This window comes from Halobacterium litoreum (assembly GCF_021233415.1).
In the GTDB taxonomy this organism is placed as follows: domain Archaea; phylum Halobacteriota; class Halobacteria; order Halobacteriales; family Halobacteriaceae; genus Halobacterium; species Halobacterium litoreum.
In genome coordinates this window covers 1,583,705-1,637,410 of record NZ_CP089466.1, presented here as the reverse complement: position 1 = coordinate 1,637,410, position 53,706 = coordinate 1,583,705, and the positions used below count along the sequence as shown (strand labels likewise).

Genomic DNA, 53,706 nt, shown 5'->3' with positions numbered 1-53,706 from the left:
CTCGACGCGCTCGCGGTCCGGGTACTCGTCGGCCAGCGTCTCGCGGTCGCCGACCGCCGCGACGCGGTCGCCGTCGACGACGACCGCGCCGTCCTCGATTGCGCGGTCGGCGTCACAGACCACGGTGTCGGCGCACAGTAGCGTCATTCCCTCACCGTCTACGCCACCCGGCCCCCTAACGCGTTCCGGTCTCCCGCGGTCGGGAACTGGCCGGTAGCCCGCAACCACGCTTTCCGCCCGGTGTGTCGAACAGCCCAACGAGGGCAATGTCTACCGCAGAGCGCGTGCCGTGGGACTCGCCGGTCGTCCGCGTCGTCCTACTCAGCACCGCGCTCGCGCCACTCGGCGTGCCGCTGGTCGCGCCCGCGCTCCCCGCCTTCCGCGAGGCGCTGTCGCTCACCGACGCCGAAGCCAGCCTGCTCGTCTCCGCGTACTTCGTCGCCGGTATCGTTCTCTCGCCGTTCCTCGGCGCGTTCGCCGACCGATACGGCCGCCGCCGACTGCTCGTCGTCGCGCTCGTCGTGTTCTCGCTCACCGGCGCGAGTATCGCGCTCGCGCCGCCGTACGGGGTCGTCGTCGGCGTCCGCGTCGTGCAGGGCACCGCGGCCGCGGGGCTGTTCGTCGCCACCGTCACGCTCGTCGGCGACGCCTTCGACGGCGTCCAGCGAAACGCCGTGCTCGGCGTGAACGCCGCCGTACTCGGCGCTGGGGCCGCCGCCTACCCGATTCTGGGCGGCGCGCTCGCGGGCGTCTCGTGGCGCGCGCCGTTCGTCGCCTACCTGCTCGCGCTCCCGGCCGCCGTCGTCGCCTCGCGCGTCCTCCCGGCCGAGACGCGACGCACCGCCCGTCCCGGCTACCTCTCCGCGATGGCGCGCGTCGCCACCTCGGCGGGTGCACTCGGCTACTACGCCGCCACCCTGCTCACCGAACTCCTGTTGTTCGGCGCGATTCTCACCGCGCTCCCGTTCCTGCTCGTCCGCGAGTATGGCGCCTCGCCGCTCGGCATCGGCCTCGTCATCACCGCCGCCGAGGTCGTCGCCGCGGGCGCCGCCGCGTCGAACGGGTGGCTCGCGCGCCGCGCCGGCGACGCCGCCATCGTCCGCGCCGGTATCGCGACGTACGCCGTCGGGCTGCTCGCCGTGCCGTTCGCCACCTCTGTCGTCGGCGTTGCGGCGGGCGCAGCAGTCGTCGGCGCGGGCGTCGGCTTCGTCCTCCCGTCCGTGGATGCCGGGCTCAGCGCCCGCGTCCCCGGCGACCTGCGCGCCGGCGCGCTCAGCCTCAGAAACAGCGTGACGTTCCTCGGGCGCGCGGCCGGCCCGCTGCTGTTCGCGTACCTCGCCGCCGACACCGGCTACGAACCCCTGCTCACCGCCGCCGGGGTCGCCGCGCTCGCGGCCGTCGCGCTCGCTACCGTCGGTTCTCGGTTGCGGGCACGCCCTTGAGGCCGTACCGCCGCACGCCCTCCTGCTCGTAGAGGAGTCGCGGGACGGCGACCACCTCGTCCCCGATTTCGGGCGTGCTCTCCCCCGCCAGCACGACCTGCAGGGGGACGCTCGCACGCCCGCCGTCCGGTCCCTCGAAGGCGACGATGGCGCTCGCGTACTCGCCGGCTCGCGCCTGCTGTGGCACGAACTCCGGCGGCGCACCGCCCTGCGAGATGGTCGTCGACGCCTCCACGATGCCGCGACGCGACAGGGGCGCGTCGTCGTACCCCTCGCGCGCGCCGCAGTCGGTACAGGCGCCCTCCGCCGGGAAGCAGAGGCTCCCGCAGGCGACGCACTCGCCCGCGACGAGGCGGTGGCGCTGGGCGAGGGTTCGGCGGAAGGAGGGAACGCTGACGTACGCGCCGCCGCCCTCTGGCGTGCCGGAGTCGAACGCGCCCGCTCGCCGCCGCGCCGCCGCGAAATCGAGGGTCCGGTCGCCCGAGAGCGCCGCGTCCACGGGCACGTCTCGCTCGGCCCGCACGCGGAATGCGTGGGCCGCGCCGCCGCTCCCGTACGTCGCCACGAGCACGTCCTCGGCGCCGTCGTCAAGCGCGCCCGCGAGGCCGAGGAGCGCGCTCGCGGCACCGGTGTCGCCGAGCCGTCGGGCAACGATACCTTCGGTCACGGCGTCAGTTTCGACGCCGAGCGCGCCCGCGGCGCGGTACGGCAGGTCGCCGTCGGGCGCGTGGAGCGCCGCCGCATCAGCGTTCTCTGGGGCGTCCAGGCCGTCGACCGCGCTCGCGACCGTCTCGCGGTACGCCTGCCGGTCGTAACTGGTGACGCCGAGCCCCGTCGTCTCGCTGTCGCCGCGCTCCCGGAAGCGCGTGCCGGGGTAGGTGGTCGTCGCGGCGCTCCTGCCGGCGATTCGTCCGGGGCCGTCCGGCGCCACGACGATGGCTGCTGCGCCGGCGCCCGCCGCGTGCCCGATGGCTTCGTCGAACGCGCCGCGGGGCGCGTCCGACGCGACGACGAGCGCGTGGTCGTCGCCGTCCAGCGCGGCGGCGAGCGCCTCGCCGCCGGCGTCCGTACTCCCGCCGAATTGCGCGCTCCGCGTCGCTTCGCCGAGGTCAAGGAGGCTCCCGAGGCGGCCCGCGCCCGCCTCCTCGTCGTACGGGAGCGTGGTCGAGGCGAGGTAGAGCGCGTCGATTTCGTCGACCTCGACGCCCGCCGCGTCGAGCGCGCGCTCGCCCGCTTCCGCCGCCATCGTGAGCGCGTCCTCGTCGGCGTCCGGGACGGCGACCGAGTCGACGCCCCGGGCCCGGAAGCGCCCGAGCGCGTCAGCGACAGCGTCCCCGGAGAGCCGGAATCGCGGCGCGTACGCGCCGACTCCCGCGAGTCTCATGCTTCACCCTCCAGAATGGTGACGACGGCCGCGCCGCCGCTCCCGCCGACGTTGTGCGCGAGCCCACGCTCGACGCCCTCGACCTGCCGGTCGCCCGCGTTCCCGGTGAGTTGCTTCCAGAGTTCGGCGATTTGGCCGGCGCCCGTCGCGCCGATGGGGTGGCCCTTCGACTTGAGGCCGCCCGAGACGTTCACCGGCAGGTCGCCGTCGGCGTCGGTGACGCCCTCGCGGAGCAGTTCCGGGGCCTCGCCCGGTTCACAGAACCCGAGGTCTTCGTACGCGAGCAGTTCGGCGATGGCGAAGCAGTCGTGGACCTCCGCGAGGTCGATTTCGTCGGGCCCGCAGTCCGCCATCTCGTAGGCGGCGTCGGCGGCGCGCTCGCTCGCCGGAATCGACGTGTACGTGTCGCGCTCGAACAGGCCGACGCGGTCGCTCCCCGCGCCGACGCCCGCGACCCGCGCGGCGTCCATCGACTCCGCTACTTCCTCGCTGGCGACGAGGACGGCCGCCGCGCCGTCGCTCGTCGGACAACAGTGATAGAGCGTCAGCGGGTCGGCGACCGTCGCCGCGTCGCTCGCGTCCTCGAGGGAACACTCGAAGCCCAACTGGGCGTGGGGGTTCTGCGCGCCGTTCGCGTGGTTCTTCACCGCCGCCCGCGAGAGGTCGTCCACGTCCGCGTCGTACTCGTCGAAGTACGCGCTCGCCATCTGGGCGTACGTCCCCGCGAACGTCGTCCCGGTCAGGCGCTCCCACTCCGTCTCGCCGCTCACGCCGAGCCAGTACTTCGTCGCGTCGCCGCTCGCGTCGGTCATCACCTCGTAGCCGCCCGCCAGCACCACGTCAGCCATCCCCGATTTGACGGCCTGGACGGCGTTTCTGACGGCGTACCCGCTCGCGGCGCAGGCGTTCTCGACTCTGGTCGTCGGCACCGAGAGCCCGACGTGTTCCGTGACCGCGGGCGCCGAGAGGCCGAGTTGGCGGCCGCCCACGCCGAGTGTCCCCACTACGGCTTCGTCGATGTCCGCCGGGCCGAGACCGTCTGCCGCCGCCATCGCGCGGTCGAACGCGGTGGCGAACAGCGACCGGTAGGACTCCTCGGGAAACGACCCGAACGCGGTCTGTCCCGCCCCGACGACGTACGCGTCTCGCATGACTCGGCGTTCTCGGGCCTCCCTCATAGTCTCCCCCGAAGAACTATCGGGGACCGCGCCACCTGTGATATCAATGCCCACGGACATCGAGTACGTGTCACCAGCAGAACGCCGCGGCCTCCAAGACGAACGCCTCCGAGACACCGTCGAACACGCCTACGAGAACGTCCCGTTCTACCGGGAGGCGATGGACGACGCCGGCGTCCACCCCGACGACGTCGACGGCGTCGCCGACATCGACAAACTCCCGACCACCACGAAAGAGGACTTTCGCGACACCTACCCCGACGGCCTATTCGCGGTGCCCCGCGAGGACGTCGCGCGCGTCCACGCCTCTTCGGGCACCACCGGCAAACCCAAAATCGTCGGCTACACCGAGTCCGACCTCGACGTCTGGGCCGAGGTCGCCGACCGCTCGCTGCGCGCCGCCGGCGTCACCGACACCGACACCGTCCAGAACGCCTACGGCTACGGCCTGTTCACGGGCGGCCTCGGCATCCACATGGGCGCCGAACGCCTCGGCGCGGAACTGATTCCCATCGGCGGCGGGAACACCGACCGGCAACTCGACTTCCTCGAAGACCTCGGGAGCGACGTGCTCACCTGCACGCCGTCGTACGCGCTCTACCTCGCCGAGCGTGCCGCCGACCGCGGCGTGGCTCTCTCGGACCTCCCGCTTTCGACCGTCGTCTTCGGAGCGGAGCCGTGTACCGACCCGATGCGTGACGCCATCGAGGAGCGCCTCGACGTCGACGGCGTCGACATCTACGGGCTCTCCGAGATAATCGGGCCGGGCGTCGCCGTCGAGTGCGTCGAAGCCAAGGACGGCCTGCACGTCTGGGACGACCGCTTCTACCCGGAAGTCGTCGACCCCGACACCGGCGAGGTGCTCCCCGAGGGCGAGGAGGGCGAACTCGTCCTCACGACGCTCTCGAAGGAAGCCCTCCCCGTGTTGCGGTACCGCACCGGCGACATGACGACGCTCACGTCCGGCGAGTGCGACTGCGGACGCACCACCGTTCGCATGGACAACGTCACCGGCCGCACCGACGACCTGCTCATCGTGCGCGGCGTGAACTGCTACCCGAGCGAAATCGAGGCCGTGGCCCTCGACACCGAGGGCGTCGCGCCGCACTACCGCATCGACCTGCGCCGCGACGGCGAACTCGACCGCATCGAGATAACCGTCGAGCGCGCCGACGACTTCGACGGCGACCCCGAGGCGCTCCACGACACGCTGCTGTCGCGGCTGTCCAGTGTCCTCTCGTTCACGCCCGACGACCTCACCGTCGCGCCGCCCGGCGGCATCGACCGGCAGGCGACCGGGAAGGTCAAGCGCGTCTTCGACCACCGCTGACGTGTCGGTGGGTTCAAGCGCGCACCGCCGCCACGTAGTGGCATGAGCTCACTGGTCGCTCGGTTCCGGGCGTGGCTCGGGAGCACGGAGTTCGCGGTGACCGCGACGGCCGTCGTCGCCGCGCTCGTCGCCGGGTTCGCGCTCTTCGAGCGCGCGCCGGACGCCAACGACGGCTACTTCGCGGTGTTCCTCGCGGGCATCGCGGTGCCGAGCATCTACCGCGAACAGTGGGACGGGGCGTTCGACAGTCGCGCGCTCGCGGTGCTCTGGAGCGCCGTCGCGTGCGCGCTCGCCGTCGGCGCGTACCTCGTCCTCGTCGCCGTCTTCGACGGCGTCGCCGGCGGCTCGGTGCCGAGCGTCCTCGCGTTCGTCGTGACGTGGGTGCTCGGCCTGTTCGTCGCGCGCGTCGCGACCGGGCGGACGGCATAACTATTTGAGCCTCCGGGTGCCGGGTGCCGGTATGGCTTACAGCTACGAACCCCACTACTTCGAGGACTTCGAGGAAGGCGAGACGTTCGAGAGCGTCGGGCGCACGGTGACGGAAGCCGACTTCACGATGCACTCGATGTTCACCGGCGACTGGACGGAACTCCACTCGAACGCGGAGTACGCCGAAGACCAGGAGTTCGGCGAGCGCGTCGCCCACGGCCCGATGACGTTCTCGCTCGCGACGGGGTTCGTCTACCGGTGTGGCTTCCTCGAGCGACGCGTCATCGCGTTCCTCGGGATGAACTACATGGACATTCCGGCGCCCGTGAAGATGGGTGACACGATTTCGCTGGACATGGAGGTCACGCAGACGAAGGAACTGTCCTCGCGGGAGGACGCGGGCCTCGTCGTCATCGACACCGAGATGACGAACAGCGACGGCGAGACGGTGTTCTCGGGGGACATGAAGTTCCTCGTGAAGCGGGCATGAGCCTCGACGACCTGCTCGCGGAGACGCGCGCCATCGACACGCACGCCCACCAGCCCACCCGCGAGTTCTTAGAGGACGCGGGCGGGCAGATGATGGAGGACGCGGCGTCGAAGTTCGGCTCCGAGATGGAGACGTGGGACTACGACGAGATGGTCGAGGAGTACCACGCTGCGGGCGTCGCGAAGGCCGTCCTGCTCGGGTGGGACGCCGAGACGAACACCGGCAATCCGCCCGTGCCGAACGACTACGTCGCGGAGGTGCGGGACGAACACGAGGACTTCTTCGTCGGGTTCGCGTCCGTCGACCCCCTCAAGGACGACTGCGTCGAGGAAGCCGTCCGAGCGGTCGAGGACCTCGACCTCTCCGGGTTCAAGTTCCAGCAGATAGCGCAGGGCTTCGACCCGAGCGACCCGGAACACGAGGAACTCTGGAACACCATCGAGGACCTCGGCGTCCCCTGCGTGTTCCACGGCGGGAACTCCACGCTCGGCGCCGGCGCGCCCGGCGGCCGCGGGCTGAAAGTCAAGCACGGGAACCCGATGCTGCTGGACGACGTGGCGGCCGAACACCCCGAGTTGCAGATTCTCATCGCGCACCCGGCGTTCCCGTGGGAGAAAGAGCAACTGGCAATCTGCCAGCAGAAGGGCAACGTCTACATGGACCTCTCCGGGTGGGTGCCGAAGTACATCGACGAGCAGGTCCTGCACTACGCCGGCACCATCCTACAGGACAAGGTGATGTTCGGCACCGACTACCCGATGATTCGGCCCGACGACTGGCTGGACTCCCTGAGCGAGCACACCGACTACAGCGACGAGGTCTACCGGAAACTCCTCTGGGAGAACGCCGAGGCGTTCCTCGACCTCTAGGGTCGGGTCGCCGCGACGCCGCCGACCACGCCCCCGAGCGCGAACGCGACGGCGACGACGAGGCCCGCGCCGGCGGCGACGAGACGCGGCACTTCCTCGACGAGCACGAACGGCACGCCGACGGTCGCCAGCGCGTAGTGCAGGTGGTGGAGGACGCCGACGGTGTCGCCGTACAGCACCGTCCACCAGAGCGCCGCGCCGACTCCGACGCCGACGCTCGCGGACGCCGCGAACGCCGCGTACCGGGGCGCACGGTCGGTCGCCGTCGCCGCGACGAACCCGCCGACGGCGCCGACGGTGACGACGCGGAACGCGGTCGTGCCGATGGCGGGGTGGTGGGGCGGGAGTTCGCCGACCGCTGCGAGGAGCGCGGCCTCGGCGAGCACGCCGGCGACGACGGCGAGGACGAATCGACGCACGCGTCGGCGTAGGGACGCGAGCAATTGAAGCGTTGCGCTCGCCCCTCGCGGAAACTCGCGCAGTACCACCCGCAACCGGTATTTTAACAACTCGGTCGCCCCTTCTCGGGCCATGGACGACGGTTCTCTGTCGCGCTATTCGAGCGGTATATCCGGGCTCGACGCCCTCCTCGGCGGCGGATACATCTCCGAACGGATGTATCTCGTGCTCGGTAGGCCTGGCACCGGGAAGACGATTCTCGGCATGTCGTTTCTCGAAACCGGTCTGCGGAACGGCGAGAACGTGCTCTACATCCACGGCGAGGAGTCCCGCGAGGAGATTCTCGTGAACGCCGCGCGCGTCGGCATCGACCTCGCGGACGCCGACTTCCTCGACCTCGGGCCGGACTCCGAGTTCTTCAGCGAGGACCGCACGTACGAACTCGTCGACCCCCGCGACATCGCGGACGACCGGTTCGTCGAGGACATCCGGGAACGCATCGAGGCACTCGACCCGAACCGCGTGCTCCTCGACCCCATCTCCCAACTGGAGGCCCTCGAACCCTCGAAACACCAGTACCGAAAGCGCATCATCTCGTTCATGCGGTTCCTCCGCGAGCGCGGCACGACAGTCGTCGCGACGGAGACGATGGAACCCGGCCAGCACAGCGAAATCGAGTCGCTCAGCGACGGCGTCGTGGAACTCGAACGCGGCGACACGGGGCGTCGCGTCGCGGTGCCGAAACACCGCGGCGTCGAGACGCCCAACGGTACGCACGGCCTCGAAATCCGGGGCGAGGGCATCGAGGTGTTCCCGGCGCTGGTGCCGCCGTCGGACGCCCGCGAGTTCGACCCGCGGCCGCTGTCCTCGGGCGTCGAGAACTTCGACACGCTGCTCGGCGGCGGCCTCGAACGCGGCACCGTCACCATCCTCAGCGGGCCGACCGGCATCGGGAAGTCGACGACCGCCGCGGAGTTCCTGACGACGGCAGCCGACGACGGTACGAACGGCGTCGTCTATCTGTTCGAGGAGAACGAGACGACGTTCACGCACCGGGCGGCGAGCCTCGACATCCCCGTCGCGGAGTGCCGGGAGCGCGGCGACCTCGCGGTCTCCGTGGTCGAACCGCTGGAGAAGTCCCCCGAGGAGTTCGCCCAGATGGTTCGCGCGGACCTCGACGAGTACGACGCCGAATTCGTCGTCATCGACGGCATCAGCGGCTACAAACAGGCCCTCCACGGGAACACCGCCGACACCACGCAGAAACTCCACGCGCTCACGCGCTACCTGAAAAACGTGAACGTCTCCGTAATGTTGCTGGACGAAATCAGCAGCGTGACTGGGTTCGCGAAGCCGACCAGCGAGAACATCACGTACCTCGCGGACAACGTCGTGTTCATGAACTACATCGAGCGCAACGGCCAGATAGAGCGCGTCGTCGGCGTCCTCAAGAAGCGCGTCGGCGACTTCGAGAACACGCTCCGCGAGTTCGAGATTTCGGGGGACGGCATCGAAGTCGGCGAACCGCTCAGCGACCTCCGGGGCATCCTCGAGGGCGTACCGGAGGTGGTCGAGAATGCGGACTGAGGCGACGGCGGGACGCCCGGAGGGTCGGTGAGAGAATGGCCGACGTACGCGTCCTCGTAAACGACCGCGGGAATCGGAACGCGCTCGCCGCGCTCGTGGAGAGGGGCGGCCACGAGGTCGTCGACGACGGGACTGCTGCGGACCTGTTCGTCGTCGACGACCGCTCGCTCCCCGAGCACCGGGCGACGCTGCGCGAGGAGACCGAGCGACGGTCGCCGGAGTTCTGTCCGGTCGTGCTCGTTCGCCGGCCCGACACGCGCCTCGACTTGGCGTCGGTGACCGGGAGCGACGACGGAACGCCGCGGGTCGTAGACGAGACGGTCACCGCGCCCGTAGACGCGTCCGTGTTCTTCCGGCGGCTGTCGAATCTGCTCGTGCGCCAGCGCCAGACGCGGGAACTTGCGGCGCGAAACGAGCGCCTGGAGACGTTCGCGAGCACGGTCGCTCACGAGATTCGGAACCCCCTGAACGTCGTGACCGGACGGCTCGAACTCGCTCGGGAGACCGGCGATGAGGCGCACTTCGACGCGATGGGCCGGGAACTCGAACGCATCGACCGGCTCGTGGACGACGTGCTGGCGCTCGCTCGCACCGGCGACGTGTCCGTCGACGGGGCGCCCGTCGACCTGCGGGCGGTGGTGCGAACGTGCTGGCAGGCGGTGGATTCGTCGGACGCGACAATCTACGTGGACGTGGACGGCGCCGTGCTCGCGGACGAGGACCGCCTCACGCAACTCGTCGGGAATCTGCTGCGGAACGCCGTCGAACACGGCGGCGAGGGCGTGACAGTGACGGTCGGCGACCTCGACGACTGCGAGGGGTTCTACGTCGCCGACGACGGGTCGGGGATTCCACAGGGGACCGCGACGACGTCCTCGAACGGGGCGAGTCGGGCGAGGAGACGGGCACCGGGTTCGGGCTGTCCGTGGTGTCGGAGGTCGCCGACGCGCACGGCTGGACCGTCGCGGTGACCGACAGCGAGGGCGGCGGCGCGCGCTTCGAGTTCCGCGGCGTGGCGCGCCCGAACCGGCCGACCGCGGAGTCGTAGTCAGCGGTCGGCGGCGAACGCGGCAGCGACCTTGCCTTCGGCGCGACGCAGGTGTTCTTCGAGCGTGGAGCGAGCGAGCCCGAACTGCTGTGCGAGTTCGGTCGTGGTGGTGCCACGCGGGAACTCGTAGTAGCCGCCGTCGACGGCGGCGCGCAGGACGGCGGCCTGTCGCGCGGTGAGGTCGGCGCCCGCGACGCCGGGCGCGCCGGGGTCGGGCGCGCTCACCTCGCGCTTGTCGGCGACGGTCACGTCGTAGCGCTCGCGCAGGTCGTGGTAGACGCCGGTGAGCGCGCTCGGGGAGAGCGCGAGCACGCGCACCTGCTTTTCGCCGTCGGCGTACGCGAGCGGCGGCACGAGCAGACAGCCGTGGGCGGCGAGCACGTCCTCGATGCCCGCGCTCTCGGCGCGCAGGCACGCCGCCGTCACCGCGAGCGTGGTGTCGCCCTCGGCGACGCGCTCGCGGACGCCGACCCGTTCGTCGACCTCGGCGAGCACGCTGTCGGCGTCGGCGCCCCGCAACTGGAGGAGGTCGCAGTGGTCGTTACACCACAGCGCCATCCGCACGTCGGTGTCGGCGGTCGCAGCGGCGTACGCGCCGCCGCCCGCGAGCCGGAACGTCGCCTGTTGCACGCTCTGAGATACGGACGCCAATATAAAGAACCCGTCGTGTGGCGGCCTGCAGACCTTTGGGATTCGTCCCCGAATGGATACGTATGACAGACGCGCCAGGCGGCGACTTCGAGGTCGGCGACCCGTCAGACGAGTGGGAGGCGTACCGCGGTGCGCCGACGGGCACCGACCGCGAGTGCGAGGGGTGGCGACAGGAGGCCGCGCTCCGAATGCTGAACAACAACCTCGACCCCGAGGTCGCGGAGAAACCCGAGGACCTCGTGGTGTACGGCGGGACGGGACGAGCGGCCCGCAGTTGGGACGCCTACGACGCGATTCTCGACCAGCTGCGGACTCTCGCCGACGACGAGACGATGCTCGTGCAGTCCGGGAAGCCGGTGGGCGTGTTCCAGACGCACGAGCGCGCTCCCCGCGTCCTCATCGCGAACTCGAACCTCGTGGGGAAGTGGGACAACTGGGAGCACTTCCACGAACTCGAAGCCGAGGGGAAGATAATGTACGGCCAGATGACCGCCGGCTCGTGGGCGTACATCGGCACGCAGGGCATCATTCAGGGGACCTTCGAGACGCTCGCCGAACTCGCCCGCGAGCACTACCCCGACAACGACGGCCTGCGCGGCAAAATCGTGGCGACGGGCGGCCTCGGAGGGATGGGCGGCGCGCAGCCGCTCGCCGTGACGATGAACCACGGCGTCTGCATCGCCGCGGAGGTCGACGAGCGCCGCATCGACCGGCGCATCGAGACGGGGTACTGCATGGAGAAGACCGACGACCTGGACGAGGCCATCCGGAAGGCGAACGAGGCCGCTGAGGCAGGCGAACCGTACAGCGTCGGCGTCTACGGGAACGCCGCGGACGTGCTGGAGGGGATGCTCGAACGCGGCTTCACGCCCGACGTAGTCACCGACCAGACGAGCGCGCACGACGAACTGGAGGGGTACTATCCCTCGGGCTACACGGTCGCCGAGGCCGACGAACTGCGCGAGGACGACCCCGACGCGTACGTCGAGGCGAGCCTCGACACGATGGAACGCCACGTGCAGGCCATCCTCGACCTGCAGGACGCGGGCGCCGTCGCCTTCGAGTACGGGAACAACATCCGGGGGCAGGTCGAGGACCACCGCGGGATGGACGAAGCCTTCGACTTCCCGGGGTTCGTGCCGGCGTACATCCGGCCGCTGTTCTGTCGCGGGAAGGGGCCGTTCCGGTGGGTGGCGCTCTCCGGCGAGGAGGCCGACATCCACCGCACCGACGAGGCCGTCAAGGAACTGTTCCCGGAGAAAGACGACCTCCACCGGTGGATAGACCTCGCGCAGGAACAGGTGCAGTTCCAGGGCCTGCCGAGTCGGGTGTGCTGGCTGGGGTACCACGCCGGCGAGAGTGAAGACGGCCTCACCGAGCGCGCTCGCTTCGCGCTCCGCATCAACGAACTGGTCGCCGCGGGCGAAATCGAGGCGCCGGTGGTCGTCACGCGGGACCACCTCGACGCCGGCTCCGTCGCGAGCCCGAACCGCGAGACGGAGGCGATGCGGGACGGCTCGGACGCGATTGCGGACTGGCCGATTCTGAACGCGCTCGTGAACACCGCCGCGGGCGCGGACATCGTGAGCGTCCACGACGGCGGCGGCGTCGGCATCGGGAACGCGCTCCACGCGAACAACCACGTCGTGCTCGACGGCTCCGATTTGGCCGCAGAGAAGGCCGAGCGCGTGTTCACCACCGACCCCGGAATGGGCGTGATTCGTCACGCCGACGCGGGCTACGAGGAGGCCATCGACGAAGCCCGCGAGTCGGACGTGACCGTCCCGATGGGGGGTGAGGAGTGATGTTCCGGGAGGCCGAGGACTGGCAGCCCACGTCGTCGGACCCGAACGACGAGCAGTTCGGCGACGTAGTGGCGCCGACGACAATCGAGGACGCGGACGCCTACGACGCCGTGCTCGTCGGCGAACCGTACGACGGTGCGGTCATCGGGCGGCAGGGCGCCGAGGAGGGGCCGAAGGCGGTGAAGGAGGCGCTCGCGGGCGTCAAAACCCACCACTTCGAGCACGGCCCCGTCGACTCGGTGGCCGACCTCGGGGACGTGGTGGTCGTGGACGACGACGTGGCCGCGGCGCAGGCCTCGGTCCGCGAGGCCGCCGCCGAGGTCCACGCGACCGACGCGCTTCCCGTCTTCGTCGGCGGCGACAACTCGCTCTCGTACGCGAACGCCGCGCCCCTGCTCGACGCCGGCACGCTCGGCGTCGTGAGTTTCGACGCGCACCTCGACTGCCGCGAACCGGTGGACGGCCCGTCCAGCGGGACGCCGTACCGCCAACTGTTCGACGCCGGCCTCGACGCGCTCTCGGTGGTGGGCGCGCGCCACTTCGAGACGAGCACCGCGTACGCCGACTTCCTGCGCGAGCAGGGCGGCGCCGTCGTCACCGCCGAAGAGGCGGGCGCCGACCCCGAGGCCGCGCTCGGCGACGCGCTTGCGCCGATGACCGGCGTCGACTACCTCTACGTCAGCGTCGACATCGACGTGCTGGACGCCGCGTATCCGGGGTCGAGCGCGCCGACGCCGGGCGGCCTCCAGCCCCGAGAGCTGTTCCGTCTCGTCAGGAGCCTCGCGCGCGACGAGCGCGTCGCCGGCTTCGAGGTCGTGGAGACCGCGCCGCCGTTGGACACGGAGCACCGGACCGTCGACGCCGCCGCGCGAACGATTGCGCACTTCCTCGCGGGGGCGCGATGAGCGACCTCCAGACGGTCGTTCACGGCGCGAGCGAACTCGTGGTCGGGCCCGCTTCGGACGGCGGCCTGCGCGCGTACGACGACGGCGCAGTCGCGGTCGTCGACGGCGACGTGGCGATGGTCGGCCCGAGCGACGACGTGCGTCGCGAGTATCCCGCCGAGAACGCCGACAGCGGCATCGACGCGTCCGGGCAGACGGTGCTCCCGGGGTTCGTCGACCCGCACACGCACGCCCTGTTCGCGGGCGACCGGAGCGACGAGTTCGCCGCGAAACTCCGGGGGAAGCCCTACCAGGAGATTCTCGCCGAGGGCGGCGGCATCCTCCGCACCGTCGGCGCGGTCCGCGAGGCCAGCGACGAACAACTGGTGGCGAACCTCACAGCCCAGTTGGACGAGATGCTCGAACACGGTACGACGACGGCCGAAGTGAAGACGGGCTACGGCCTCGACACGGAGACGGAGCTCCGGATGCTGGACGCCATCGAGGCCGCCGCTGCCGACCACCCGGTAGACGTGGTCGGGACGTTCATGGGCGCGCACGCCACCCCCGACGGCCGCGACCCCGCGGACTACGTCGACGAAGTCATCGAGGACCAGATTCCGCGGGCGGCCGAGCAAGGTGTTGCAGAATTCTGCGACGTGTTCTGCGAGGAGGACGTGTTCACCGTCGAGCAGTCCCGCCGGATTCTGGAGGCGGGCCGGGAGCACGGCCTCGCGCCGAAGATTCACGCCGAGGAGTTCACGCGCCTCGGGAGCGCGCAGTTGGCCGCCGAACTCGACGCCGTGAGCGCCGACCACCTCCTGCACGCGAACAGCGACGACGCCCGCGCGCTCGCCGAATCGGGCGTGACGCCCGTGCTCCTGCCGGGTACCGCGTTCGCGCTCGGCGAGGACTACGCCGACCCCGAGCAGTTCCGGAACGCGGGCGCGCCGGTCGCACTCGCCACCGACTTGAATCCGAACTGTTACAGCCAGAGCATGGGGTTCGTGCTGGCGCTGGCGTGCAACGGGATGCGGATGGCGCCGGCGGACGCCCTGCTCGGCGCGACGGCCCACGCCGCCCGCGCAATCGACCGCGGGGACGGCACCGGCACGCTCCGCGAGGGCACCGCCGCCGACCTCGCCATCGTGGACGGCCCGAGTCACGTCCACGTCCCGTACAACTTCGGCGTGAACAGCGTCGACGCCGTGCTGAAGGACGGAGCGGTCGTCGCCGGGGAGGTGGCCGCCGATGCGTGAGGTGGTCGCCGACGGCGAGACGCTGACCCCCGAGGACGTGGAGCGCGTCGCCCGCGACGACGCGTCCGTCCGCATCGCCGACGAAGCGCGCGAGCGAGTCCGCGAGTCCCGCGAGCGCGTCCGGGACGTCCTCGAAGCGGGCGACCCGGTCTACGGCGTGAACACCGGGTTCGGGTCGCTCGTGGACACCCAAATCGATGCCGACGACCTCGAAGCGCTCCAGACGAACCTGATTCGCAGTCACGCCGCGGGCGCCGGCCGCGAACTCGAACGCGAGGAAGTGCGCGCGCTCCTGCTCACCCGTCTGAACGCGCTCGCGAAGGGCTACTCTGGCATCCGGGAGCGCGTCGTCTCGCTGCTCGCGGAGATGCTGAACGCGGGCGTCCATCCGGTCGTGCCTTCTCGCGGGAGCCTCGGCGCGAGCGGCGACCTCGCGCCGCTCGCCCATCTTGCGCTCGTCCTGATTGGGGAAGGAACCGCAGAGGTGGGCGGCGAGCGACTTGCGGGCGATGAGGCGCTCGCGCGGGCGGGCCTCGACCCCGTCACGCTCGAAGCGAAGGAGGGCCTCGCGCTCATCAACGGCACGCAACTCACGACCGGGCTGGCGGCGCTCGCGCTCTTGGACGGCGAGCGCGCGCTCCGCGCCGCCGACGCCGCGGGCGCGCTCACCACCGAGGTGACGATGTCCACGACGGCGAACTGCGACCCCGCGATTCAGGGCGTGCGCCCCCACGACGGACAGGCCGCGAGCGCGCGCAACGTCAAACGCCTCACCGCGGACTCTGAAGTCGTGGAGTCCCACCGGAACTGCGACCGCGTGCAGGACGCGTACTCGATTCGCTGCCTCCCGCAGGTCCACGGCGCGGTCCGGGACGCGCTCGCGCACCTCCGGGGCGCCGTGGAGACGGAACTCAACAGCGCGACCGACAACCCCCTCGTCTTCGACGCCGCGGACGCCGACCCGCGCGCCAGCGGCACCGACCGCGCCGCCGTGCTCTCGGGCGGGAACTTCCACGGCGAGGTGCTCGCGCTCCGCCTCGACTACGCCGCGAGCGCGCTCGCCGAACTCGCGGCCATCAGCGAGCGCCGCACCGACCGCCTCCTCAACCCCGAGATTCAGGAGGAGTACCTGCCGCCGTTCCTCTCCCCGAACAGCGGCCTCCACTCGGGGCTGATGATTCCCCAGTACACCGCCGCGTCGCTGGTCAACGACCTCCGGTCGCTCGGCCGGCCGTCGACGGACAACACGCCCGTCTCCGGCAATCAGGAGGACCACGTGAGCATGAGCGCCGGGAGCGCGTACGGCTTCCGCGAGGCCGCCGAGAAGGCCGCGACCGTGGTCGGCGTCGAACTGCTCTGTGGCTCCCAAGCGAGCGAATTCTTGGACGACGAACTCCGGCACGCGCCCGGAACGAGAGCGGTCTACGACCTCGTGCGGGACGTGTCGCCGGCCGTCACCGAGGACCGGTCGCTGTCCGGCGACATGGAAGCGGTCGGCGATTTGATTCGCGAGGGACTGGTGGACGACGCCGTGGAGCGAGAAATCGGCGAGGCGTTGGAGTAGTCAGAACTCGGGCTCCCGCCCTTCCAGAAACGCCGCGACGCCCTCGCCGTGTTCGTCGGTGTCGTAGGCTTGACTCTGGAGCAGATTCTCGTGGTCGAGGGCGTCGTCCCACTCGCGCCCGAGGTTGTCGTGGAGCGCCTGCCGGATGACGCCGATGGTCCGCGTTGGGCGCGCGCGGAGCGTGTCGAGCAGTCCCTCGACCGTCTCGTCGAGTTCGTCCTCGGGGACGCAGTCGTTCACGAGGCCGAGGTCGGCGGCCTCGCCGGCGTCCACGAAGTCGGCGGTGAACGCGAGGCGCTTGGCCTCCCGGAGGCCGACGAGGCGCGGCAGGAGGAAACTCCCGCCGGTGTCGGGGACGAGGCCGACGCGCACGAACGCACACGAGAAGCGCGCGTCGGGGACGGCGTACGCGAAATCGGAGAGCGCGACGACCGCGAGACCGGCACCGACGGCGTCGCCGTTCACGCGAGCGACGATGGGGACGCGGGACTCCATCGCTGCCTCGGCGAGGCGGCCGAACGTGCGCTCGACGCGCTCGTAGGCCTCGCGGACGTTCTCCTCGCGCTCGGCCATCGACTGCACGTCGCCGCCCGCGGAGAACGCGGCGCCCTCCCCGGTCAGGAGAATCGCGTCGTGGGTGTCGGGGCCGGCCGACTCGATGGTTTCGGCGAGGTCGGCGGCGAGGTCGGCGGTGAAGGCGTTCATCACTTCGGGGCGGTCGAAGGTGACGCGCAGGACGCCCTCGGTGGTCTCGGTGTGCATGGCCGGGCGTTCCCGGCGGAGCGTGATAACTGTGTGCGGACCGAAATCCCGAAGTGCTCGCGGTCGGCCGATTCGAGCGATGGTTGGACGACGAGACGCGCTGGCCCTCGTCGGGTCGGCGCTCGCAGGGACTGTGGCTGGCTGTTCCGCCCTCTCGGGCGGCACCGACGGCGGGAGCGACACGACTGCTCCAGAACCGGACTCGCCGTCGTTCGACGGCCCGGCGTGGCCGTCGCCGGGCGGCGGCCCCCGGAACCGCGGGCAGGCCGCCGGCGGGACCGGTCCGGAGGATGGCGGTCGCGTGGCGTGGACGACGACGCTCAGCAGCCTCTCGATGTACGGCCCGACGCTCGCCGGGAACACGCTGTTCCACGGGGACGTGGGCACGCTCGAGGCGTTCGCGGCGGCCGACGGGTCGACGCGGTGGAGCCGGGAACCGACGCAGGCGAACACGCCGACGTTCCACGACGGGAGCGTCTACGCGCCCAGCGCCGACGACGGCCTCGTCGCCGCCGACGCGGTGTCCGGCGACACGACGTGGCGGTTCGGACAGTCGGGGGCGTTCGCGCCGACGACGACAGTCGCGGACGACACGCTGTACGCGGTGACGCGGGACGGGCGCGTCCTCGCGTTGGACCCGGCGACCCGCGAGGAGCGCTGGCGCACCGACGCGGGGAGCGTGAACGCAATCGGCGTCGCGGACGGCGTGGTCTACGCTCGCGCCGGGCCGGGACTGGCCGCGTTCGTCGACGGCGAGTTCGAGTGGCGACTGGACATCCCCGGCGGCTCCGACCTGCCGGTCGTCGGCGACGACAACGTCTACGCGCGGGACGTGGCGGCCGGCGGCACCGTCTACGCGGTCGACCGGACGTCCGGCGAGCGACAGTGGACGTACGAGGGCGGCGGCGACTCGTTCGCGCCGAGCGTCGCGTACGCGGACGGTCGCGTGGCGTTCGCAGCGGGGTCGACGGTCGCGGTTCTCGACGCGGCGACGGGCGACCCGGTGTGGGAGAAATCGACCGACGGCGCGGGCGGTGTCGCGGTCGGCGGCGACACGGTGTACGCCGCGCTTCCCGACGCACTCGCGGCGTTCGACGCCGCCGACGGCACACAGCGATGGCGCGCGTCCGTCGGGGCGGACACCACCGTGGCCGGGGCGGGACAACCGCTCGTGGTCGGCGACCGAGTGTACGCGCCGCTCGGGACGACGCTCGCGGCTATCGACCCCGCCTAAATCGTCTCCCCGAGGAGTCGCGCGAGCCCTCTTCTGAGGCGTTCGAGGAACGCCGATTTGGACACGTCGAGCGCGCTCGCCACGTCGCTCGCGTCGGCGTCCCGCGGCACCGAGAAGTATCCCATGTCGTAGGCCGTCTGGAGGGCGTCGGCTTGGGCGGGCGTGAGCCCCCAGCGGTCGGGCATCGCGGCGTCCCCGCGCTCCCCGATTGGGTACGCGCGTTCGAGCGTGACGCCGACGGTGTCGCCGGCGGTGTCGAGGACGCCGCGAAGCACGTCCTGCCCGACGACGGCACCGGTAAAGCGGGCGTCGCCGCCGCGGTAGTGGAGGCTGTCGACGAGCAGGCCCTCGCTGACGAGTTCGTGGACGACACAGAGGTGCTTGGAGAGACAGCGGTACGTGTAGCGGTCGTCGTCGCGCGCGACGTGGAGGTAGCGTACGCGTTCGTCGGCGTCGAGCGCGGCGGCGAGGTCGTCGCCGTCCGCGGAGGAGAACTGGAGGAGTGCGTAGCCGTCGGCCCGGAGTTGGGGCGGGTGGGCGTCGACGCTCGCGCCCGTCTCGCGGGTGGCGTCGGCGAGCGGGCAGTCGTCGCCCTGCACGCCGAACTCGACGAACAGGCACTCGTCTATCACGCGAGTAACTTCGGCGCCGACGCATTTGAACCCCGTGCATGGACGGGTGAACGACTACCCCGTCGAGTCCCTCACTATTCTACATGGACATCGAGGCGGTCAAACAGCGCGCCGGCCCCCGGGAGTTCAGTCCCGCCGACGACCTCCCGCTGGAGTACCGGAAGGCAGCGACGCGCATGATTCAGTTCCACGCGAACAGCGAAGTGATGGGCGGCTACCTCGACAAGCAGTTCACGCGGATGGCACCCTCGCTCGACCGAAAGCTCGCCTGCACCGCGAAGTGCCAGGACGAAATCGGGCACGCCCAACTGCTCTACCGCGCCGCGGAGACGCTCGGCGTGAAAACCCGGGAGCAGATGCTCGACGAACTCGAAGCGGGCGAGGGGAAGTTCCTCAACTGCTTCCACTACCCGGTGGACAACTGGTACGAGGCGCCGATGATAGACTTCTTCGTGGACGGCGGCGCGATGCGCCGGCAGGCCACGCTGAAGAACACCTCCTGGGAGCCCTACGCCCACGCGATGGACAAGGTCTGCTTCGAGGAGGGGTTCCACGTCAAGCACGGCGAGGACATCCTCCGCGAACTGATGACGTCCTCGAAGGCAAACCAGGAGCGCACGCAGGCGGCCTTCGACGAGTGGTGGCCGCGCATCCTCCAGTTCTTCGGGCCGACGAACGACGAGTCCCACCACGACGACTTCGCCCAGCAGGTCGGCTTGAAGACCGTCTCGAACGACGAACTCCGCAATTCGTTCCTGAACATGTACGTGCCGAAGGCCGAGAAGTACGGCCTCGAAATCCCGGAGTACCCGCGCATCTTCGAGCGCGACGACGGGACGATGGCGGTCCGCGAGGACGACCTGGACTGGGACGAGTTCTGGACCATCTCGAAGAACGACTACGAGGGCAGCGAGGAACAGATCGGCACTCGGCGCGAGCGACACGAGGCCGTGGAGTGGGTGCGCGCGTCGATGGACGACTGGGAGGGCACCGCGGGGGACACGCCCGCGGCCGCCGACTGACATGATTTGGGAAGTGTTCCGACAGGAGGAGGCGGGGGACCGACACACGCACTGCGGGAACGTCCACGCGCCGGACCGCGAGATGGCGCTCATGTTCGCGCAGGTCCAGCACGGCCGCCGGATGCAGACGAACTCGCTGTGGGTCGCGCCGAAGGACGAAATCGGCGAGGTGGACGCCGACGAGGCGGAGTTCGGCGGCACCACGGACAAGGCCTACCGGTGGGCGATTACGTACAACAACATCGACGCGAGTTTCGCCGAGGAGGTCGCCGAGAGCGAGGCCGAACAGGAGGAGGCCGCACAGAAGCGGGGTGACGTCTGATGGAGCCCGCGGAAGCCCAACTCCTGCGGCTGGCGGACGACGAGTTCGTGCTCGCCGAGCGGTACACGGAGTGGCAGATTTACGCGCCGACGCCGGAGGCCGACCTCGCGCTCGCGAACATCGCCCAGGACGAGTTCGGGCACGCCCGACTCTGGTACGACCTCCTGCAGGAGGAGTTCGGTTACGCCGAGGCGGACTTGGTGTGGGAGCGCGACCCCGCCGATTTCGTCCACAGCACGCTCGTGGAACTGGAGACGCCGGACGGCGACTGGGCTGACACCGTGGTCCGCGGCTACCTCTACGACGTGGCCGAGCGCCTGCGGATGGACGCGCTCGCCGAGTCGTCGTACGACCCCATCGCCGACCGCGTGGCGAAGGTGCAGGGCGAAGAGGGGTACCACCGCGAGCACGCGCAGTCGTGGCTCGACCGGCTCTCCGGGTCGGGGGAGTCCCACGAACGAACGCAGGCCGCAATCGACCGGCTGTTCCCGTACGCGCTCACGTTGTTCGATGAAACTGAACACGAAGACAGTATCGTCGAATCTGGCGTTCGGACGCGGTCGCTGAGCGACCTGCGTTCGGATTGGCTGGACGAGGTCGTGCCGTATCTGGAGTCCCTCGACTTCGTGGTGCCGGACCCCGAGGACGCCGACCGGCCGGACGCCACTGGCCGGGACGGCACGCACACCCAGGACTGGTTCGACCTCCACGAGGAGTTCACGGCGACGTACCGCGAACTCGACTTCGACCGGCCGGCCGAGTTGCGGGGTGAGAACGCGTGAGTTCGGGGATGACCGGGTCCGGCTCCGAGGCCTGCGCGTACACCGACTACGAGGACGGCGAGGTGCCCGAGGAGTACCCGAAGACCGGCACGGACGCGACCGGCACGGAGGCCGAAATCTGGGACGCGCTCCGCGAGATCGAAGACCCCGAGATGCCCGTCTCAATCGTCGACCTCGGCCTGATTTACGACGTGGCCGTGGACGGCGAGGACGCCCACGTGGAGATGACGCTGACGTACACCGGCTGTCCCGCGAAGGACGTGCTCACCAACGACGTGCGCTGTGCGGCGATGACGGCGTCCGGGGTTCTGGACGCCGACGTGACGATTCGGTACTCGCCGCCGTGGTCCGTCGAGATGGTGACCGAATCGGGCAAGGAGCAACTCCGCGAGTTCGGGTTGAGCGTATGACCGGCGTCGACCCGAGCACCACCACGTCGGGCGAGTCGGGCGTCGAGTGTCCGTACTGCGGTTCGACTGAGACCGAACGCGACCACCCGAAGGGGCCGGGGCTCTGTCGGTCGATGCACTACTGCAACGACTGCGACCAGCCCTTCGAGCGGTTCGGCTGAGTCGGCCGACCGAACCGCCTTCTTGTCGTCGGGCGTTCAGGATGAATGAACTTGCGTTAGCGGTAGTATATAAATGCCTGACTGCAAAAGGGATACCTTCAGTACGACCCACGTAGTCCTACTCATTGTTCACCGGTGACCTCCGCGTCGCCCGGTGGACGTGCCTCTGACACCGGTTCGGCGGCCACTGCCTCTGGCCCGCCGATTTTGACGACCAAGTGATATTTCAGTCGCCGGCACATCGACCGTGCCATGAGCGTCATCGCCGAGTTCACACTCAGCCACCCGGGTCTCCCGATGATGGACGCCCTCGAGGGCACCGGCGTCGAGTTCGACGTCGAGCACGCGGCCGCCTCGGACCCGGACCGACCCGTGTTGTTCCTGTGGGCGACCGGCGGTGACTTCGACCGGTTCGAAGCCAACTGCGAGGACGACGACACCGTCGCGGACCTCAGCGTCGTCGAGGACACCGGCGACAGGCGGCTCTACCGCGTCCAAGTGAGCGCCGCCACGGACCTCGCGCTGTACCCGCTTGACGACCGCCTCGAGGCCTCCCGGCTCGGCGTCACCTCCGGCGAGGAAGGACTGCACGTCCGGATGCGGTTCCCCGACCGCGAGAGCCTCTCGGCGTTCCGCCCGCAACTCGAAGCGAAGGGCGTGGACGCGACGCTCCGGCGCGTCTACGGCGAGAACGACCCGGACTTCGGCGGCGAACACGGCCTCTCGCCGAAGCAACGCGAAGCCCTCGAGACCGCCGTCGAAGCCGGGTTCTTCGAGGTGCCGCGGGACGCCACGCTCTCGGACGTCGCCGACGAACTCGGCGTCTCCACGCAGGCCGCCAGCGAGCGCCTCCGCCGCGGCGTCTCGACGTTCGTGCGGACGAACTTCGACTAGGCCTCGAACTCCACCTGCTCCTCGACGTACAGCGTCTCGCCCGCGTCCATGTCCGCGAACTCCGCGGCGTCCGCCTGCACCGCCTCGCCGATTTCCGAGTCGAACGCCTCGGCGAGCGCGCCCATGTCCTCGAAGTACAGTTCCACGACGCCGTCGTGGCTCGACCGCTCGGGGTCGTTCGGGACGGCGGTCACGTACTTCCGGAGGTTCGGCAGGTCTTTCGCCATCGCCGCGTGCTCGCCGCGCCAGCGCTGTACGAACTCCTCGTGGGTGTAGTCGTCTCGCTTCACGAGCAGTTGGACCATCTTGACCATGCCCGGGAGTGCGCGCCCGGGGGCCTTCCCGTTTTGGGACCGCGCTCCGCGCCAACCGCGAGGCCTTTGTAGCGCGCCCGCCGACTCGCCGGGTATGCGCGTCGAGAACTCCTTCATCCCCGCGCCCGGCGTCGGCGAGACGACCGAGCGCCGCCTCTGGGCGAACGGCGTCACGCACTGGGACGACTTCGACGGGAGCGGTCCCGGCGTCGGGGACGCCACCGCCGAGAACATCTACTCCTTCATCGCGGACGCGCGGACCGCGCTGGACGACGGCGACACGGCGTTCTTCGGGCAGGCGCTCCCGAACAACGAACTCTGGCGGCTCTACGAGAACGTCGCCGACGACGTGGCCTTTTTCGACATCGAGACGACGGGCCTCGACAAGCGTTCGAGCGTCGTGACGACGGTGAGCGTCCACCGCGGCGGCGAGACGACGACGCTCGTGCGCGGCGACGACCTGACGAGCGAGAACCTCGCGGACCTGCTCGATGCCTCGATGGTGGTGTCGTTCAACGGGAAGCGCTTCGACCAGCCGTTCGTGGAGCACAACTTCGACTGCTCGGTCGACGCCCCGCACCTCGATTTGATGTACCTCTGCAAGCGCCTCGACCTCTCGGGCGGCCTCAAGCAGATAGAGACGGACCTCGGCATCGACCGCGACGGGATGGACGTGGACGGCCGGGAGGCCGTCCGGCTCTGGCACCGCTACGAGGACGGCGACGAGGCCGCCCTCGACCGCCTCGTGGAGTACAACCGCTACGACACGCAGAACCTCCAGACGCTACTGGACACGGTGACGGGTCGCCTCCACGAGGAACTGTTCGAGCCGCACGTCTGAGCGCCCGCGAAGCGATTCTCCGTACTCTCGGTCGTCCAGTCGCGGCACCACCGCCACTTATTATTTAGTGGTACAACTGAGTAATTGATGCCGACGCAGTTACAGCACGCCCGCGACGGAACCGTCACCGCTGAGATGGAGCGCGTCGCCGAACGCGAACACCGCGACCCCGAGTTCGTCCGCCGGCAGGTCGCCGACGGGCAGGCCGTGATTCCCGCGAACCGCGCCCACGACGCCCTCGACCCGATGATTATCGGTCGGGAGTTCGCCACCAAGGTCAACGCCAACATCGGCAACAGCGACACCACCAGCGGCGTCGAGGACGAACTCGAGAAACTCCACACCGCCGTCCACTACGGCGCGGACACCGTGATGGACCTCTCGACGGGCGACGACCTGGACGCGATTCGCGAGGCGAACGTCGAGCGCTCCCCGGTCCCAATCGGCACCGTCCCCATCTACGAGGCCGTCACGCGCGTCGACGACGTGGCCGACATCACGCCCGAACTCCTACTCGACGTCATCGAGAAACAGGCCGCACAGGGCGTCGACTACATGACGATTCACGCCGGCGTGCTCGCCGAACACCTCCCGCTCACCGACGGCCGCACCACCGGCATCGTCTCCCGCGGCGGGTCGATTCTCGCGCAGTGGATGGAAGCACACGGCGAACAGAACCCACTCTACGCGCGCTTCGCGGACATCTGTGACATCTTCCGCGAGCACGACGTGACGTTCAGCCTCGGCGACGGCCTCCGTCCGGGGTCGCTCGCGGACGCCGGCGACGCCGCCCAGTTCGCGGAACTCGACACGCTCGGCGAACTCACGCGCACCGCGTGGGACGAGGGCGTGCAGGTGATGGTCGAGGGCCCCGGCCACGTCCCTCTCGACGAAGTCGCGGAGAACGTCGAGCGCCAGCAGGAGGTCTGTGACGGCGCCCCGTTCTACCTGCTCGGCCCGCTCGTCACGGACGTGGCGCCGGGCTACGACCACATCACGAGCGCCATCGGCGCCGCCGAGGCCGCGCGCCACGGCGCCGCGATGCTCTGTTACGTCACCCCCAAAGAGCACCTCGGCCTCCCCGACGCCGAGGACGTGCGCGACGGCATGGCCGCCTACCGCATCGCCGCGCACTCGGGTGACGTGGCCGCAGGGCGTCCCGGCGCACGGGACTGGGACGACGCGCTCTCGGAGGCGCGCTACGACTTCGACTGGGAGCGCCAGTTCTCGCTCGCGCTCGACCCCGAGCGCGCCCGCGAGTTCCACGACCAGACGCTCCCCGGGGACAACTACAAGGACGCGCGCTTCTGCTCGATGTGCGGCGTGGAGTTCTGTTCGATGCGCATCGACCAAGACACGCGCGACGCCGACGGCGAGATGGAGACAATCGAGGGCGACACGGACCTCTCGACGTCGCCCGCAGCGGAAGTGAACCGCCCGCCGACGGGCACCCACGACGCCGAACCCGTCGCGGACGCCGCCGGGACAGATACCGCGGAGACGGACGACGACTGACGCGCCCGCGGCGGGCCGAAATTTTTTGCCCGACACCCCACTACGGCCGCGCATGGCAGCGCGTCCACCGACGGACAGCGGCGACCGACGCGACCCCGACGTGTTCGGCATCGCGGCCGTCGACGAACACCTCGCGGACGCCGACCTCTCGTTCCCGGCGACGCCCGAGGACGTGGTCGACGCGACGGGCGACCCCGAAGTCCTCTGTGCCCCGAACGGCCACGGCGTGGCGCTGTCGAGCGTCCTCGAACGGACGGGTCGCCGGCGTTTCGACTCCCGGCAGGACCTGCTGGACGAACTCCACGAGGCCTTCGAGCAGGAGCGCCGCGACGGCGTCGGCATCGTCGCCTGGCTTCGTTCGCTAGTCGGCGCGTGACTACGTGCTCGGGGACGCCGCGTCCCGCGCGTCCACCACGTCGTCGAACAGCGGCGCGACCGTCGTCGCGAACGCGTCGTCGCGCTCGGCCGGCACGTGGACGTGACACTCGCCGCCCGCGTTCGCGACGCGCCGCGTGACCGCGTGCAGGAACCGGAGCAAGCGCTCGCGGTCCTCGCTGTCGGTTGGTTCTGGGAGGCCGTCGACGCAGACGACGAACCGTTCGACGGCCTCGGCCGCAGCCGCTTCGACCGTATCGAGGACGTCCGTGACCGCCGTCCCGGCCGCCGCGAGGTCGAGGTCGTCGTAGACGCCGGCGTCGTAGAGGTCGGTGGCGTCGACCGCGCCCGTCGTCGGCCCGCGGCCGGTCACGCGGATGCGCTGGGTGCCGGCGTCTTCGCTGCCGGCGAGCGTCCGGCACGCCGCCTCGTGGCCGTCGGCGCCGACGACGAGCGTCGACCCGCCGTCGGCATCTGCGACTCGGCCGGTCGTCGCTGTGGTTCCCTCGTCGCTCATACTGTCGGCGCTCGCGGCGGTTCAGAATAACCCTTGTGGCGGCCGTCAGTCGGTCGCGCGCTCGACGGCCGCGAGGAAGCCGTCCGCGTGGGACGCTTCGACGACGGTGTCGGCGGCGGCCTTCGCGGCGTCGTCGGCGTTCGCCACGGCGAACGACTGCCCGGCGGCCTCGAACAGTTCCACGTCGTTCGCGGAGTCGCCGACCGCCACGAACTCCTCGGGCTCGAAGTCGAGTTCGGCGGCGACCGTGGAGAGCGCCGCGCCCTTGCTCATCCCGTCGCTCTTGACGTGGTACGCGAACCCGGTGTCGACGACGCCGAGCCCGGCGTCCTCCGCGAGTTCGGTGAGCACGTCCAGCGGGCGCTCGCGGCTCACGGCGAGTTCGGTCTCCCGCCAGCGGTTCACGAGGTCAGAGTCGCCCCATCCGAGGTCGTGGCCGCGCGCTTCGAACTCGCGGGCGACCTCGTCGGCGGCCGCGCGGTCGCCGAAGTAGAACAGTTCGTCGTCGACGTACGCGACGCCGCCGTTCTCCGCGATGACGCGCTCCTCGACGCCCACGAACTGGCAGAGCGCGATGGGGTACGGGAGCGCCTTCCCGGTCGCGATGACGACGGGCGCGTCCCACTCGCGGAGCACGTCCATGACGCGGCTGTCGATGGAGCGGTCGGCGCGACTCAGCGTGCCGTCGATGTCGACGGCGAGCGGCGCGGTCATGGCTACTCGGAGGACCTCGCCGCGTAAAAAGTCGCCAGTCCGCGCCGCCCGTCAGGAGTCGGCGAGGACGCCGCCGACCGCCCCCAGCACGACGGGGTAGCCGACGCCCGCGATGGCCGCCGCTTCGATCAGTTTCGGGCCGATGCTGAGGCTGACAGTCTGCCCGAACGTGCTCGTCGAGAAGGTCCACGTCGACAGGAACGCGATGGCGATGGCGCAGACGAAGTAGCCGAGCACCACCGACGCACCGGCTTTCGCACTGCTCTGGCGCGGGCCCGTGGATTTCGCGACGTAGTAGCCCGCGAACACGAGCGCGACCACGGGCACGAGCAACAGCCACTGTTCCTGCACTGCGTCGGCACCGAACGTCTGGGACGCTGACTGGCCGGCGCCGGAGCGCGTGGCTTCCAGCGCGACGTTGTGCATCGCCATGAACACCCAGCCGACAGCCTGCCACGTCTCGGGCGACGACCCCAGACTCGACAGTTGCCCGAGCGTCTCCGAGGCCTCCCCCGACTTCTGGACCCACGTGACGGCGTACCCCGCCGCGAACGCGAGGACGCCGGCGACGAGTCCGAGGCCGAGTGGCGTCGATCCGTCGCCGGTGGGTCGCTCGCGGTCGGCCGTCCGTTGTCGGTCGGACCCCGAGTCGCCCCCCGGACTCGGTTCGTTCGCGGTCTGTTCCCCCGTAGCCGGTTCGCCGTCGACTGACGCGCCACAGGACGCGCAGAACGCGGCTCCCCCGTCGACTTCGTCCCCGCAGTTCGGACAGTACGCCATGCGCTCCCAAGACTCAACCAATCCGATATAAATCTAGGGACAGGTACGCCAAGGGACAGAACGCGGCGTCAGTCGTCGGCCGCCGCGTCCGGCCGGTAGCCCCGACTGATGGCCTTCCACTTCCCGGTGGTGAACCGGTAGTAACTGACGGCGCCCGGCACGATGGACTCCGCGAAAAAGGAGAGGTAGATGCCGAGCAGGCCGAGGTCCGTCGTCGCGCCGAGGTAGACCAGCGGGATGGCGCCCGCGAACATCCCGACGACGCGCCCGTAGAACGGCCACCGCGTGTCGCCGGTGGCGTCGAGCGCGCCCGCCGCGGCGGCGTTCACGCCCTGGGGTATCACGGCGGCGGCGGCCGCGTACACCATGTCGACGGCGATGGGGACACTCGGTTCGGTCGGCGACTCGACGAACAGGACGACGATGTCGCGCGCGAACACCGCCACGAGCGCCGCCGCGAGCACGTACGTCGCCACCGAGAAGCGCACGATTTCGCGGCCGTAGGACTCCGCCGTCGACTCGTCGTCTTTCCCGAGTTCCTGCCCGACGAGGCTCGACGCCGCCAGCCCGAACCCCCAGCCGGGCGCGTTCATGATGCCGAACACGCGGCGCGTGACGACGTACGCCGCGGCGACGGGCGACCCGAACATCGCGACGAACGCGAGCAGCGGGAATCGCGCCGCCGTCCACACGGAGTTCCGACCGACTACCGGCAGGCCGATTTCCACGATGTCTCGGCACTCCGCGCGGTTCCAGTAACTCCCGAACGGCGAGACGGTGAGGGGGAAGGCGCCGACGACCGGCAGCCGCCCGCGCGTCATCCCGACGGCGAACGCCGCCACCACGACGACGTTGCTGACGACGGTACCGAGCGCCGCGCCGACGACGCCCATCCCGAGCGCGAAGATGAACACGGCGTTCAGGCCGACGTTCACGACGGCGCCGCCCGCCCGCAGGAGCATCGCGGTGTACGCGTCGTCCGCGCCGATGAGCGCGCGACTCCCGATGAGGTTCAGGCCCGCCAGCGGCACGCCGAACGAGAGGACGCGCAGGTAGTCCGAGCCGTACGTCACGGCCTGCGGGTCGTCGGTGAGCAGGCCGATGAGTTCCACGGGGAACAGGTAGAACAGCACCGCCACGGGGACGGTGACGGCGACGACGAGCGCGGCGCTCGACCGAATCGCCTGCCCGAGTTCGCCGTACGCCTCGGCGCCGAAGCGCTGGGAGACGAGCGCGATGGTGCCCGCCGCGAGACCGCCGCCGAGGCTGAACGCCGCCCCCCAGAACGGGCCGGCGTACCCGACGCCCGCGATGGCGGAACTGCCGAGGACGACGCCGACCATCGCCACGTCGGCGGCGCTCTTGGACATGCGCGCGACGCCGGTGACGATGCGCGGCCACGCCAACTCCGAGGTGCGGCGCGCGCGCTGCTCGGAGAGCAGGCCGGCGCGGGCCAGGGCCACGCCGATGGCGCGCAACAGCCAACTGAACGGGTTCGGGACCACGAGGTTAGAACGGTCGGTGGTGCGCGGACAAAAAGCGTGCTTTCCCGGAACGGGGGTTCCGGAAGTTAGTGCCGGTACTACGCCCGCCAGCCGCGGTCGGTGTCGTTCAGGCGCTCGCAGCCGTCCTCGGTGACGGCGACGAGGTCCTCGGTTCGCACGCCGAACTCGCCCGACAGGTAGACGCCGGGTTCCACGGAGAACACCATCCCCGGTTCGAGTTCCCGCTCGCTCCCTTCGACGATGTAGGGCTCCTCGTGGACGTCGAGACCGACGCCGTGGCCCGTCCGGTGAACGAACTCCTCGCCGTAGCCCGCGCTCTCGATGACCGAGCGCGCGGCGCGGTCGACCTCGCCCGCGGTGACGCCCGGTTCGACCGCCTCGACGGCGGCCTGCTGGGCTTCGCGGACGACTTCGTGGACCTCGCCGAAGCCCTCGGGCGGGTCGCCAGCGAACACGACGGTCCGGGTCTGGTCGCTCGGGTAGCGGTCGACGACGGTGCCGAAGTCACACACCACGGGGTCGCCGCGCTCGATTTCGCGGTCCGACCGGTGGTGGTGGGGTTTCGCGCCGTTCGGCCCGCTCCCTACGATTGTCTCGAAGGAGGTGCCGTCGCCGCCGCGGGCCGCGAGGCGGTCCGCGACGTACTCCGCGAGTTCGGCCTCCGTCATCCCGACCGCGTCCTCGCCGAGCGCGCGAACGTCGTCCATCGCGGCGTCCGCCGCCTCGCCCGCGCGCCGGAGCGCGTCCAGTTCCGCGTCGTCCTTCCGGACGCGCAGCGGCCCCAGGACCTCGTCGGCCAGCCCCCACTCCGCGTCCGGGATGGCTGCCCGGAGGTCCTGCGTGAACCGCGCCCACATCGTCGGGTCCACGAGCAGTTCGCCCTCGTTCATGTCGAGGTCGGCGGCGGTCTCGGCGACGAGGTCGGTCGGGTCGTCGCCGTCCGCCCACAGGCGAACGTCCCCGACCCACGTCGCCTCGCGCAGTTGCTCGCCGTACAGTTCCGGCGCGACGAACGCCGGGTCGCCGGACGCCGGCACGAACAGGAACAGGTGGCGCTCGGCGGGCTCCTCGTGGAAGCCACCGAGGTAGTAGAGGTTCGGGCTCGGGAACAACACCACGCTCGCCGCGTCCCGCTCCCGCAGTCGCTTTTGGCACCGCCTCGTTCGGTCCTCGAACGCGCTCATGTGCGACGGTTCGTCGCCGCCGTCTTAACTCCCCGTCTCGTCGCCCGCTGGCGGTCGCGCCGGCTCGCTTCCCATCGCCGTCGCTACCACCACGCCGTCGGCCGTCACCGGCGCAGACACCGTGCCCGCTGCCGGGTCGACCGACACGCCGGGGACGCGAGCCCAGTTCGCGCCGTCGAAGCGCCAGACGGCGACCGAATCGTTGTCCACGCGCTCGCCGTACCGGAGCGTCACGTCGACGCGCTCCGCGACGTTCGTCACTTCGACGGCGGCCCCGCCGACCGGTCCGCCCGGCGGAGCCGACGGGAGCGCGTCCAGCGAGACGCGGTCCACGGTCACCGACTCCGCGGCGAACGACAGCGACGCCACGCCGTCGAGTTTCAGGCCGTCGGCGTCGAACTCGCCCTCGGTCGTGAGGAGCGCCGGACCGCCGTTGTCCCGGACCGTGACGTTCCGGAGCGCGTCGCGGTTCGCGGGGTACCCCCGGATGCCGGGACCGTCGTTCGACGCCACGAGCGACGCCCGGAGGACGTTCCGGTAACTGTCCGAGAAGAACACGCCGGGGCCGTGGTTGGCCGCCACGTACGCGTCCGTCACGACGTTCTCGGCGACGTCGGTCGACAGGTAGAGCCCGCTGGACGCGTAGCCCCCGGGGCCGTTTTCGGTCGCTCGCAGTTCTGTGAGAACGTTCCCGTACGCGTCCTGGAACAGCGCGACGCCGACCTCGTCGTTCTCGTTCGCGGTCACCCGGACCAGCATGCTGTCGGACAGTTCGGTGGCGCTGACGCCGAACCGGTTTCGGACCGCGGTGACGTTCGCGAGCGTGGCGTTCTCCACCTCGGTCAGGTCGACGCCCGACCCGGTGTTGTCTCGCACGACGACGTTCCGCACCGTCGCGCTCGTCGCCGTCCCCGCGATGTCTCCGATTTGGACGCCGTCGGCCCACCCCTCGACGGTGAGGTCGGTCACGACCACGTCGGACAGCGCGTCCGCGCGGTCCACGGACTCCCCGCGGCTGGCGTTGTAGACGAGGACGCCGACGCTGTCCGGCGCGCCGCTCCCCGACACCGTGTGCCCGTTCCCGTCGATGGTCACGCCGTCCGCCCGGACGTGGAGGCAGGCGCCGTCGACCGAACCGTCGAGGTCCGCGACGAGTTCGTACTGGCCGGGTTCGTCCACGACCCGACACGAGTCCACCGCCTGCGGCGCGCCCGGACGGCGCTCGCGGGGTGTTGTCTCTCGCACTGTCACCGTCGTCGAGGCACCGGCGGCCGCCACGTCGTACGCGCCCGGCGCGTCGAACGTGTGCCGGTAGGTCAACGTCGCCGTGCCGTTTGCGGGCACCGTGACGATGCCCGACGTCACGTACGTCCCCGTCACTTCGAGAGGGACGATTCGAGTCACTGGCTCGTCCCCGTCGTTCCGCATCGTCACGACGACGCGCGTCGGCTCGCCGACCCGAACCGGCCGCAACACGTCGATGGAGACGCCGGCCACCGCCGGCTCCCGAACGACGCTGAACGCGTTCCGCCGCGTCGCGTTCGCCAGCCGCCGCGCGTCGTCGCCCGGCGGCTTCCGCGACCACGCCGCGACGGTGACGCCGTACGACCCCGGCGGCGCGTCCGACTGGACCGTCCACGCCACGTCCGTCGTCACCGTCTTCCCGGCCGGCACGCGCAGTTCGCGACCCGTTCGCCCGTGGTTCGAGAAGTACGTTCGACTCCCGTTCTCGACCGTCCACGGGCTGTACCCGACGAAGAACGTCCCCGCCCGTGACCCCGTGTTCGTCACCGCGACCGACGCCGAGACGCGGTCCCCGACCCGGAACTCGCCGGTCGGCCCCTCCACCATCGAAATCGACGCGCGCCGACCGGGCTCGCTCCCGTAGACGACCGTCGCGTTCCCGTACTGTTCGAGTGCGGTTTGCTGGGCGGCTCGCCCGCGGTCGCCGAACGCCCGCGCCATCTGTGCGCGACGCTCCCGGAGCAGTGCGGTCTCCCGCGCGGCCGTCGACAGGTAGCCGAACTGGTCGCCTTTCACCAGCGTCACCAGCAACTCTATCGGGACGCCCGTGCCGCCCTCCAGCCCCGCCTTCCCCACTTGCCTGAGTTGCGCTTCCACGCCGGCGTCGGGGAGCATCTCCTCCCGGACGGTCATGTAGAGGTAGCCGTCCACGCTCGACTCGTTGACCAGCGTCCAGTACCGCGTCGCGTTCTCGTACGCCCACGGCGCCCCGGCGTCCCTGTCGCGGAGGACGGCGGCCGCGTGACGCGACTGGTCGGCGGACTGCCGGAGTTCCGCCTCCGCCTTCAGTCGAATCGCCTTCTCGACCGCCGCCAGCGGGTTCTCCGCCACCTCCGAGCCGACGACCGACTCCTTCAGGTAGTTCTCCACGACGTCCTCGAACAGCTCTCTCGCGACGTGCCCGGTCGCCTGCTTCAACGACTCGCCGGCGAACCGGCTCGACCCGCCGGTCACCGTCGTCGCTATCACCGCGCCCGCGAGTTCCGCCGCCGAGTCGCGCACGACGAGCAACGCCTCGCCGACCCGGCCGTACGTCACCGTCGCGTCGTAGGCGTCCGGCAGCGTCTCGCCGTACAACTCGACGTCGTCGTCGCTGTCGATGCCGACGTTGGCGCTCACCTGCGCGGCCTTCGCGGCCCGCTGGCGCACGAACTCCTCGCGCACGAGCGTCCCGTCGGCCCGCAGGACCAGCCAGGCGTGGTCCGCCTGCTCGTCCGGCGGCGTGTCGGCGTCGCGCACCAACCGGAACGCCGTGTAGTTCTCGCCCGTCACGCGCACGCGCTCCCGGTGGCCGTCGTCGACCCATCCCCGGACCGGCCGTTCCAGCCAGCCCGTGCGGTCCACGAGTGGCACCTCGACGACGCGCGTCCGGTCGTCGATTCCGACCGACAGCCGCCAGTACTGCGTCGAGAGGGCGGTTCGGTTCCCGGAGAAGTTCGCGGCGTAGACGCCGTCTCCCTCGTGCGTGAGCGTCGTCTCCGCGGTCCCTCCGAGGAAAGACGGCACCTCGACTGTGAGCGGGAGCGTGGGCCGCGTCACGGGGTCGCCGTCCGCGTCCGCGACGGCCACCCGGACGCTGTTCACGTGGCCGTCGTACGCGAACCCTGCGGCCCCGCGCTCGGCCCCGTCGACGGACAGCACGGTCACGGACGCGTTCGCTCCGTCGACCGGTTCGACGGCGGTGAACGCCGGCGTCCAGTCGGTGTGGTCGGTGCGCACCCACGACCCCGCGACGCGCGCCTGCACGGCGACGCGGACGCTCACGGGCCCGGTCGTCGTCGCCGCCGCGTCGTAGCCGTAATCGCCGACCTCGCCTCGCGGAACCCGCGTGTTCCTGTCGCCCCGCGTCACCGTCGCGTCCGCAGCGCCGTCGCCGTCCGTATCCACACCCATCCGCACCCGAACTGGGCGCTCCGGCCCGTCGTTCCCGACGCGGGCCGTCACCGTCGCCGTCTCGCCGACCGGCACCGTGCCGTCGCCGCCGTCCGCCACCTCGACGCTCGCGACGCGGGGCGCGCTCCGGCGGAGCGTGACCGACGTGTCGCCATCGACGGTGACGGCTCGCGTCCCCCAGTAGTCGCCGGCCGGCCCGTACAGTTCGACGTAGCCGTCGCCGGCCGGAACGCCGGCGAACCGAACCGTCCTCGAGGCGTTCACTCGGCGCGTCCGATTGCGCGTCCAGTCCGCGTCGTAGAACACGACGACGGCGCCCTCGACGTCGGTCTCGTTCGCCTCGACGGTCACGGCGAGCGTCGGGTCGGCGGTCGCGGCCTCGGCGCTCGCGTCGTCCAGTGCCGGGCCGGCGCCGTGACCGACGGCGGCGCTCGCCGGTGCGACAGCGACGAACAGCGCGACGAAGACGACCCAGCAGGTCGACGACGCCGCCCAGGTTACGGTCGACCCGGACATGTCGAGTAGTGACGAGCGGCGGCGGCGTTGGCGTTCTGACTGCTTCGCGTCCTGAGACTCGCCGAGAAATTGCGACTTGTCGACACGACGGTCGCCTGCGACGCCGCGATGTCCCCGGGTTTTTCTACTGGCGTGCGTACGTCTGCCCGATGGGATTCGGTGAGACAGTCGGTGACGTCGTCGCGGGTCGCGCGCGCCAGTTGATCGGCGTCGCGTTCGGATGCATCGCAGTCGCGCACTTCTCCCTGTGGGCGGGCGGTGACGGGAGCGGCGAGGCGTTCGGAACCGCACTGAGCAACGGGGAGATTGCGGCCGCCGCGCCCGAGGTCGCCGTGTACGCTCAGAATCACCCGGCGTACCTGCTCGCGTTCCTCGTCGGCGCGGCGCTCGTGGTGCGCCGGCAGTAGGCGGGTCGCAGTCGGCGGTAGCCCGACGCCGCCGGGCGCGACCGGCAGTCGGGCGGCTCCGGGCGCGGCCGGAACCTTCTCGTGGCTTCGCGGTCACGCTCGCCTGTGTACCGGAGTGGACACTACGGCGTCGCGCTGCTGGCGTACGCGCCAGTCCTCTACGTGCTGGCGTCCCGCGGCCACGTCGCGGCGGCGGCCGGCGGCGGCGCGCTCGTGTGGGTGTTGACGACGCTCCCGGACGCCGACCAGAACGTCCCGGTGATAGACCACCGCGGCGTCACGCACACCCTCCTGTTCGCCGCCCTCGTCGGGGCCGTGGTCGGCGGCGCGGCGTCCCTCGTTCCTGTCTCGGCAGTCGATGGCGTCTCCAGCGCGACGCTCGCGGCTGGCGCGGGCGGCCTCGCCGCGCTCGCCATCCTCGCGCACCTCGCCGCGGACGCCATCACGCCGATGGGCGTGGCATTCCTCTGGCCGCTGTCGGGGAAGCGGTACTCGCTCGGCCTGACGCCGGCGGACAGCCGGCTCTGGAACGGCGGCCTGTTCGCCCTCGGCGTGTTTGCCACCGCCGCGGCGGCGCTCCTCGCCACACCACTCTACTGAGTTACAGAAAATCGCTTGTGGGAGGGCTTATGGCGCTACTTCTCGAACGTGGCCACATGAGCGGCTCCGACACCCCAGCCGACGGCGACCTTCTCGAGGCGGCGGCCGGCGCGCCCGGCGAGAGCCTCCCGCCCGCCGAGGCGTTCTCGCTGCTCGGCAACGAGACGCGAATCACGATTCTCCAGGAACTCTGGCTCGCGCCCGAGTACCCCGTCGCGTTCTCCGACCTGCGCAAGCGCGTCGGGATGCGCGACTCAGCGCAGTTCAACTACCACCTCTCGAAACTCACCGAACACTTCGTGCGCAGTACCGACGACGGCTACGAGTTCCAGTACGCCGGCGAGAAGGTCGTTCGCGCCATCCTCGCGGGGACGTTCACCGACCGCGTCTCGCTGTCGTTCCCCGTCGCGGGCGAGTGTTTCGACTGCGGCGGCGACCTCGAAGGCCGGTACGCCGACGAGCGGCTGGCCGTCCACTGCACCGACTGCGACGCGACCTACGGCCGGTACGCGTTCCCGCCGGGCGGCCTGCGGGACCGCACCGACGCCGAGGTCGCGCAGGCGTTCGACCAGCGCGTCCGCCACCTCCACTGCCTCGCCGCCGACGGCGTCTGCCCCGAGTGCGGCGGCCGCATGGACACCTCGGTCGTCCCCGACACCGAGGACCGCCTCGGCCTCGACGTGCGCGTCGACCACTCCTGCGCGCAGTGCCAGCACACCATCTCCTCGCCGGTCGGCCTCAGCCTCCTCGACGACTCCACCGTCGTCGCGTTCCACGCCGAGCACGGCGTCGAACTGAACACGCGCGAGCACTGGACGCTGCGCTGGTGTGTCACCGACGAGACCACCGAGTACGAGACCGACCCCGAGCGAATCACCGTCACCGTCCCGCTCGACGGCGAGCAACTCACCGTCACGCTCGACGGCGACCTGCGCGTCCTCGACACGGAGCGCGGTTGCGCCGGCGCGCACGGCGACGAGTCCGCGACGACCGCCGACTGACTCTCTGTCACTCTCGGCACGCCGGTTTCTCGGCGCGACCGGGAAGATATCACAGAGAGAAAAAGAGTGTCTCAGGTTCTCTTTCCCGGATTTTATCCGTCTGTAGTCACACTCGAAGACGAGTAGACGCGTTTATACATTTCATGCAACACCACGCGCCCACGGACGTGACGGTCCTGCACGTCGACGACGAACCCGGATTCACCGAGTTGGTAGCCGAGTTCCTCGAACGCGAGGCCGAGTCGCTGTCCGTCCGCACCGCCACCGCGGCCGAGGACGCGCTCGACGCACTCGACGCGGAGTGCGTGGACTGCATCGTGAGCGACCACGACATGCCGGGGATGACGGGGCTCGAACTCCTCGAAGCGGTCCGCGAGGACCACCCCGACTTTCCGTTCATCCTCTTCACCGGGAAGGGGAGCGAGGAGATAGCGAGCAGGGCCATCTCCGCCGGCGTCACCGACTACCTCCAGAAGCAGGGCGGCACCGAACAGTACGCGATTCTCGCCAACCGCGTGCTGAACACCGTCCGCATCGCGCGCTTCGAGCAGGCCGTCGAGCGCACCGAGGTGCGCTACCACAACCTCGTCGACACCGCCCCGATTCCCATCGTGTTGTTCGACCAGTCGCGGCGTCTCGTCTACGCCAACGAGGCTGCCATCGACTTCCTCGAAGCCGACTCCGTGGACCAACTCCGCGACTACGAGATGCCCGACCTCCTCCACCCCGAGGACCGCGACGCCGCCCTCGACCGGTTCGCCGACCTGATGGGGAACGACCGGGCTGCCTCCGGCCGCGAGTTCCGCGTCAGGGCCGTCGACGGCACCGTGAAGCCCGCGTCGGTCGCGACCGCACCCGGCCACTACCGCGGGCGGAAGGTCGCGCAGGCGATAGTCTACGAGTAGCGGCGCTCACGCCAGTGCCTCGACGCGCTCCGCGAGGTGGTCGCCGAACGGGAGCGAGCACGTCAGCCCCGGCGACACCGCGTTCAGGACGTGGACGGCGTTCGCGTCCTCCACGAACAGCGGCTCTTTCACCAACTCGCCGTCCCGCGAGACGACCTGTGCGCGCACCCCGGCGTAACTCGGCACGAGGTCGTCGGTGCGGAGCGCCGGCAGGAGTTTCCGGGCCGCCGTCGCGAACCGCTCCTTCGAGAACGACTTGTGGAGTTCGCTCGCACCGACTTTGAGCATCTTCGGTGACGCGAACAGCCGCCAGAACCCCTCGTAGCCCACGGCGTCCCGGAGGTCCGTCACGTCGACGTCGGTGTTCTCGTAGGCCTCGCGGCCGAACGCCAGCACGGCGTTCGGCCCGACGATGACCGAGCCGTCGGCGCGCCGCGTGTAGTGGACGCCGAGGAAGGGCAGTTCGGGGTCGGGCGTCGGGTAAATCATCGAGTTCACGAGGTCCCGGCGGTCCGGGCGCACCTCGTAGTACTCGCCCCGGAACGGCACGACGCGGTAGTCCTCGCCGACCCCCACGGAGTGCGCGATGCGGTCGGCGTGCAGGCCTGCTGCGTTCACGACGACGCCGGCCTCGAACGTTCCCGAGTCCGTCTCCACTCGGTAGCCGCCGCTCGCGCGCTCCAAGTCCTCGACTTCGGTGTCGAGGTGGACGGTGACGCCCGCGTCGCGGGCCTCTCGGGCGAGCGCGTAGACGTACTGCTGGGCGTCCACCGAGGCGGCTTCCGGGCAGTGCAGGGCCGCGCGGCCTGCCGCTTCGGGTTCGAGTTCGCGGAGGCGTTTTCCGTCCACGACCGTCGCGTCGACGCCGTTCGCGTCGGCCTGCGCCGCGAGGTCGTCGAGGCGGCGCTCCTCCTCGCGGGTGCGCGCCGCGACCACCACGCCGACCTCCTCGCAGGGGACGCCGTGGTCGGCGCAGAACGCCTTCATCCGGCGCGTCCCCTCGACGGCGAACTCCGCCTTCTGCGTGCCCGGTTCGTAGTTGAATCCCGGGTGGAGGACGCCGGAGTTCCGGCCGCTCTGGTGGGCCGCGAGGTGGTGTTCCTTCTCGACGACGCCGACGTCGAGGTCCGTGCGCGACGCCACGTGGTAGGCCGTGGAGACGCCCACGCAGCCTCCGCCGACGACGACCACGTCGTGTTCCATACGCCTCGACTCGCCCCGCGTCCCCGAAGTCGTTTCGGACCACTCGGTTGTGCCGCCGTGTTGTAATATTGGTGATGGGTGCCGGGAAATCTAGTTTTAAACGGCGCTGTCACCGACGTTCCCACGCTGGCTGTCTGAGGCACGGCCACTACGCGAGCGCGGACGGACGGCCTTTTCACGTCCCGCGCCAACTTCGACGCATGGAGACGACCACAGAGGGGCGGTTCCGCGTCCTCGGCGCCGCGCCCGAGCGCGCCGACGACCTCCTGCTGTTGGACCGCGCCGACCACGAACCCGTCCGCGTGGCCGCCGACGGCTACGACGGCGACCTCGCGGACGCCGTGGACTCGCTTCGCCCCGGCTACCTCGTGGACGCCACGCTTTCGTGGGCGGACGGCGACGCCCGGTTCGCCGACTGCGAGGTCGAAAAGCGCACGCTGTTGACGTTCAAGAACGGCGCCACCGGCCTCTTCGAGGCGGCACTGGAGACGATGGAGGAGGCCCACCAGCAGGGACTCGGCGTCCACGGCCGCCCGACGTTCAGCACCGACGGCGAACCCAACGGCGCCGTCTACGCGTTCGCCGAACAGACCGGCGAGCGCGACGTCTTCGAGGAGATTCGCACCGGCGCGCTCCCCCTCGAACCGCTGCTCGACCGCCTCGACCAGGAGGACGACTGCGCTCACGAGGCGTTCGTCCTCCGCCCCCTCGAACACGACTTCGTAATCGTCTACCTCGTCCTCCACAAGAATTCGGTGCTCGCGGACACGGTTCGGGACACGTACGACTGCCCGCGACCCGCCGAGGACTGACTGCTCACCACCTGCCAGGCGGGCTACTCGGATTCTGCGAGACGCACCAAATCGGCGAGCGTCTCGTTCACCCGCGCGTCGACGCCGTGTTCGCTCGCGCGCCGCGCCAGTTCGCCGTTCAGCGCCTCGATTTCCGTCCGACTCCCGCGCTCGACGTCCTGCCGCATCGAGGAGCGATTCGACGCCGTCTCCCGCGCCACCTCGCGGGTCTGTTCGACAACGTCCTCGGGCACCGTCACGCCTTCGGCGCGCGCCACCGCGACGCCCTCCTCGACGGCCCGCCGGAGGACGCGCTCGCCCGCCTCGGACTCCACGAGCGCGCCGTTCGGCACGCGAGCCAGCGCCGTCGCCGCGTTGATGCCGGCGTTCACGAGCACCTTCGTCCACACCGCCCTCGCCGGGTCGTCGGTGACTGTCGTCTCGACTCCCGCCCGCGATAGCAGCGCCGCGAACTCGCGGACGCGCTCGTCGTTCCCGCCCGCGTACCGGCCGATTGTGGTGTCGCCGGTGCCCGCGTGCCTGACGCGCCCCGGCCCCTCCAACACGGCGCCGTGGGTCGTCGTGCCGACGACGACGCGCTCAGCGGGCACGTGCTCGGCTATCGTCGCGGCGTTCCCCAGGCCGTTCTGGAGCGTCACCACGTCCGCGTCTCCGAGGTGGTCGGCGACCCCGGCGAGCGCGTCTTCGGTGTCGTAACTCTTCACGCAGACCACGACGGCGTCCGCCTCCGCCGCTACTTCGGAGTCGGTCGCGGTGCCGACGCTCACCGTCTCGGTCGTGCCGTCAGGATTCACTACCTGGAGGCCGTCGCTGGCCACCCCGTCGAGATGTTCGTTCTCGCGACCGAGCAGCGTCACGCCGGCGCCGGTCGTCGCGAGCAGGCCGCCGACCAGCGACCCGAGCGACCCCGCGCCCAGTACCACCACGCGCATACCCCGGGATTCGCGGCAAGCGGGAAAAAGTGACCGGGAGGCGGCGGTCCCGGCACTCGCGCGGTAACCCTTTTGTGCCGCGGCCGCCTCGCCCGAACACATGCCTCGGGACCGGCGCGGCCAACTCCTGCTCGTCGCGGCGCTCGTGCTCGCCGTCGCGTTCGTCGCGCTCGCGCTCGTCCTGAACGCCGTCGTGTTCACCGAGAACCTCGCCACTCGGAACCACGACCGCACCGACGACGCCATCGGCTTCGAGAACGCCGTCGACGCCGGCGTCGGCGGTATCGTCGTGCAAGCCAACCGGTACGACGCCTCGGACTATGCCACCGTCCGCGGCGCCGTCCGCGACGGCGTCGCCGTCTGGGACGAGAACGCCACCCGACTGGCCGCGGCGGACGGGCGCGTGACCGACACCGAAATCGTCCGCCTCGACAACGGCACGCGAATCCTCCAGGACGACCCGACGCGCGCCGTGACCAACCACCTGGGCACGCCGGACTGGACCGTGGCGGAGGACATCACCGAGACGCGGCGCTTCGAGATGGTCGTCACGCCCCGGAGCACGTCGTCGCCGATGGTGTTCCACGTCGAGTCGGTGTCCGGTACCGCGTCGTGGCGCTTCGAGGTAATCGAGGACGGGAGCGGCGGCACCGCGGTGTCGGCGTTCAAGAACGGCACGCAGGTGGCGGCCGCGACCGCTCCGTCCGACACCGTCACACTCGACGTGACCGAGGGAACGCTCGACGGCGCCGAAATCGCGAACTGGACGTTCGCCGAAGGGGTCGACGGCCCCTACGACATGTCCGTGGACGACGGCGATAATGCGGAGGGCGAGTACGTCCTCGTCGTGGACCGCCCGCGCGGCGACCTGCTCGCGGACATGCCGGACTCCTACGACGACCCCGGAACGGGCGACTATCCGACCACGACGCCCGCCGTCTACCGGGCCGTCGTGGACGTGACGGTGCGCCAGTCGACGCTCACGTACGGGACGACGCTCGCCGTCGAACCCGAGGACGGCGTCGGCGCCGGCGGCCCGGCAGAGTAGTTTACTCGTGGATTGGTAAATTTTCGCGGCGTTCCGGATGTTGAAACACCTCCGCCCCGAATACCGTGGTATGGAATTGCACGCCAGGGACGTCCGCGAGGACGTGCGCGAAGTCGGCGCGGCGCTCGGCGACGTCGTTCGGGCGCACGCGCCCGACGCCTACGAGTCCGTGGAGGCTGCGCGGACCACCGCCATCGAGCGCCGCGAGGGCGGTAACGCGGGGCGCCAGGCGCTCCGCGAGACCGTCGAATCGGCGTCGCCCGCCGCCCGCGCGGACTTCGCGCGAGCGTTCACCGACTACTTCGAACTCGTGAACCTCGCGGAGGAACGCGAACGCGTCCGGGCGCTCCGGCGCTCCGAGGGCACCGTCGAGGACAGCCTCGTCGCCGCCGTCGAATCGCTCGCCGAGGACGGGGCGACCGCCGACGATGTGGCCGAGGTGCTGGCCGACGTGCGCGTCGTCCCGACGTTCACCGCGCACCCGACCGAGGCCCGGCGGAAGACCGTGAAGGCGACGCTCAATCGCGTGAGCGACCTGCTCGCCGACCTCGACGAGCGACGGCTCACGGACGCCGAGCGTCGACGTCTGTGGCGTCGCCTCGACGCGAACGTCGAGAGCCTCTGGACCACGCGGCACGTCCGCGAGCGCCAGCCCACGCCGTTCGACGAGGCGCGGGACGTGCAGTGGTACCTCGCGAACGCCGTCTTCGACGTGGTGCCCGAGGTGTACGACGCGCTCGAAACCGCGCTCGCGGACGCCTACGACGACCCGCCCGCGGTGCCACAACTGCTCGCGTTCCGGTCGTGGGCGGGGTCGGACCGCGACGGCAACCCCTACGTCACCACCGAGACCACCGAGCGCGTGCTCGAACGCCAGCGCCGCCTCGTCTGCGAGCGCTACGCGGACGACCTCGGGGACCTGCTCGCGGCGCTCTCGATGGACGGGGACCGCGTCGAAAGCGGGACGCTCGACGCCTCGCTCGCCGCCGACCGCGACGCGGTGCCGACGGTCGCCGCGGACGCCGCGGAGCGCTACCCGGACGAGCCGTTCCGCCGGAAAGTCGCGACGATGCGCGAGCGCGTTCGCCGCATCGACGACGTGCGCCCCGGCGGCTACGATGACGCGGTCGACCTGTTCGCGGACGCCCGAGCGCTCGCCGACGCGCTCCGCGAGGCCGGCCTCGACGACCTCGCGAGCGTCCACGCCGACCCCTTCGTGCGCCGCGTGGAGACGTTCGGTCTCCACCTCGCCGCCCTCGACCTGCGGGACCACCGCGAGAAGCACACGGCGGCCGTCTCGGCGGCGCTCGAACGCGAGGGTATCGACTACGCCGGGATGAGCGAGGACGAGCGCGTGGAGTTCCTCACCGAGGCGACGCTGCAGGACGAGCCGGTGGTGGATTTGACGGACGCCGAGGGCCTGGACGACGAGACGGTGCGCGTCCTCGAACGGTTCGACGCGCTCGCGGACTGGCAGGCCGAGTACGGCGCCGACGCCATCGACGCGTACTGCATCAGCATGACCGAGCGCCCGAGCCACGTTCTCGAAGTCGTCTTCCTCGCGTCGCAAGCCGGCGTCGTCTCGCTCCCCGACCACTCGGGCCTCGACGTGGTGCCCCTGCTGGAGACGAAGTCGGCGCTCTCGAACGCCCGCGACATTCTCGGCACGCTGTTCGAGAACGACGCCTACGGCGCCCTGCTGGACGCCCGCGACGGGAGCCAGGAGGTGATGCTCGGCTACTCGGACTCGAACAAGGAGAACGGCTTCCTCGCGGCGAACTGGGAACTCGACCGCGCGCAGCGCCGCCTCGCCGCCATCTGCGAGGACTTCGGCGTGGACGTGCGCTTCTTCCACGGTCGGGGTGGCTCCATCTCACGGGGCGGCGGCCCGATGAACGAGGCGCTGCTTGCGCTCCCGAAGGAGACGGTGACGGGCGAGGTGAAGTTCACCCAGCAGGGCGAATCCATCGCGGAGACGTACGGCAACCGCCGGGTCGCCGAGCGCGAACTCGAACAGATGCTGAACGCCCAACTCCGGGCGCGCTGGACCGCCGCAACCGAGGCCGACCCCGCCGTCCCGGAGGCGTGGGTGGCGGCGATGGAGACGATGGCCGGCGCCGCCCGCGACGCCTACCGCGACCTGCTCGACACCGACGGCTTCGTCTCCTACTTCGAGGCCGCGACGCCCATCGAGGTGGTGGAGAACCTGAACCTCGGCTCTCGCCCGGCGTCCCGGTCGGACGAGCGCGCCGTCGAGGACCTGCGCGCGATTCCGTGGGTGTTCTCGTGGACGCAGACCCGGTGTATCCTCCCCGGCTGGTACGGTCTCGGCGCCGGCCTCGACGCGTTCGACGGCGACCCCGACCTCCTCCGGGAGATGTACGAGGAGTGGCCATTCTTCCGGACGACCGTCGACGCCGCCGCGCTCTCGCTCGCCCGCAGCGAGATGGACGTTGCCGCCGAGTACGCCGGCCTCGCGCCCGACGACCTCCGCGAGCGGTTCTTCCCCCGAATCGAGGGCGAGTACGACCGCGCCGTCGAGCACGTCCTCGACGTGACCGGCAGAGAGGACCTCGTGGACCGCCCGTGGCTCCGCGAGAGCCTCGACCGCCGCAACCCCTACGTCGACCCCCTGAACGCCCTGCAGGTCGCACTGCTCGGGCGCGACGACCGGTCGCCCGAGGACGAGCGCGCGCTCCGGCTCTCCGTGATGGGGGTCGCGGCGGGGATGCAGGACACGGGCTGAACGACGGCGAAACGAGCGTTCGAGTCACCGCGGCCGCCTCCGGTTCCAGCAGTCTTAACCCCGGCAGTCGCCTTCCTCGCGTCAAATGCCGCCAGCGATACGCACCGACGACCTCGTGAAGGAGTACGGGGACGTCCGGGCGCTCGACGGCCTCTCGCTCACCGTGCCCGAGGGCTCGTTTTTCGGGTTGCTCGGGCCGAACGGCGCGGGGAAGACGACGTTCATCAACACGCTCGTCGGCCTCGCGCGCAAGACCGGCGGGACCGCCGAGGTGTTCGGACACGACGTGGAAGACGACTACCAGCAGGCGCGAGACGCCATCGGCCTCGCGCCACAGGAGTTCAACGTCGACCGCTTCTTCCCGATTCGGGAGGTCCTCCTGCACAAGGCCGGCTACCACGGCGTCCCCGAGGCCCAGGCCGAGCGACGCGCCCGCGACGCCCTCGAAACCGTCGGCCTCGACGGGAAGGCCGAGACGCGCTTCGACTGGCTCTCCGGCGGGATGAAACGACGATTCATGCTCGCTCGCGCGATGGTCACCGACCCCGACCTCCTGATTCTGGACGAACCCACGGCGGGCGTCGACGTGGAACTCCGCCACGACCTCTGGGAGGTCATCCGCGGCCTCAACGACGACGGCACCACCGTCCTCCTCACGACCCACTACATCGAGGAGGCCGAGCGCCTCTGTGACGAGGTCGCCATCGTCGACTCCGGGCGGAAGGTCACGGTCGCCACGCCCGACGAACTCACCGAGCGCGGCACCGACACCGTCACCCTCACGCTCGCCGCGCCCGCCACCGCCATCCCCGACATCGCCGGGGGCGAAATCGACGACGTGACGCTGGACGGCGACACCGTCACCCTGCGCGCCGCCAGCGGGAGCGAAGCCGTCCCGGTCGCCGTCCGGCGACTGGAGGACGCCGGCCACCGCGTCGTCGACGTGGACATCTCGCGGACCAGCCTCGAAGAGGTGTTCGTGAACATGACGCGCACCGAGGACAGCGACGACGAACAGGAGGTGGTGGCGTGAGCGTCGTCTCCCGCGGGCTGAAGTCGCTCACCGAGCGCGAGATTCTGCGGTTCGTGCGCCGACCGTACAACACGTTCCTCCCGCCGCTCGTCACGAACGTCCTCTACTTCAGCGTGTTCGGCGTCATCCTCGGCGAGCGCATCGACACCGTCGGCGGCGTCCCCTACATCCAGTTCATCCTCCCCGGCCTCGTCGTGCTGGGAGCCATCGCCAACGCCTTCGAGAACGCCTCCTTCTCCATCTTCCACGGCCGGTGGAACGAGTACATCCACGAGGCGCTCACGAGCCCGCTCGCGTACTGGGAGATGGTGGTCGCGTACGTCGCGTCGTCGGCGCTCCGCGGCGTCCTCATCGGCATCCTCATCGCCGCCGTCGGCGCCGTCTTCACGCCCGTCCGCTCGCTCGCCAACCCCTTCTACGCCGTCGCGTTCCTCGGCGTCATCACCACGCTGTTCGCCGCGTTCGGCGTCGTCGGCGGCCTCGTCGCCGAGGACTTCGACCACCTCACGGTCCTCAATCAGTTCATCCTCCGGCCGCTCGTCTTCTTCGGCGGCGTGTTCTACAGCCTCGACGCGCTCTCCGGGATTCCCCGCGACCTCAGCCTCCTGAACCCCATGGTGTACATGGTCAACGGCGTCCGGTACGGCGTCATCGGCGTCTCCGACATCCGCCCGGACGTGGCGCTCGCCGTCCTCTCGGGCCTGACCGTCGCCGTGCTCGCCCTCGACGTGTGGCTGTTCCGGCGCGGCTACGGCCTCACCGACTGATTCGCTCGCCGACCGTCTCCCCGCCACCGCTTACACCCCACCGACCGACTTTTGCCGCCGCCGGGAGCACGCCCCGCCATGGACGAGAACACGCAGTTCGTCGCGACGACGGCCGCCGTCGGCGTCCTCGCGCTCGCGCACGCCGCGCTCACGTGGCCCGTCGAGGCCACCGTCGCGTTCTTCGGCGGCGGCGCGCTCGTCGCGTTCGTCGCCGAAGCCGTCGTCATCAACCTAGGGTGGCTCGAACACCACGCCGGCCGGAAAGTACTGGGTGTGCCCCTCTACGTCCTGCTCGGCTGGACCGGCACCATCTACGTCGCGTTCCGGCTCGCGCTCCTCGTCGCGTCGGGGTGGCCGGCCGTCGCGCTCGCCGCCGCGCTCGCCACCGGCTTCGACGTGCTCACCGACCCGCAGGGCGTCGCCGACGGCCGGTGGACGTACACCGACGACCTGCCCGGCCCGCGGTTCGCAGAGGTGCCGTGGTGGAACTACGCCGGCTGGGTCGCCATCAGCGCGACGACCGCCGGGTTCGGCTCGCTGTTCCTGTAGACCGAAACCGATACGGGGGCGCTCGGAAATCCCCGAACGATGCCCTCCCCAGTCAGCGAAGGCCGCGACGTTCGCGTCGGCGTCGTCGCCGCCGTCGAACGCGACGGCGAAGTGCTGTTCGAGCGACGCACCGCCGACGAGGAAGACGGACGCCTCTGGGGACTGCTCGCTGGCGGGAAGACCGCCGGCGAGTCCACCGTCGAGGCCGCGAAACGCGAGGTCCGCGAGGAGACCGGCCTCGACTTCCACCCGGAGCGCGTCGTCGCGCTGTTCGACCACGACAGCCACTACGGCTCGGGCACGGCGTGGACCGTCGTCGGCCTCGCCGGGCCCGCGGACGGCGACCCAGCCATCGACAGGGAACCCGAAAAACGCGACCGACTCGACTGGTTCCCTATCGACGACCCGCCGGCGCCGCTCCACCCGACGACGGAACTGTTCCTCGACGCCGACGACGCAGACGGCCTACACCCCGGACTAGAGCGATAGCGAACTTCCAGAACGAACGACTGGAGCGTGGAACCGCGGTCAGGCCGACAGCAGGACGGTGTCGCCCTCGTCCTCGACGGTCACGTCGTAGCCGAACTCCGTCACCAGGTCGATGCACGTCTCCACGTGGGTCGTGACCTCGGGCACGCGCACCTCGCCGCCCGCGAGCGCGAGGAACGGCACCAGTTGGTCCGCGAGGTGGCTGTCGACCGCGGCGTCGCCGTCCTCGAACGCCTCGAAGGCCTCGGTGGCCTCCTCACCGACCGTCTCGGCCTCCTTCCCCATCTCGCCGAGCACCGCGAACCCGGCGTTCGCGTGTTCGTACTCGGCCGCGAGCACGAGCGCCGACCCCGAACAGTCGGCCTCGGCGTACTCCGTGTTCACGTCGGCGTCCGCGGGCGCGGCCTCCACCTGCCGCTCGGCCACGTCGTCGCCGGCCATCGACTCCTCGGCGACCGAGTACGCCGTCAGCGACTCGCGGGCGCCCCGTTCGGTGAACTCCACCGGGTCCAGCGAGGACGGTCGCACCGTCAGCGTCGCCTTCCCGCCGCCGCGCGGGTAGAACCCGCGGCGCTTCAGCGTCGCGTCGGCGTCCAGCCCGTTCTCGGTCAGCATCGGGAGTTTGACGTGCCGGAAGTAGTCGAACGGCGGCGCCCACTTCGCGTCGGTGCCGCCCTCCAGGTGCGCCGTGAACGGTTCGTCGAGCACGACCGCGAGCGGGAGGAGCGCGTCGAACACCAGCGGGACGCTCCCCGCGGTGCCCACTTCGACGGAGACCTGTCCGCCGAACTCGTCGGGTTCCTCGCCGGTCTCGCCGGGTTCGAAGGTGAACGACTCCGAGCCGACCTCGACGCCGTCCGTCTCCGCGTTGCAGGCCGCAGCGACGGCCTCGATGGCCGCGCAGTGTTGTGCCTGCAAGCCCGGGTTCGCGCGAGCGCGCCGAACGTGGCGCATGCGGAACGGTTCGCCCGTGACGGCCGACAGCGTGAGCGCCGTGCGGACGAGTTGGCCCCCGCCAGCACTTCCGTCCAGAAGGTTCATACTCGTACCAGAACCGGCGAGGGGAAAAGGCATTCGTCCCCCCGCCGTAGCGTCACAGTTAGGTCGCTCCCGGCCACAGACGCGACCATGCCCGGCGACGACTTCGACGAGGCCGCGTGGCGCGAGCGCGTCCTCGAACACCGAACCGAGAAAGACGCGTTCCTCGCCGACCACCCGCAGTCCCCGATTCCCGAGGGCGAACGCGAGGACTTCGACGGCCTCGACTACTTCGAGTTGGACCCCGAGTTCCGCGTGGTCGCGCGCTTCAGCGAAGTCGACTCCCCGCAGGAGGTCGACCTCGAAACCACGCAGGGGCCGCCAGCGAAGTACGAGCGCGTCGCCGTCCTCGGGTTCGACATGGACGGCGACCACCACACGCTCGACGCCTACCGCGTCGAGGGCGAGGACTCGCTGTTCGTCCCGTTCACGGACACGACGAACGGCGCCGAGACGTACGGCCGCGGGCGCTACCTCGACGTCGCCGCGCCGGACGCCGACACCGGCGACGAGATAGCCCTCGATTTCAACCTCGCGTACAATCCGTTCTGCGCGTACAGCGACAACTTCTCGTGTGCGCTCCCCACCGACGCCAACGACCTCCCGGTCGCGGTGCGCGCCGGCGAGCGCGACTACTGACGGGCGTCTCAGGGCGCGACACCAGCGTCGCTACTGTTCGTTCTCGCGCGCCCGCAAAACACGCCGAAAATGTCGGGGTTACGCGGCGACCTCGGTCGCTTCGAGGAGTTCCTGGTAGCGGTTCCGGATGGTGACCTCGCTCACGTCGGTCACGTCGCTGACCTCGCTCTGGGTCACCTTGTGGTTGGTGAGGAGGCTGGACGCGTAGATGGCCGCGGCGGCGAGGCCGACCGGGGACTTCCCGCTGGTGACGCCGGCCTCCTGTGCGTTACTGAGGAGTTCGCGGGCGCGTCGCTCGACCTCGTCCGGGAGGTCGAGTTCGGACGCGAACCGGGGCACGTAACTCGCGGGGTCGGCGGGCGCGACTTCCAGACCGAGTTCGCGCACGATGTAGCGGTACGTGCGCTTGAACTCCATCTCGTCGATGCGGCTGACGTTCGCCACCTCGTCGATGGAGCGCGGCGTCTGCATCTGGCGGGCCGACGCGTAGAGGGCGCTGGTCGCGACGCCCTCGATGGAGCGGCCGGGCAGCAGGTCCTCGTCGAGCGCGCGGCGGTAGATGACCGAGGCCGTCTCGCGTACCTCCTTCGGGAGGCCGAGCGCGGAGGCCATGCGTTCGATTTCGCCGAGGGCCTGCTTGAGGTTGCGCTCCTTGCTGTTGCGCGTGCGGAAGCGCTCGTTCCACTTGCGCAGGCGCTGCATCTTCTGGCGCTGATTGGACGAGAGGCTGTTGCCGTAGGCGTCCTTGTTCTGCCAGCCGATGTTCGTCGAGAGCCCCTTGTCGTGCATCATGTTCGTGGTCGGGGCGCCGACGCGGGACTTCTGGTCTTTCTCCTTGGAGTCGAAGGCGCGCCACTCGGGCCCGCGGTCGATGCCGTCCTCCTCGACCACGAGGCCACACTCGGTACAGACGGACTCGCCGTGCTCCTCGTCGTTGACGACGCGCCCGCCACACTCGGGACAGGTGTGGGTCTCGGCGTTCGACTCCGTCTCTCGATTCGTCTCCGTCTGCTGCTGCTCGCCGCTGTAGGTGCGAAGTTTTGTGTCGCTCATTATGGGATTTGTGTCGGGTGGAGAGGGTCAGCACGCGCTGGGCCACCCGACTCGTCGTGATGTAGAGTAACGGCGACAAATACTTAAACCTTTCGCGGTTTTGTGGTGTATTAGCACACCTTGAAACGCCGAGAGAACGCGAAATAGTGGCGAATAATGGTCTTTTTGGCTCTCCTAACGATTACCGGCAGGTAACCTCGGGCCACCGAAAAGAATATAATGGTTTTGGTGGCATCTGTCCGCCGTCGCGTCGTTTCGCGCCCGACGCAATCGGCTCGGCGGGCGAACGGGGAGAAAGCTTTAACTTCGCCTACAGACCAGATATGCCAGATTCCCCCACTCTATGACCGACGAAGCGGCTCACGTACTCGTGGTCGACGACGACGAAGCACTCACAGACGTGTACGCGGCGTGGCTCGCCACGGAACACGAAGTCGACACCGCGACGACCGGCGAAGTCGCACTGAACACGCTCGACGAAACCGTCGACGTCGTCCTGCTCGACCGGCGCATGCCCGGCCTCTCCGGCGAAGAAGTCCTCGACCGCATCCGGCGCGCGGAGTACGACTGCCGGGTCGCGATGGTCACCGGCGTCCGACCGAACACGGACGTCGTCGAACTGGGCTTCGACGAGTACCTCATCAAGCCGGTCGACCAGGACGACCTCCACGACGTCGTCGACACGCTCGTCGACCGCTCCGCGTACGACCAGCGCCTCCAGGAACTCTACTCGCTGATGTCCAAGCGCGCGCTCCTCGAAGCCGAAGCCGAAGACGGCGACGTGGAACTCGGCGACGCCTACGAGGAACTGGTCGAACGAATCCACGAACTGCGGAGCCGCATCAACGACACCGTGACCGAGTTCGGCCACGACGACTTCCGCGTCGCGTTCCGCGACCTACCCGGTGAAAACACCGGCAGCGACTGACCGAATGACCGCACACGGCACTCTCCTCCGCGCAATCACCGGGGCCGTCGACCGAGCCGACGACGGCGACGACCTCCGCGAGCGCGTCTGTGACGCCGCGGTGGACGCCTGCTACGACTACGCCTACCTCTACGACGACGACCGACTCGCGTTCGCCGGCCGCCCGCCCACCGACGAACCGGCCGACACGCGCCCCGAGACTGTCGAGACCGTCGAGGACGACGGCGGCTACCGCGTCCTCGTCCCGGTCGCCGACGGCGACGACCGCCTCGGCACGCTCGCCTTCGGCGCGGCCGAACCCCCGGACGCCGAGGACCGGGCGTTCCTCCTCGGCGTCGGCGAAACCGTCGGTCACGGCATCGCGACGGCGGACGCCGCGGCCGAACACGCCCGCGTCGAATCCGCGCTGAAGACCGAACGCCGCCAGTTCGAGAAACTCCACAGCGTCGCCGCCCAGATGGTCGGCCGCGACCACGAACAGAGCATCTACCACCTCGCCATCGACGCCGCGGAGAACATCCTCGACTTCGACATCTGCGGCATCGACATCGCCGAGGACGGCTACCTCGTACCGAAAGCCCTCTCCACCGGGATGGAGTCCGGGGACTTCGAGCGCTACCGCACCGACGAGGGCGTCGCTGGCGAGACGTTCCAAGAGAACAAGCGCATCGTCGTCGACGACGTCGCCGAGTACGCCGACGCGGACCCGACGAACCCCGACTACCGGTCGGTGTTGAGCGTCCCCATCGGCGACCTCGGCGTGTTCCAGGCGGCGTCCGAGCGCGTGGACGCGTTCTCCGACCGAGACGCCGAACTCGCCGAACTCCTGATGGCGCACGTCGCGGAAACGCTCCACCGCCTCCGCTCCGACGAGGCGCTCCGGGAGAGCGAGGCGAAGTACCGCACGCTCATCGAGCAGAGCCACGACGCCGTCGCCATCTTCCGGGACGGACGCTACGAGTTCGTGAACAACCGCGCGGCCGAACTGTTCGGCCGCGACGAGGACGAACTGCTCGCGGCGAACGCGTGGGACCTCATCCACAACGACGACCGAGAGAAACTCAAGCGAATCCACGACGAGGTCGTCGAGGAGGTCGGCCGCCAGCGCACGTTCGACGGCCGCATCTGGCGGCCGAGCGGCGACGTCCGGTACTGCGAGTTCAGCGTCACGAGCATCGACTACGAGGGCGAAACCGCGGCGCTCGCGTCCATCCGCGACATCACGCAGCGGAAGGAGCGCGAGCGAGAACTCGAACGACAGAACGAGCGCTTAGACGAGTTCGCGAGCGTCGTCAGCCACGACCTCCGCAGCCCCATCAACGTCGCTCGCGGGAGCATCGACCTCGTCCGGCAGACCGACGACGGGGAACACCTCGACCGCGCCGAGGAGGCCCTCGACCGCATGGAGAACATCGTCGAGGACGTCCTCGAACTCGCGCGGCAGGGCCAGCACGTCGACGAAACCGAACCCGTGGAACTGTCCCAGGTCGCGTCGGACTCCTGGGAGTCCGTCGACGCCCGCGACGCGACACTGGACGTGACGACCGGCGACTGTCGCGTCGCCGCCGACCCCGGTCGCCTCCGGGAACTGTTCGAGAACTTGTTCCGGAACGCCGTGGAACACGGCGGCGACGGCGTCGCCGTGACCGTCGAGTGCGTCGACGGCGGGTTCGCCGTCACCGACGACGGCGCCGGCGTCCCCGCGGGGATGCACGACGAGGTGTTCGAGCGCGGGTACACGTCCGCCGACGACGGCACCGGGTTCGGGCTCGCCATCGTCGAGAACATCGCGGAGGCCCACGACTGGAGCGTCGACGCGGTGCCGCCCGACTCCGGGGACGACGACGCCCGCGGCGCGCGCTTCGAGGTCACCGGCGTGACGCGAGTAGAGTAACACTTACGGCGGCACGCCGCCGCCTTCCGCTGGGAAGCGATGGCCGAGGAACCCGCCGACTCGACGGTGCTCGTCGCCGCCGACCTCCGAGAACTCCGCGAGCGCTACGTACGCCAACTGAGCGACGCGTACGACGTGGCGGGCGTCGCGACGCCGGACGGCGTCCGCGACGCGCTCTCCGGCCAGGTCGCGGTCCTCGTTCTCGACGCGGACCTGCCGGCGACACCTGTCGCGGAGTTCGTGGCCGACGTCGGGGCCGACGCCGACTGCGACGTGGTCGTGATGGCTCCGGACGGCGGCGGGGCCGACCGGCCCGCCGACGCCTCGCTGTCGAAACCGGTGTCGGCGGCGGAACTGCGGGAGACCGTCGACTGCCTCGTCGCGCGGCGGGCGTACGAGGACGCGGTGGGAGCGCTCCACGCCGCCTGCGAGCAGCGACGCGAACGACTCGCGGCCGGCGGGGACGGCGCGGACGCCGAGGCGACCGTCGACCGACTGCTGGCGCGTGCGGACGACGCGGCCGCGGACCTCGACGCGGCGGACTTCCGGGCGGTGTTCCGGAGACTCGACTAGTTCTCCTCGACGGAGCGCGCGATATCTGCGAGACCGCTGTCCGGCGTCCCGGTCGCGTCGTAGGTCGCCGACTCGCCCGGCGCGCGAATCCCGTACTTGAACTCGGGTTCGACGACGTCGACGTGGACGGAGCGTCCGGCTTCGAGGTCGCGGTCGTCGACCCACGCGAGCAGTCGGTTCTCGCCGTCGCCGGGATTCCGCGCGAGTCGCGGCGTGTCGTAGACGCCGCGGACGACCGGCCGGTCGTCGCCGGTGGAAGAGAGACGCGCGCGGCGTTCGGTGCCGTCGAGGACGACGCGGACGACTTCGTCGACGGGGAAGGATTCGGCGGCGTCCGCGGGGAGGCGGAGTTCGAGGCGACGGGTGCCGCCGGCCCTGGCGAGTGTGCCGACGACGGTGTCGAGGGCGTCGTCGGTGACGCGGTCGGTCATGGTGGTTCCTGCGGGCCGGCTCGCAAAAAGGCGCGCGGTCGCTGGCGCGTCACTGGAGGTCGTGCCGGTAGCGCTGAATCGCGCCCCACGCCTTGATGCCGCCGCCGAGCAGCGCGGTGCCGGCGGTGAAGATGACGGTGAACCAGACGACCATCGCGCCCAGGTTGTCGCCCACCTGGCTCGTGAACGCCATCCGGGTGGCGAAGCCGACGGCCAACAGCGCCGCCGCCGTCACCGCGAGTTTCGCTTCGAGGTCGTGTCTGCCTATCGCGCGTTCCGCCGTCTCCAGTGCGCTCTTGAGTCCCGAGTCGCCCTCCGTCACCGCCGCGGATTCGGAGTCGTACCGGCTCATTGTCTGGTCGGCCGTCAGGAGAGATTCCCGTAAGTGGGTTGGGTTGACTTCCGCGCGTCGCCGTTCTTTCAAACTGGAAACGAACGGCCG

57 protein-coding genes (1 of these 57 running past the window's edge) are annotated in these 53,706 nt (G+C 70.3%); 37 read left to right on the top strand and 20 right to left on the bottom strand.

The window, feature by feature from the left end:
• Positions 1-147, bottom strand: the 5' portion of a protein-coding gene (locus LT972_RS08945; protein ID WP_232569629.1) for a 5'-deoxyadenosine deaminase. The gene continues 1,149 nt to the left of window position 1, outside the view; only the first 147 of its 1,296 coding nucleotides appear in the window; the start codon lies at positions 145-147; its stop codon lies beyond the left edge, outside the window.
• 119 nt (positions 148-266) lie between these two features.
• Here LT972_RS08945 and LT972_RS08940 point away from each other — a divergent pair, with 119 nt between their 5' ends.
• Complete coding sequence (locus LT972_RS08940) at positions 267-1,442, top strand: MFS transporter (protein ID WP_232569627.1); 1,176 nt, start codon at positions 267-269, stop codon at positions 1,440-1,442.
• Here LT972_RS08940 and LT972_RS08935 read toward each other — a convergent pair.
• Together LT972_RS08935 and LT972_RS08930 are read right to left on the bottom strand one after the other, a co-directional pair.
• Complete coding sequence (locus tag LT972_RS08935; RefSeq protein WP_232569625.1) at positions 1,408-2,826, bottom strand: zinc ribbon domain-containing protein; 1,419 nt, start codon at positions 2,824-2,826, stop codon at positions 1,408-1,410. The genes LT972_RS08940 and LT972_RS08935 overlap by 35 nt on opposite strands.
• The gene (locus LT972_RS08930) at positions 2,823-3,977 is read right to left on the bottom strand and encodes a thiolase C-terminal domain-containing protein (RefSeq protein ID WP_232569623.1); all 1,155 of its coding nucleotides are present in this window, start codon (positions 3,975-3,977) and stop codon (positions 2,823-2,825) included. The genes LT972_RS08935 and LT972_RS08930 overlap by 4 nt, the downstream gene beginning before the upstream one ends.
• 73 nt (positions 3,978-4,050) lie before the next feature.
• Between LT972_RS08930 and paaK the strand changes: the two genes are divergently transcribed.
• Genes paaK through LT972_RS08910 form a run of 4 tightly spaced genes read left to right on the top strand, consistent with a single transcriptional unit; the run spans position 4,051 to position 7,122 of the window.
• Positions 4,051-5,334, top strand: coding sequence for a phenylacetate--CoA ligase PaaK (gene paaK, locus LT972_RS08925; protein WP_232569621.1), 1,284 nt, complete (start codon positions 4,051-4,053; stop codon positions 5,332-5,334).
• Positions 5,335-5,376: 42 nt separating this feature from the next.
• Positions 5,377-5,763 (top strand): hypothetical protein, encoded by a 387-nt coding sequence (locus LT972_RS08920; protein ID WP_232569618.1) that lies wholly within the window; start codon positions 5,377-5,379, stop codon positions 5,761-5,763.
• Positions 5,764-5,794: 31 nt separating this feature from the next.
• The gene (locus tag LT972_RS08915; RefSeq protein WP_232569611.1) at positions 5,795-6,253 is read left to right on the top strand and encodes a MaoC/PaaZ C-terminal domain-containing protein; all 459 of its coding nucleotides are present in this window, start codon (positions 5,795-5,797) and stop codon (positions 6,251-6,253) included.
• Positions 6,250-7,122: an amidohydrolase family protein gene (locus LT972_RS08910; protein ID WP_232569609.1), complete on the top strand. Its 873-nt coding sequence runs from the start codon at positions 6,250-6,252 to the stop codon at positions 7,120-7,122. The genes LT972_RS08915 and LT972_RS08910 overlap by 4 nt, the downstream gene beginning before the upstream one ends.
• Here the strand turns inward: LT972_RS08910 and LT972_RS08905 are convergent.
• Positions 7,119-7,541 (bottom strand): hypothetical protein, encoded by a 423-nt coding sequence (locus LT972_RS08905; protein ID WP_232569607.1) that lies wholly within the window; start codon positions 7,539-7,541, stop codon positions 7,119-7,121. The two genes, LT972_RS08910 and LT972_RS08905, sit on opposite strands and share 4 nt — an antisense overlap.
• Before the next feature lie 112 nt (positions 7,542-7,653).
• Between LT972_RS08905 and LT972_RS08900 the strand changes: the two genes are divergently transcribed.
• From LT972_RS08900 to LT972_RS14935, 3 genes are read left to right on the top strand one after another with little or no spacing between them, the layout of a single operon-like run.
• The gene (locus LT972_RS08900) at positions 7,654-9,108 is read left to right on the top strand and encodes an ATPase domain-containing protein (protein WP_232569605.1); all 1,455 of its coding nucleotides are present in this window, start codon (positions 7,654-7,656) and stop codon (positions 9,106-9,108) included.
• A gap of 35 nt (positions 9,109-9,143) precedes the next feature.
• Positions 9,144-10,079, top strand: a complete 936-nt coding sequence (locus tag LT972_RS08895) for a sensor histidine kinase (RefSeq protein ID WP_232569603.1) — start codon at positions 9,144-9,146, stop codon at positions 10,077-10,079.
• A complete protein-coding gene (locus tag LT972_RS14935) occupies positions 10,034-10,156 on the top strand; it encodes a hypothetical protein (RefSeq protein ID WP_408610814.1) in 123 nt (40 codons plus the stop codon). Before LT972_RS08895 ends, LT972_RS14935 begins: the two co-directional genes overlap by 46 nt.
• Here the strand turns inward: LT972_RS14935 and LT972_RS08890 are convergent, their stop codons facing one another.
• A complete protein-coding gene (locus LT972_RS08890; RefSeq protein WP_232569601.1) occupies positions 10,157-10,786 on the bottom strand; it encodes a helix-turn-helix domain-containing protein in 630 nt (209 codons plus the stop codon).
• Between the two features lie 83 nt (positions 10,787-10,869).
• Here LT972_RS08890 and hutU point away from each other — a divergent pair, with 83 nt between their 5' ends.
• From hutU to hutH, 4 genes are read left to right on the top strand one after another with little or no spacing between them, the layout of a single operon-like run.
• Positions 10,870-12,612 (top strand): urocanate hydratase, encoded by a 1,743-nt coding sequence (gene hutU / locus LT972_RS08885; protein WP_232569599.1) that lies wholly within the window; start codon positions 10,870-10,872, stop codon positions 12,610-12,612.
• Complete coding sequence (gene hutG / locus LT972_RS08880) at positions 12,612-13,517, top strand: formimidoylglutamase (protein WP_232569597.1); 906 nt, start codon at positions 12,612-12,614, stop codon at positions 13,515-13,517. Before hutU ends, hutG begins: the two co-directional genes overlap by 1 nt.
• Positions 13,514-14,755: an imidazolonepropionase gene (gene hutI / locus LT972_RS08875; RefSeq protein ID WP_232569595.1), complete on the top strand. Its 1,242-nt coding sequence runs from the start codon at positions 13,514-13,516 to the stop codon at positions 14,753-14,755. Before hutG ends, hutI begins: the two co-directional genes overlap by 4 nt.
• Positions 14,748-16,319, top strand: a complete 1,572-nt coding sequence (hutH, locus tag LT972_RS08870; RefSeq protein ID WP_232569593.1) for a histidine ammonia-lyase — start codon at positions 14,748-14,750, stop codon at positions 16,317-16,319. The genes hutI and hutH overlap by 8 nt, the downstream gene beginning before the upstream one ends.
• Here hutH and LT972_RS08865 read toward each other — a convergent pair whose 3' ends face one another.
• On the bottom strand, positions 16,320-17,081 hold the full coding sequence (locus LT972_RS08865; protein ID WP_232569591.1) for an enoyl-CoA hydratase/isomerase family protein: 762 nt from the start codon (positions 17,079-17,081) through the stop codon (positions 16,320-16,322). It abuts the gene before it with no gap.
• 79 nt (positions 17,082-17,160) lie between these two features.
• On the opposite strand from LT972_RS08865, the gene LT972_RS08860 reads away from it, so the two are divergent.
• A complete protein-coding gene (locus tag LT972_RS08860; protein ID WP_232569590.1) occupies positions 17,161-18,315 on the top strand; it encodes a PQQ-like beta-propeller repeat protein in 1,155 nt (384 codons plus the stop codon).
• On the opposite strand, the gene LT972_RS08855 is transcribed toward LT972_RS08860, so the two are convergent.
• Positions 18,312-18,947 carry a helix-turn-helix domain-containing protein gene (locus tag LT972_RS08855; RefSeq protein ID WP_232569588.1) on the bottom strand — a complete coding sequence of 212 codons (636 nt, stop codon included), beginning with the start codon at positions 18,945-18,947 and terminating at the stop codon, positions 18,312-18,314. The genes LT972_RS08860 and LT972_RS08855 overlap by 4 nt on opposite strands.
• Before the next feature lie 83 nt (positions 18,948-19,030).
• Between LT972_RS08855 and LT972_RS08850 the strand changes: the two genes are divergently transcribed.
• The 6 genes from LT972_RS08850 to LT972_RS08825 all read left to right on the top strand — a co-directional run bounded on the left by LT972_RS08850 (position 19,031) and on the right by LT972_RS08825 (position 22,538).
• Entirely contained in the window at positions 19,031-19,969 is a 939-nt protein-coding gene (locus LT972_RS08850) for a Phenylacetic acid catabolic protein (RefSeq protein WP_232569586.1), read from the top strand.
• Position 19,970: 1 nt separating this feature from the next.
• Positions 19,971-20,291: a 1,2-phenylacetyl-CoA epoxidase subunit PaaB gene (gene paaB, locus LT972_RS08845; RefSeq protein WP_232569584.1), complete on the top strand. Its 321-nt coding sequence runs from the start codon at positions 19,971-19,973 to the stop codon at positions 20,289-20,291.
• The gene (paaC, locus tag LT972_RS08840) at positions 20,291-21,073 is read left to right on the top strand and encodes a 1,2-phenylacetyl-CoA epoxidase subunit PaaC (protein WP_232569582.1); all 783 of its coding nucleotides are present in this window, start codon (positions 20,291-20,293) and stop codon (positions 21,071-21,073) included. The genes paaB and paaC overlap by 1 nt, the downstream gene beginning before the upstream one ends.
• 8 nt (positions 21,074-21,081) lie before the next feature.
• The gene (paaD, locus tag LT972_RS08835; RefSeq protein ID WP_390226332.1) at positions 21,082-21,483 is read left to right on the top strand and encodes a 1,2-phenylacetyl-CoA epoxidase subunit PaaD; all 402 of its coding nucleotides are present in this window, start codon (positions 21,082-21,084) and stop codon (positions 21,481-21,483) included.
• Complete coding sequence (gene paaE, locus LT972_RS08830) at positions 21,480-21,644, top strand: 1,2-phenylacetyl-CoA epoxidase subunit PaaE (protein WP_232569578.1); 165 nt, start codon at positions 21,480-21,482, stop codon at positions 21,642-21,644. The genes paaD and paaE overlap by 4 nt, the downstream gene beginning before the upstream one ends.
• 252 nt (positions 21,645-21,896) lie before the next feature.
• Positions 21,897-22,538: a helix-turn-helix domain-containing protein gene (locus LT972_RS08825; RefSeq protein WP_232569576.1), complete on the top strand. Its 642-nt coding sequence runs from the start codon at positions 21,897-21,899 to the stop codon at positions 22,536-22,538.
• On the opposite strand, the gene LT972_RS08820 is transcribed toward LT972_RS08825, so the two are convergent.
• Entirely contained in the window at positions 22,535-22,852 is a 318-nt protein-coding gene (locus tag LT972_RS08820) for an EthD family reductase (RefSeq protein WP_232569574.1), read from the bottom strand. The genes LT972_RS08825 and LT972_RS08820 overlap by 4 nt on opposite strands.
• Before the next feature lie 94 nt (positions 22,853-22,946).
• Here LT972_RS08820 and LT972_RS08815 point away from each other — a divergent pair, with 94 nt between their 5' ends.
• From LT972_RS08815 to LT972_RS08805, 3 genes are all read left to right on the top strand, one after another.
• Complete coding sequence (locus LT972_RS08815; RefSeq protein WP_232569572.1) at positions 22,947-23,693, top strand: ribonuclease H-like domain-containing protein; 747 nt, start codon at positions 22,947-22,949, stop codon at positions 23,691-23,693.
• A gap of 87 nt (positions 23,694-23,780) precedes the next feature.
• Entirely contained in the window at positions 23,781-25,208 is a 1,428-nt protein-coding gene (gene thiC / locus LT972_RS08810) for a phosphomethylpyrimidine synthase ThiC (protein ID WP_232569570.1), read from the top strand.
• A gap of 52 nt (positions 25,209-25,260) precedes the next feature.
• The gene (locus LT972_RS08805) at positions 25,261-25,584 is read left to right on the top strand and encodes a DUF5789 family protein (RefSeq protein ID WP_232569568.1); all 324 of its coding nucleotides are present in this window, start codon (positions 25,261-25,263) and stop codon (positions 25,582-25,584) included.
• On the opposite strand, the gene LT972_RS08800 is transcribed toward LT972_RS08805, so the two are convergent.
• The 6 genes from LT972_RS08800 to LT972_RS08775 form a co-directional block, all read right to left on the bottom strand.
• Complete coding sequence (locus tag LT972_RS08800; protein ID WP_232569566.1) at positions 25,585-26,100, bottom strand: DUF7504 family protein; 516 nt, start codon at positions 26,098-26,100, stop codon at positions 25,585-25,587.
• 45 nt (positions 26,101-26,145) lie between these two features.
• The gene (locus LT972_RS08795; protein WP_232569565.1) at positions 26,146-26,814 is read right to left on the bottom strand and encodes a phosphoglycolate phosphatase; all 669 of its coding nucleotides are present in this window, start codon (positions 26,812-26,814) and stop codon (positions 26,146-26,148) included.
• A 51-nt stretch (positions 26,815-26,865) separates the two neighbouring features.
• Entirely contained in the window at positions 26,866-27,594 is a 729-nt protein-coding gene (locus LT972_RS08790) for a zinc-ribbon domain-containing protein (protein ID WP_232569563.1), read from the bottom strand.
• 68 nt (positions 27,595-27,662) lie between these two features.
• Positions 27,663-29,099, bottom strand: a complete 1,437-nt coding sequence (locus LT972_RS08785) for an MATE family efflux transporter (RefSeq protein WP_232569561.1) — start codon at positions 29,097-29,099, stop codon at positions 27,663-27,665.
• A gap of 77 nt (positions 29,100-29,176) precedes the next feature.
• Positions 29,177-30,283, bottom strand: coding sequence for a M24 family metallopeptidase (locus tag LT972_RS08780; RefSeq protein ID WP_232569559.1), 1,107 nt, complete (start codon positions 30,281-30,283; stop codon positions 29,177-29,179).
• 24 nt (positions 30,284-30,307) lie between these two features.
• Positions 30,308-34,216 carry a right-handed parallel beta-helix repeat-containing protein gene (locus LT972_RS08775; protein WP_232569557.1) on the bottom strand — a complete coding sequence of 1,303 codons (3,909 nt, stop codon included), beginning with the start codon at positions 34,214-34,216 and terminating at the stop codon, positions 30,308-30,310.
• 149 nt (positions 34,217-34,365) lie between these two features.
• Between LT972_RS08775 and LT972_RS08770 the strand changes: the two genes are divergently transcribed.
• The 4 genes from LT972_RS08770 to LT972_RS08755 all read left to right on the top strand — a co-directional run bounded on the left by LT972_RS08770 (position 34,366) and on the right by LT972_RS08755 (position 37,129).
• Complete coding sequence (locus LT972_RS08770) at positions 34,366-34,623, top strand: hypothetical protein (protein WP_232569556.1); 258 nt, start codon at positions 34,366-34,368, stop codon at positions 34,621-34,623.
• 105 nt (positions 34,624-34,728) lie between these two features.
• Positions 34,729-35,223 carry a metal-dependent hydrolase gene (locus tag LT972_RS08765; RefSeq protein WP_232569554.1) on the top strand — a complete coding sequence of 165 codons (495 nt, stop codon included), beginning with the start codon at positions 34,729-34,731 and terminating at the stop codon, positions 35,221-35,223.
• A gap of 56 nt (positions 35,224-35,279) precedes the next feature.
• Positions 35,280-36,224 (top strand): winged helix-turn-helix domain-containing protein, encoded by a 945-nt coding sequence (locus tag LT972_RS08760; RefSeq protein WP_232569552.1) that lies wholly within the window; start codon positions 35,280-35,282, stop codon positions 36,222-36,224.
• 143 nt (positions 36,225-36,367) lie between these two features.
• Positions 36,368-37,129, top strand: coding sequence for a response regulator (locus tag LT972_RS08755; RefSeq protein ID WP_232569551.1), 762 nt, complete (start codon positions 36,368-36,370; stop codon positions 37,127-37,129).
• 6 nt (positions 37,130-37,135) lie between these two features.
• Here LT972_RS08755 and lhgO read toward each other — a convergent pair whose 3' ends face one another.
• On the bottom strand, positions 37,136-38,332 hold the full coding sequence (lhgO, locus tag LT972_RS08750) for an L-2-hydroxyglutarate oxidase (RefSeq protein ID WP_232569549.1): 1,197 nt from the start codon (positions 38,330-38,332) through the stop codon (positions 37,136-37,138).
• 200 nt (positions 38,333-38,532) lie between these two features.
• Between lhgO and LT972_RS08745 the strand changes: the two genes are divergently transcribed.
• Entirely contained in the window at positions 38,533-39,144 is a 612-nt protein-coding gene (locus LT972_RS08745; RefSeq protein WP_232569548.1) for a DUF6663 family protein, read from the top strand.
• Between the two features lie 23 nt (positions 39,145-39,167).
• Here LT972_RS08745 and LT972_RS08740 read toward each other — a convergent pair whose 3' ends face one another.
• Positions 39,168-40,076, bottom strand: a complete 909-nt coding sequence (locus LT972_RS08740; protein ID WP_232569546.1) for a ketopantoate reductase family protein — start codon at positions 40,074-40,076, stop codon at positions 39,168-39,170.
• A gap of 100 nt (positions 40,077-40,176) precedes the next feature.
• Here LT972_RS08740 and LT972_RS08735 point away from each other — a divergent pair, with 100 nt between their 5' ends.
• The 6 genes from LT972_RS08735 (at position 40,177) to LT972_RS08710 (ending at position 46,708) form a co-directional block, all read left to right on the top strand.
• Positions 40,177-41,124, top strand: coding sequence for a DUF7261 family protein (locus LT972_RS08735; RefSeq protein ID WP_232569544.1), 948 nt, complete (start codon positions 40,177-40,179; stop codon positions 41,122-41,124).
• A gap of 70 nt (positions 41,125-41,194) precedes the next feature.
• The gene (locus LT972_RS08730; RefSeq protein ID WP_232569543.1) at positions 41,195-43,870 is read left to right on the top strand and encodes a phosphoenolpyruvate carboxylase; all 2,676 of its coding nucleotides are present in this window, start codon (positions 41,195-41,197) and stop codon (positions 43,868-43,870) included.
• Positions 43,871-43,955: 85 nt separating this feature from the next.
• The gene (locus tag LT972_RS08725) at positions 43,956-44,903 is read left to right on the top strand and encodes an ABC transporter ATP-binding protein (RefSeq protein ID WP_232569541.1); all 948 of its coding nucleotides are present in this window, start codon (positions 43,956-43,958) and stop codon (positions 44,901-44,903) included.
• Positions 44,900-45,670, top strand: coding sequence for an ABC transporter permease (locus LT972_RS08720; protein WP_232569539.1), 771 nt, complete (start codon positions 44,900-44,902; stop codon positions 45,668-45,670). Before LT972_RS08725 ends, LT972_RS08720 begins: the two co-directional genes overlap by 4 nt.
• 78 nt (positions 45,671-45,748) lie before the next feature.
• Entirely contained in the window at positions 45,749-46,219 is a 471-nt protein-coding gene (locus LT972_RS08715) for a carotenoid biosynthesis protein (RefSeq protein WP_232569537.1), read from the top strand.
• Positions 46,220-46,258: 39 nt separating this feature from the next.
• Complete coding sequence (locus LT972_RS08710) at positions 46,259-46,708, top strand: NUDIX domain-containing protein (protein ID WP_232569527.1); 450 nt, start codon at positions 46,259-46,261, stop codon at positions 46,706-46,708.
• Positions 46,709-46,747: 39 nt separating this feature from the next.
• Here the strand turns inward: LT972_RS08710 and rtcA are convergent, their stop codons facing one another.
• Positions 46,748-47,749 (bottom strand): RNA 3'-terminal phosphate cyclase, encoded by a 1,002-nt coding sequence (gene rtcA, locus LT972_RS08705; RefSeq protein ID WP_232569526.1) that lies wholly within the window; start codon positions 47,747-47,749, stop codon positions 46,748-46,750.
• Between the two features lie 87 nt (positions 47,750-47,836).
• On the opposite strand from rtcA, the gene LT972_RS08700 reads away from it, so the two are divergent.
• Positions 47,837-48,385, top strand: a complete 549-nt coding sequence (locus tag LT972_RS08700) for a DUF1684 domain-containing protein (protein ID WP_232569524.1) — start codon at positions 47,837-47,839, stop codon at positions 48,383-48,385.
• 78 nt (positions 48,386-48,463) lie between these two features.
• On the opposite strand, the gene LT972_RS08695 is transcribed toward LT972_RS08700, so the two are convergent.
• Positions 48,464-49,438, bottom strand: a complete 975-nt coding sequence (locus LT972_RS08695; RefSeq protein WP_232569522.1) for a transcription initiation factor IIB — start codon at positions 49,436-49,438, stop codon at positions 48,464-48,466.
• Positions 49,439-49,781: 343 nt separating this feature from the next.
• On the opposite strand from LT972_RS08695, the gene LT972_RS08690 reads away from it, so the two are divergent.
• Genes LT972_RS08690 through LT972_RS08680 form a run of 3 tightly spaced genes read left to right on the top strand, consistent with a single transcriptional unit; the run spans position 49,782 to position 52,833 of the window.
• A complete protein-coding gene (locus LT972_RS08690; RefSeq protein ID WP_232569519.1) occupies positions 49,782-50,366 on the top strand; it encodes a response regulator in 585 nt (194 codons plus the stop codon).
• A gap of 4 nt (positions 50,367-50,370) precedes the next feature.
• Entirely contained in the window at positions 50,371-52,260 is a 1,890-nt protein-coding gene (locus tag LT972_RS08685) for a sensor histidine kinase (RefSeq protein WP_232569517.1), read from the top strand.
• 39 nt (positions 52,261-52,299) lie between these two features.
• On the top strand, positions 52,300-52,833 hold the full coding sequence (locus LT972_RS08680; RefSeq protein ID WP_232569515.1) for a DNA-binding transcriptional response regulator: 534 nt from the start codon (positions 52,300-52,302) through the stop codon (positions 52,831-52,833).
• Here LT972_RS08680 and LT972_RS08675 read toward each other — a convergent pair.
• Together LT972_RS08675 and LT972_RS08670 are read right to left on the bottom strand one after the other, a co-directional pair.
• Positions 52,830-53,264, bottom strand: a complete 435-nt coding sequence (locus LT972_RS08675) for a DUF7112 family protein (protein ID WP_232569513.1) — start codon at positions 53,262-53,264, stop codon at positions 52,830-52,832. The genes LT972_RS08680 and LT972_RS08675 overlap by 4 nt on opposite strands.
• A gap of 49 nt (positions 53,265-53,313) precedes the next feature.
• Positions 53,314-53,616, bottom strand: coding sequence for a hypothetical protein (locus LT972_RS08670; protein WP_232569512.1), 303 nt, complete (start codon positions 53,614-53,616; stop codon positions 53,314-53,316).
• Between the last annotated feature and the right edge of the window lie 90 nt (positions 53,617-53,706).

What these genes read in the sequence shown, in the direction of transcription:
- LT972_RS08670 (WP_232569512.1), bottom strand. Translation starts at nt 53,616, where the DNA reads ATGAGCCGGTACGACTCCGAATCCGCGGCGGTGACGGAGGGCGACTCG.
- paaE (WP_232569578.1), top strand. Translation starts at nt 21,480, where the DNA reads ATGACCGGCGTCGACCCGAGCACCACCACGTCGGGCGAGTCGGGCGTC.
- LT972_RS08730 (WP_232569543.1), top strand. Translation starts at nt 41,195, where the DNA reads ATGGAATTGCACGCCAGGGACGTCCGCGAGGACGTGCGCGAAGTCGGC.
- LT972_RS08865 (WP_232569591.1), bottom strand. Translation starts at nt 17,081, where the DNA reads ATGCACACCGAGACCACCGAGGGCGTCCTGCGCGTCACCTTCGACCGC.
- LT972_RS08710 (WP_232569527.1), top strand. Translation starts at nt 46,259, where the DNA reads ATGCCCTCCCCAGTCAGCGAAGGCCGCGACGTTCGCGTCGGCGTCGTC.
- LT972_RS08760 (WP_232569552.1), top strand. Translation starts at nt 35,280, where the DNA reads ATGAGCGGCTCCGACACCCCAGCCGACGGCGACCTTCTCGAGGCGGCG.
- LT972_RS08780 (WP_232569559.1), bottom strand. Translation starts at nt 30,283, where the DNA reads ATGAGCGCGTTCGAGGACCGAACGAGGCGGTGCCAAAAGCGACTGCGG.
- LT972_RS08740 (WP_232569546.1), bottom strand. Translation starts at nt 40,076, where the DNA reads ATGCGCGTGGTGGTACTGGGCGCGGGGTCGCTCGGGTCGCTGGTCGGC.
- thiC (WP_232569570.1), top strand. Translation starts at nt 23,781, where the DNA reads ATGCCGACGCAGTTACAGCACGCCCGCGACGGAACCGTCACCGCTGAG.
- LT972_RS08795 (WP_232569565.1), bottom strand. Translation starts at nt 26,814, where the DNA reads ATGACCGCGCCGCTCGCCGTCGACATCGACGGCACGCTGAGTCGCGCC.
- LT972_RS08715 (WP_232569537.1), top strand. Translation starts at nt 45,749, where the DNA reads ATGGACGAGAACACGCAGTTCGTCGCGACGACGGCCGCCGTCGGCGTC.
- LT972_RS08745 (WP_232569548.1), top strand. Translation starts at nt 38,533, where the DNA reads ATGGAGACGACCACAGAGGGGCGGTTCCGCGTCCTCGGCGCCGCGCCC.
- paaB (WP_232569584.1), top strand. Translation starts at nt 19,971, where the DNA reads ATGATTTGGGAAGTGTTCCGACAGGAGGAGGCGGGGGACCGACACACG.
- LT972_RS08910 (WP_232569609.1), top strand. Translation starts at nt 6,250, where the DNA reads ATGAGCCTCGACGACCTGCTCGCGGAGACGCGCGCCATCGACACGCAC.
- LT972_RS08790 (WP_232569563.1), bottom strand. Translation starts at nt 27,594, where the DNA reads ATGGCGTACTGTCCGAACTGCGGGGACGAAGTCGACGGGGGAGCCGCG.
- LT972_RS08850 (WP_232569586.1), top strand. Translation starts at nt 19,031, where the DNA reads ATGGACATCGAGGCGGTCAAACAGCGCGCCGGCCCCCGGGAGTTCAGT.
- LT972_RS08860 (WP_232569590.1), top strand. Translation starts at nt 17,161, where the DNA reads ATGGTTGGACGACGAGACGCGCTGGCCCTCGTCGGGTCGGCGCTCGCA.
- rtcA (WP_232569526.1), bottom strand. Translation starts at nt 47,749, where the DNA reads ATGAACCTTCTGGACGGAAGTGCTGGCGGGGGCCAACTCGTCCGCACG.
- LT972_RS08940 (WP_232569627.1), top strand. Translation starts at nt 267, where the DNA reads ATGTCTACCGCAGAGCGCGTGCCGTGGGACTCGCCGGTCGTCCGCGTC.
- lhgO (WP_232569549.1), bottom strand. Translation starts at nt 38,332, where the DNA reads ATGGAACACGACGTGGTCGTCGTCGGCGGAGGCTGCGTGGGCGTCTCC.
- LT972_RS08895 (WP_232569603.1), top strand. Translation starts at nt 9,144, where the DNA reads ATGGCCGACGTACGCGTCCTCGTAAACGACCGCGGGAATCGGAACGCG.
- LT972_RS08820 (WP_232569574.1), bottom strand. Translation starts at nt 22,852, where the DNA reads ATGGTCAAGATGGTCCAACTGCTCGTGAAGCGAGACGACTACACCCAC.
- LT972_RS08695 (WP_232569522.1), bottom strand. Translation starts at nt 49,438, where the DNA reads ATGAGCGACACAAAACTTCGCACCTACAGCGGCGAGCAGCAGCAGACG.
- LT972_RS08685 (WP_232569517.1), top strand. Translation starts at nt 50,371, where the DNA reads ATGACCGCACACGGCACTCTCCTCCGCGCAATCACCGGGGCCGTCGAC.
- LT972_RS08935 (WP_232569625.1), bottom strand. Translation starts at nt 2,826, where the DNA reads ATGAGACTCGCGGGAGTCGGCGCGTACGCGCCGCGATTCCGGCTCTCC.
- LT972_RS08775 (WP_232569557.1), bottom strand. Translation starts at nt 34,216, where the DNA reads ATGTCCGGGTCGACCGTAACCTGGGCGGCGTCGTCGACCTGCTGGGTC.
- hutG (WP_232569597.1), top strand. Translation starts at nt 12,612, where the DNA reads ATGTTCCGGGAGGCCGAGGACTGGCAGCCCACGTCGTCGGACCCGAAC.
- LT972_RS08815 (WP_232569572.1), top strand. Translation starts at nt 22,947, where the DNA reads ATGCGCGTCGAGAACTCCTTCATCCCCGCGCCCGGCGTCGGCGAGACG.
- LT972_RS08920 (WP_232569618.1), top strand. Translation starts at nt 5,377, where the DNA reads ATGAGCTCACTGGTCGCTCGGTTCCGGGCGTGGCTCGGGAGCACGGAG.
- LT972_RS08735 (WP_232569544.1), top strand. Translation starts at nt 40,177, where the DNA reads ATGCCTCGGGACCGGCGCGGCCAACTCCTGCTCGTCGCGGCGCTCGTG.
- LT972_RS08915 (WP_232569611.1), top strand. Translation starts at nt 5,795, where the DNA reads ATGGCTTACAGCTACGAACCCCACTACTTCGAGGACTTCGAGGAAGGC.
- paaD (WP_390226332.1), top strand. Translation starts at nt 21,082, where the DNA reads ATGACCGGGTCCGGCTCCGAGGCCTGCGCGTACACCGACTACGAGGAC.
- LT972_RS08900 (WP_232569605.1), top strand. Translation starts at nt 7,654, where the DNA reads ATGGACGACGGTTCTCTGTCGCGCTATTCGAGCGGTATATCCGGGCTC.
- LT972_RS08675 (WP_232569513.1), bottom strand. Translation starts at nt 53,264, where the DNA reads ATGACCGACCGCGTCACCGACGACGCCCTCGACACCGTCGTCGGCACA.
- LT972_RS08700 (WP_232569524.1), top strand. Translation starts at nt 47,837, where the DNA reads ATGCCCGGCGACGACTTCGACGAGGCCGCGTGGCGCGAGCGCGTCCTC.
- hutI (WP_232569595.1), top strand. Translation starts at nt 13,514, where the DNA reads ATGAGCGACCTCCAGACGGTCGTTCACGGCGCGAGCGAACTCGTGGTC.
- hutH (WP_232569593.1), top strand. Translation starts at nt 14,748, where the DNA reads ATGCGTGAGGTGGTCGCCGACGGCGAGACGCTGACCCCCGAGGACGTG.
- LT972_RS08680 (WP_232569515.1), top strand. Translation starts at nt 52,300, where the DNA reads ATGGCCGAGGAACCCGCCGACTCGACGGTGCTCGTCGCCGCCGACCTC.
- LT972_RS08805 (WP_232569568.1), top strand. Translation starts at nt 25,261, where the DNA reads ATGGCAGCGCGTCCACCGACGGACAGCGGCGACCGACGCGACCCCGAC.
- paaC (WP_232569582.1), top strand. Translation starts at nt 20,291, where the DNA reads ATGGAGCCCGCGGAAGCCCAACTCCTGCGGCTGGCGGACGACGAGTTC.
- hutU (WP_232569599.1), top strand. Translation starts at nt 10,870, where the DNA reads ATGACAGACGCGCCAGGCGGCGACTTCGAGGTCGGCGACCCGTCAGAC.
- LT972_RS08770 (WP_232569556.1), top strand. Translation starts at nt 34,366, where the DNA reads ATGGGATTCGGTGAGACAGTCGGTGACGTCGTCGCGGGTCGCGCGCGC.
- paaK (WP_232569621.1), top strand. Translation starts at nt 4,051, where the DNA reads ATGCCCACGGACATCGAGTACGTGTCACCAGCAGAACGCCGCGGCCTC.
- LT972_RS08800 (WP_232569566.1), bottom strand. Translation starts at nt 26,100, where the DNA reads ATGAGCGACGAGGGAACCACAGCGACGACCGGCCGAGTCGCAGATGCC.
- LT972_RS08825 (WP_232569576.1), top strand. Translation starts at nt 21,897, where the DNA reads ATGAGCGTCATCGCCGAGTTCACACTCAGCCACCCGGGTCTCCCGATG.
- LT972_RS08930 (WP_232569623.1), bottom strand. Translation starts at nt 3,977, where the DNA reads ATGCGAGACGCGTACGTCGTCGGGGCGGGACAGACCGCGTTCGGGTCG.
- LT972_RS08725 (WP_232569541.1), top strand. Translation starts at nt 43,956, where the DNA reads ATGCCGCCAGCGATACGCACCGACGACCTCGTGAAGGAGTACGGGGAC.
- LT972_RS08755 (WP_232569551.1), top strand. Translation starts at nt 36,368, where the DNA reads ATGCAACACCACGCGCCCACGGACGTGACGGTCCTGCACGTCGACGAC.
- LT972_RS08690 (WP_232569519.1), top strand. Translation starts at nt 49,782, where the DNA reads ATGACCGACGAAGCGGCTCACGTACTCGTGGTCGACGACGACGAAGCA.